Origin of the sequence: Flavobacterium psychraerolatum, assembly GCF_025960985.1 — a bacterium.
In the GTDB taxonomy this organism is placed as follows: domain Bacteria; phylum Bacteroidota; class Bacteroidia; order Flavobacteriales; family Flavobacteriaceae; genus Flavobacterium.
This window is the reverse complement of record NZ_JAOQMX010000017.1, coordinates 1-57,671: the sequence shown is the minus strand read 5'-3', so window position 1 is coordinate 57,671 and position 57,671 is coordinate 1. Positions and strand designations below refer to the sequence as shown.

The 57,671-nt window shown below is 35.2% G+C and carries 45 protein-coding genes and 1 pseudogene; 23 read left to right on the top strand and 23 right to left on the bottom strand.

Annotation, left to right across the window (positions count from 1 at the left end; all coding sequences use genetic code 11):
• Nucleotides 1-19: 19 nt before the first annotated feature.
• The 3 genes from M2326_RS08325 (at nucleotide 20) to M2326_RS08315 (ending at nucleotide 4,672) form a co-directional block, all read left to right on the top strand.
• Nucleotides 20-196 (top strand): hypothetical protein, encoded by a 177-nt coding sequence (locus M2326_RS08325; RefSeq protein ID WP_264619102.1) that lies wholly within the window; start codon nucleotides 20-22, stop codon nucleotides 194-196.
• 295 nt (nucleotides 197-491) lie between these two features.
• A complete protein-coding gene (gene rhuM / locus M2326_RS08320; RefSeq protein ID WP_264619101.1) occupies nucleotides 492-1,466 on the top strand; it encodes a RhuM family protein in 975 nt (324 codons plus the stop codon).
• Entirely contained in the window at nucleotides 1,466-4,672 is a 3,207-nt protein-coding gene (locus M2326_RS08315; RefSeq protein WP_264619100.1) for a type I restriction endonuclease subunit R, read from the top strand. The genes rhuM and M2326_RS08315 overlap by 1 nt, the downstream gene beginning before the upstream one ends.
• Nucleotides 4,673-4,829: 157 nt before the next feature.
• On the opposite strand, the gene M2326_RS08310 is transcribed toward M2326_RS08315, so the two are convergent.
• Both M2326_RS08310 and M2326_RS08305 read right to left on the bottom strand, forming a co-directional pair.
• Nucleotides 4,830-5,624: a hypothetical protein gene (locus tag M2326_RS08310; RefSeq protein ID WP_264619099.1), complete on the bottom strand. Its 795-nt coding sequence runs from the start codon at nucleotides 5,622-5,624 to the stop codon at nucleotides 4,830-4,832.
• A 328-nt stretch (nucleotides 5,625-5,952) separates the two neighbouring features.
• Nucleotides 5,953-6,933 (bottom strand): alpha/beta hydrolase, encoded by a 981-nt coding sequence (locus M2326_RS08305; protein WP_264619098.1) that lies wholly within the window; start codon nucleotides 6,931-6,933, stop codon nucleotides 5,953-5,955.
• Nucleotides 6,934-7,334: 401 nt separating this feature from the next.
• On the opposite strand from M2326_RS08305, the gene M2326_RS08300 reads away from it, so the two are divergent.
• The 3 genes from M2326_RS08300 (at nucleotide 7,335) to M2326_RS08290 (ending at nucleotide 10,783) form a co-directional block, all read left to right on the top strand.
• A complete protein-coding gene (locus M2326_RS08300; RefSeq protein WP_319800830.1) occupies nucleotides 7,335-7,856 on the top strand; it encodes a peroxiredoxin-like family protein in 522 nt (173 codons plus the stop codon).
• 1,224 nt (nucleotides 7,857-9,080) lie between these two features.
• Nucleotides 9,081-10,103 (top strand): sugar kinase, encoded by a 1,023-nt coding sequence (locus tag M2326_RS08295; protein WP_264619097.1) that lies wholly within the window; start codon nucleotides 9,081-9,083, stop codon nucleotides 10,101-10,103.
• Nucleotides 10,104-10,114: 11 nt separating this feature from the next.
• The gene (locus M2326_RS08290) at nucleotides 10,115-10,783 is read left to right on the top strand and encodes a bifunctional 4-hydroxy-2-oxoglutarate aldolase/2-dehydro-3-deoxy-phosphogluconate aldolase (protein WP_264619096.1); all 669 of its coding nucleotides are present in this window, start codon (nucleotides 10,115-10,117) and stop codon (nucleotides 10,781-10,783) included.
• 56 nt (nucleotides 10,784-10,839) lie between these two features.
• On the opposite strand, the gene M2326_RS08285 is transcribed toward M2326_RS08290, so the two are convergent.
• The 4 genes from M2326_RS08285 to galB all read right to left on the bottom strand — a co-directional run bounded on the left by M2326_RS08285 (nucleotide 10,840) and on the right by galB (nucleotide 15,656).
• Nucleotides 10,840-11,322 carry a sulfatase-like hydrolase/transferase gene (locus tag M2326_RS08285; protein ID WP_264619095.1) on the bottom strand — a complete coding sequence of 161 codons (483 nt, stop codon included), beginning with the start codon at nucleotides 11,320-11,322 and terminating at the stop codon, nucleotides 10,840-10,842.
• Nucleotides 11,323-11,337: 15 nt separating this feature from the next.
• Nucleotides 11,338-11,502, bottom strand: coding sequence for a hypothetical protein (locus M2326_RS08280; protein WP_264619094.1), 165 nt, complete (start codon nucleotides 11,500-11,502; stop codon nucleotides 11,338-11,340).
• A 20-nt stretch (nucleotides 11,503-11,522) separates the two neighbouring features.
• Entirely contained in the window at nucleotides 11,523-13,094 is a 1,572-nt protein-coding gene (locus M2326_RS08275; RefSeq protein ID WP_264619093.1) for an alpha-L-fucosidase, read from the bottom strand.
• A gap of 75 nt (nucleotides 13,095-13,169) precedes the next feature.
• Nucleotides 13,170-15,656, bottom strand: coding sequence for a beta-galactosidase GalB (gene galB, locus M2326_RS08270; protein ID WP_264619092.1), 2,487 nt, complete (start codon nucleotides 15,654-15,656; stop codon nucleotides 13,170-13,172).
• Between the two features lie 176 nt (nucleotides 15,657-15,832).
• Here galB and M2326_RS08265 point away from each other — a divergent pair, with 176 nt between their 5' ends.
• Together M2326_RS08265 and M2326_RS08260 are read left to right on the top strand one after the other, a co-directional pair.
• On the top strand, nucleotides 15,833-16,702 hold the full coding sequence (locus M2326_RS08265) for a family 16 glycosylhydrolase (protein ID WP_264619091.1): 870 nt from the start codon (nucleotides 15,833-15,835) through the stop codon (nucleotides 16,700-16,702).
• A 285-nt stretch (nucleotides 16,703-16,987) separates the two neighbouring features.
• Nucleotides 16,988-17,824: a carbohydrate-binding protein gene (locus M2326_RS08260; protein ID WP_264619090.1), complete on the top strand. Its 837-nt coding sequence runs from the start codon at nucleotides 16,988-16,990 to the stop codon at nucleotides 17,822-17,824.
• Between the two features lie 713 nt (nucleotides 17,825-18,537).
• Here the strand turns inward: M2326_RS08260 and M2326_RS08255 are convergent.
• Nucleotides 18,538-19,701, bottom strand: a complete 1,164-nt coding sequence (locus M2326_RS08255; protein ID WP_264619089.1) for an HYR domain-containing protein — start codon at nucleotides 19,699-19,701, stop codon at nucleotides 18,538-18,540.
• Nucleotides 19,702-20,078: 377 nt separating this feature from the next.
• Between M2326_RS08255 and M2326_RS08250 the strand changes: the two genes are divergently transcribed.
• On the top strand, nucleotides 20,079-21,200 hold the full coding sequence (locus M2326_RS08250) for a T9SS type A sorting domain-containing protein (protein ID WP_264619088.1): 1,122 nt from the start codon (nucleotides 20,079-20,081) through the stop codon (nucleotides 21,198-21,200).
• Nucleotides 21,201-21,458: 258 nt separating this feature from the next.
• On the opposite strand, the gene M2326_RS08245 is transcribed toward M2326_RS08250, so the two are convergent.
• The 9 genes from M2326_RS08245 to M2326_RS08205 all read right to left on the bottom strand — a co-directional run bounded on the left by M2326_RS08245 (nucleotide 21,459) and on the right by M2326_RS08205 (nucleotide 32,706).
• The gene (locus M2326_RS08245) at nucleotides 21,459-23,045 is read right to left on the bottom strand and encodes a sulfatase family protein (protein WP_264619087.1); all 1,587 of its coding nucleotides are present in this window, start codon (nucleotides 23,043-23,045) and stop codon (nucleotides 21,459-21,461) included.
• A 212-nt stretch (nucleotides 23,046-23,257) separates the two neighbouring features.
• Nucleotides 23,258-24,823 carry an alpha-L-fucosidase gene (locus tag M2326_RS08240; RefSeq protein ID WP_264619086.1) on the bottom strand — a complete coding sequence of 522 codons (1,566 nt, stop codon included), beginning with the start codon at nucleotides 24,821-24,823 and terminating at the stop codon, nucleotides 23,258-23,260.
• Between the two features lie 86 nt (nucleotides 24,824-24,909).
• On the bottom strand, nucleotides 24,910-25,353 hold the full coding sequence (locus M2326_RS08235) for a MaoC family dehydratase (protein ID WP_264619085.1): 444 nt from the start codon (nucleotides 25,351-25,353) through the stop codon (nucleotides 24,910-24,912).
• An 11-nt stretch (nucleotides 25,354-25,364) separates the two neighbouring features.
• Complete coding sequence (locus M2326_RS08230; protein WP_264619084.1) at nucleotides 25,365-26,435, bottom strand: Gfo/Idh/MocA family protein; 1,071 nt, start codon at nucleotides 26,433-26,435, stop codon at nucleotides 25,365-25,367.
• 389 nt (nucleotides 26,436-26,824) lie between these two features.
• Nucleotides 26,825-28,063 (bottom strand): extracellular solute-binding protein, encoded by a 1,239-nt coding sequence (locus tag M2326_RS08225; protein ID WP_264619083.1) that lies wholly within the window; start codon nucleotides 28,061-28,063, stop codon nucleotides 26,825-26,827.
• A gap of 1 nt (nucleotide 28,064) precedes the next feature.
• Nucleotides 28,065-29,204, bottom strand: a complete 1,140-nt coding sequence (locus M2326_RS08220; protein ID WP_264619082.1) for a CaiB/BaiF CoA transferase family protein — start codon at nucleotides 29,202-29,204, stop codon at nucleotides 28,065-28,067.
• A 17-nt stretch (nucleotides 29,205-29,221) separates the two neighbouring features.
• Nucleotides 29,222-30,364, bottom strand: coding sequence for a CaiB/BaiF CoA transferase family protein (locus tag M2326_RS08215; protein ID WP_264619081.1), 1,143 nt, complete (start codon nucleotides 30,362-30,364; stop codon nucleotides 29,222-29,224).
• Nucleotides 30,365-30,461: 97 nt separating this feature from the next.
• Nucleotides 30,462-31,613 (bottom strand): ABC transporter substrate-binding protein, encoded by a 1,152-nt coding sequence (locus M2326_RS08210; protein ID WP_264619080.1) that lies wholly within the window; start codon nucleotides 31,611-31,613, stop codon nucleotides 30,462-30,464.
• Between the two features lie 40 nt (nucleotides 31,614-31,653).
• A complete protein-coding gene (locus tag M2326_RS08205; protein WP_264619079.1) occupies nucleotides 31,654-32,706 on the bottom strand; it encodes an L-rhamnose/proton symporter RhaT in 1,053 nt (350 codons plus the stop codon).
• Between the two features lie 56 nt (nucleotides 32,707-32,762).
• Between M2326_RS08205 and M2326_RS08200 the strand changes: the two genes are divergently transcribed.
• The 10 genes from M2326_RS08200 (at nucleotide 32,763) to M2326_RS08155 (ending at nucleotide 45,125) form a co-directional block, all read left to right on the top strand.
• Nucleotides 32,763-33,590 (top strand): IclR family transcriptional regulator, encoded by an 828-nt coding sequence (locus M2326_RS08200; RefSeq protein WP_159086033.1) that lies wholly within the window; start codon nucleotides 32,763-32,765, stop codon nucleotides 33,588-33,590.
• 196 nt (nucleotides 33,591-33,786) lie between these two features.
• Nucleotides 33,787-33,993 carry a hypothetical protein gene (locus M2326_RS08195; protein WP_264619078.1) on the top strand — a complete coding sequence of 69 codons (207 nt, stop codon included), beginning with the start codon at nucleotides 33,787-33,789 and terminating at the stop codon, nucleotides 33,991-33,993.
• Nucleotides 33,994-34,755 carry a hypothetical protein gene (locus M2326_RS08190; RefSeq protein ID WP_264619077.1) on the top strand — a complete coding sequence of 254 codons (762 nt, stop codon included), beginning with the start codon at nucleotides 33,994-33,996 and terminating at the stop codon, nucleotides 34,753-34,755.
• Nucleotides 34,756-35,925: 1,170 nt separating this feature from the next.
• Entirely contained in the window at nucleotides 35,926-36,498 is a 573-nt protein-coding gene (locus M2326_RS08185; protein WP_264619076.1) for a Crp/Fnr family transcriptional regulator, read from the top strand.
• Between the two features lie 83 nt (nucleotides 36,499-36,581).
• Entirely contained in the window at nucleotides 36,582-37,070 is a 489-nt protein-coding gene (locus tag M2326_RS08180) for a GlcG/HbpS family heme-binding protein (protein WP_264619075.1), read from the top strand.
• A gap of 278 nt (nucleotides 37,071-37,348) precedes the next feature.
• Nucleotides 37,349-38,626, top strand: coding sequence for a Dabb family protein (locus M2326_RS08175; RefSeq protein WP_264619074.1), 1,278 nt, complete (start codon nucleotides 37,349-37,351; stop codon nucleotides 38,624-38,626).
• 462 nt (nucleotides 38,627-39,088) lie between these two features.
• Complete coding sequence (locus M2326_RS08170) at nucleotides 39,089-39,859, top strand: enoyl-CoA hydratase/isomerase family protein (protein ID WP_264619073.1); 771 nt, start codon at nucleotides 39,089-39,091, stop codon at nucleotides 39,857-39,859.
• Nucleotides 39,860-39,869: 10 nt separating this feature from the next.
• Nucleotides 39,870-41,327: an aldehyde dehydrogenase family protein gene (locus M2326_RS08165; protein WP_264619072.1), complete on the top strand. Its 1,458-nt coding sequence runs from the start codon at nucleotides 39,870-39,872 to the stop codon at nucleotides 41,325-41,327.
• Nucleotides 41,328-41,422: 95 nt separating this feature from the next.
• Entirely contained in the window at nucleotides 41,423-42,454 is a 1,032-nt protein-coding gene (locus M2326_RS08160) for an L-rhamnose/proton symporter RhaT (protein WP_264619071.1), read from the top strand.
• Nucleotides 42,455-42,593: 139 nt separating this feature from the next.
• Nucleotides 42,594-45,125, top strand: coding sequence for a glycoside hydrolase family 2 protein (locus M2326_RS08155; RefSeq protein WP_264619070.1), 2,532 nt, complete (start codon nucleotides 42,594-42,596; stop codon nucleotides 45,123-45,125).
• A gap of 190 nt (nucleotides 45,126-45,315) precedes the next feature.
• Here M2326_RS08155 and M2326_RS08150 read toward each other — a convergent pair.
• Nucleotides 45,316-45,789: pseudogene (locus M2326_RS08150) on the bottom strand (helix-turn-helix domain-containing protein); the annotation flags it as partial.
• Between the two features lie 537 nt (nucleotides 45,790-46,326).
• Nucleotides 46,327-46,473 carry a T9SS type A sorting domain-containing protein gene (locus tag M2326_RS17590; RefSeq protein WP_413603265.1) on the bottom strand — a complete coding sequence of 49 codons (147 nt, stop codon included), beginning with the start codon at nucleotides 46,471-46,473 and terminating at the stop codon, nucleotides 46,327-46,329.
• Nucleotides 46,474-46,657: 184 nt separating this feature from the next.
• Between M2326_RS17590 and M2326_RS08145 the strand changes: the two genes are divergently transcribed.
• Nucleotides 46,658-46,993, top strand: coding sequence for a hypothetical protein (locus M2326_RS08145; protein WP_264619069.1), 336 nt, complete (start codon nucleotides 46,658-46,660; stop codon nucleotides 46,991-46,993).
• 191 nt (nucleotides 46,994-47,184) lie between these two features.
• Nucleotides 47,185-48,291, top strand: a complete 1,107-nt coding sequence (locus M2326_RS08140) for a right-handed parallel beta-helix repeat-containing protein (protein WP_264619068.1) — start codon at nucleotides 47,185-47,187, stop codon at nucleotides 48,289-48,291.
• 342 nt (nucleotides 48,292-48,633) lie between these two features.
• Here the strand turns inward: M2326_RS08140 and M2326_RS08135 are convergent, their stop codons facing one another.
• Nucleotides 48,634-50,628 carry a right-handed parallel beta-helix repeat-containing protein gene (locus M2326_RS08135; protein WP_264619067.1) on the bottom strand — a complete coding sequence of 665 codons (1,995 nt, stop codon included), beginning with the start codon at nucleotides 50,626-50,628 and terminating at the stop codon, nucleotides 48,634-48,636.
• Between the two features lie 537 nt (nucleotides 50,629-51,165).
• Here M2326_RS08135 and M2326_RS08130 point away from each other — a divergent pair.
• A complete protein-coding gene (locus M2326_RS08130) occupies nucleotides 51,166-52,092 on the top strand; it encodes a hypothetical protein (RefSeq protein ID WP_264619066.1) in 927 nt (308 codons plus the stop codon).
• Nucleotides 52,093-52,128: 36 nt separating this feature from the next.
• Here M2326_RS08130 and M2326_RS08125 read toward each other — a convergent pair whose 3' ends face one another.
• The 3 genes from M2326_RS08125 to M2326_RS08115 form a co-directional block, all read right to left on the bottom strand.
• The gene (locus M2326_RS08125) at nucleotides 52,129-52,959 is read right to left on the bottom strand and encodes a fibronectin type III-like domain-contianing protein (protein WP_264619065.1); all 831 of its coding nucleotides are present in this window, start codon (nucleotides 52,957-52,959) and stop codon (nucleotides 52,129-52,131) included.
• Entirely contained in the window at nucleotides 52,956-53,723 is a 768-nt protein-coding gene (locus M2326_RS08120) for a glycoside hydrolase family 3 protein (protein ID WP_264619064.1), read from the bottom strand. The genes M2326_RS08125 and M2326_RS08120 overlap by 4 nt, the downstream gene beginning before the upstream one ends.
• A 75-nt stretch (nucleotides 53,724-53,798) precedes the next feature.
• Nucleotides 53,799-54,689: a glycoside hydrolase family 3 protein gene (locus M2326_RS08115; protein ID WP_264619063.1), complete on the bottom strand. Its 891-nt coding sequence runs from the start codon at nucleotides 54,687-54,689 to the stop codon at nucleotides 53,799-53,801.
• A 329-nt stretch (nucleotides 54,690-55,018) separates the two neighbouring features.
• On the opposite strand from M2326_RS08115, the gene M2326_RS08110 reads away from it, so the two are divergent.
• The gene (locus tag M2326_RS08110) at nucleotides 55,019-56,194 is read left to right on the top strand and encodes a hypothetical protein (RefSeq protein WP_264619062.1); all 1,176 of its coding nucleotides are present in this window, start codon (nucleotides 55,019-55,021) and stop codon (nucleotides 56,192-56,194) included.
• An 857-nt stretch (nucleotides 56,195-57,051) separates the two neighbouring features.
• On the opposite strand, the gene M2326_RS08105 is transcribed toward M2326_RS08110, so the two are convergent.
• Nucleotides 57,052-57,671: L-rhamnose/proton symporter RhaT (locus M2326_RS08105; RefSeq protein ID WP_319800829.1), on the bottom strand; the 620-nt coding region annotated here is incomplete at its 5' end.

The following is a 57,671-nucleotide window of genomic DNA, read 5'->3' as shown; positions in this document are numbered from 1 at the left end:
GGATAAATCGTTTATTCCTATGTGTTTAACGAATGTTTTTAATAAAGAAGATTTAGTTGAAAAATCAGTTGTCGCAAAAAATGCACCAACTGAAAAATACAGCAAAACTAGTGGTAAACAGGTTCATGATCTATGTTCTATTCCTAATTTAGCAATAAAATCAATAGAATTGGGCTTTAGCCCATTTATGAAATAAAATTTGGATTGGCTTTAGCCAAAAATACGTTTAAATTTGGATAAAACCAATCCGTTTTTTTTATTATAAAATAGGCTAAAGCCTATTCCTATTGATTTTTGTCAAAGAATAAAAAACGAACACAGGTTGGTATTGTATTTTTAGATGATGCGCTAGATATTTTTCAACTGTCTCAAGATTTGCGATAGTTCAATTAGAAGGAGCGCACACAAGCAAAACGAACAGATGAACTAATTATGCCAATGGACAGAATAATAGCTAAAAGATTTTTGTTTACTTTTAAAATTGAAGTATTATGGATAACCAAATAGAAATATTCAAAACGCTTGATAATCAAACTGAAATCAAGGTTCAGTTTGAAAATGAAACAGTCTGGTTGTCTCAAGGACAAATGGCTGCACTTTTTATGCAAACCAAGCAAAATATTAGTTTGCATATTAATAATTGCTTTAAAGAAAAGGAATTAGTTCAAGACGCAGTTGTCAAGGAATACTTGACTACTGCATCTGATGGTAAAAAATATAGAACTAAGTATTACAACCTTGATGTAATTATATCTGTAGGTTATCGTGTAAAATCCAAACAAGGAACGCAATTTCGTCAATGGGCAACCCAACGGCTAAAAGACTATTTGGTGCAAGGTTACGCCATTAATGAAAAGCGATTAAAAGAAACTGAAAATAAGTTTCAGGAATTAAAACAAGCCGTAAAATTACTAGAAAGGGTTGTAAATACCAAAGAAGTAACGGGAGACGAGGCACAAGGATTGCTTAAAGTACTGAGTGATTATGCTTTTGCTTTGGATATTTTAGACCAATACGATCATCAAACTTTAAAAATTACCAATACAGATACCGACGAAGTTTTTAAAATTTCGTACCAAGAAGCCATGAAAGCCATTGCGAGCTTAAAAACAAAATTTGGTGGTTCACATTTATTTGGCAACGAAAAAGACGAATCGTTTAAGAGTTCCTTAGAAACTATTTATCAAACTTTTGACAGTATCGATCTATATCCTTCTGTTCAAGAAAAAGCCGCACATTTGTTGTATTTTGTAACCAAAAACCATTCGTTTACCGATGGAAACAAACGCATCGCTGCTTTTTTGTTTGTTTGGTTTCTTGAACGGAACAAATTATTGTACCACGAAGGCAGAAAAATAATAGATGACAATTCATTGGTGGCGTTAACACTAATGATTGCCCAATCAAAATCAGACGATAAAAACATGATGGTTAAAGTAATTATTAAGTTGATTAACAATAAATAATGAGCTACGAATATTCAGAAGACGCCCTTATAGAGCAAGCCACTCAAGATGTATTGGAAGAGTTGGGATGGAAAGTAATGACTGCTTGGACCAAAGAAAGCTTTGGTGAACAAGGACTTTTGGGACGTGAAAACAAATCGGAAGTGATTTTAAAGCGTTACGTTATTGCGGCATTGACCAAACTAAATGCTGGTATTCCGCTTTCGGCATATGAGCAAGCGTATGAAATTCTAGCCCAAAAAGTAGCAGATAAAAAACTAGGTAGCATTAATAAAGATAAATACGACCTACTCAAAAACGGCATTCCGGTAAGTTATACCGATGACAAAGGAGACCTGATCAAAAAGAAGCTCAAGATTTTCGATTATAACAATTATGCTAACAATGATTTCTTGGCCGTTCGTCAATTAGAAATTCTAGGCGAATTATACAGTCGTCGACCGGATGTAATAGGGTTTGTAAATGGTATTCCGCTAGTGTTCTTTGAACTCAAAGCACACCACAGTGATCTACGCAATGCTTACAATGATAATATAAAAGATTATAAAGACACTATCGCCCAAGTTTTCCATACCAATGCTTTTATCATTTTAAGCAATGGTGTAGAGAGCAAAGTAGGAACGATAACGAGTCCGTACAAATTCTTTTTGGATTGGAAACGTATCGAAGAAGAGCAGGAAGGTGTGGTAAGCTTAGATACTATGTTACGCGGTACCTGCGCACCACACCGTTTAATGGACTTATTTGAAAACTTTCTTTTATTCGATGAAAATAGTGGTGAGGTAGTCAAATTAATGGCTAAAAATCACCAGTATATTGGAGTAAACAAAGTTTTAGAAAACGTTAGCAATATCGACGATCTTCAAGGGAAACTAGGAGTGTATTGGCATACGCAAGGAAGCGGCAAATCGTATTCGATGGTTTTTTTATGTGAAAAAGTACACCGTAAATTTGGCGGTGCTTATACTTTTTTGATTGCAGTAGACAGAACAGAATTAGAAAATCAATTGTATGACACCTTCTCTGGTGCCGGAATCGTAAACGACAAAAACATCGTTGCAGGAAATAAAAAAGGAATGACAGGACGCGACAATTTAAGGGAGTTACTCTCAGAAAACCACCGTTATGTGTTTACCCTTATTCATAAATTCTCCATTGATCCAGATAAAGAATCAGAATACCCACTGATTACAGGTCGTAAAAATATCATTGTAATTTCAGATGAAGCGCACCGTACACAAGGCGGAACTTATGCCAGAAACATGCGGTTCTTTGGTTTGCCCAATGCTTCGTACCTTGGTTTTACAGGAACCCCAATTATAAAAGACGAAGAAGAATTGACCAAAAATATATTTGGGGAATATGTTTCTATCTACGACTTTAAACGCGCCATTGACGATGACGCAACTTTACCTTTACTATATGTCAATAGAGGAAAAAAACTAGGAATAGACAATCCTGAGCTAGATGATAAAATGGCTGAGGTTCTCGAAGATGAAAATATTGATGAGGATAAAAAGAAAAAGTTAGCCTATTTATTTCAAAAGAATTACCCCATCCTAACTGCCGAAACCAGGCTGGATGATATTGCTAAAGATTTGGTTTGGCATTTTAACGACAGAGGTTATCAGGGTAAAGCCATGTATGTTGCACTTGATAAACCTACAGCAGTACGCATGCATCAGTTGATCATGAAGTATTGGCCTTTGTATCTAAAAGAATTGCAAGCACGAATTGCTAATGCACAAGACCAACAAGAAGCCCAGGAATTACAAAGAAAATATAATAAGGTTGCTGAAACCGAAGTATGCGTGGTGGTGAGTAGTGAGCAGAATGAGGTGGATAAATTCCGTAAAATGAATTTAGACATTGAGCAACACCGCCGTAAAATGGTGGAACGAAATCTTGAAAAAGAATTTAAAGATGCCGAAAATCCATTCCGTTTAGCGATAGTCTGCGCAATGTGGATCACAGGTTTTGATGCGCAATGTGTTTCTACTGTTTACCTAGACAAACCTATCAAAGGACATACGCTCATGCAAACTATCGCCAGAGCCAACCGTGTGTATGATGATGAAAAAGAAAACGGGCTAATTGTAGATTATGGTAACGTGTATAAAAAACTAGAGCAAGCCTACTCTGTATACGGTGAAGGTGGTAAAGGAAGTCAAGGAAATGGAACTGGTAAAGCCGTTGAAGAAATTGATGACTTAGAAAAACAGTTACAGCAAGCGATTAAAGAGGTTAAGGATTATTTGAAAACACTAGATTTCAAACTTTCGACACTCTTTAATGTGAAACCGATGGAAAAAATTAGTTTGCTCAAGAAAGCAGGGGATTGTATTTGTTTAAATGAAACTACCCGCACGAGTTTTGAAATGATGGCACGCTGTGTTTTTAGAAAGTACAAAGCCTTGTTTCCTGAAGAGCAGGCCAAATCATACATCAGAGAATTTAATGCTATAGATGCTATTTACAATCTGCTTAATCAAAATGTGAAATCGGCAGATGTTACAGAGATTATGATGCAACTGCAAAGTATTGTTAACGCAAGCGTGCATTTGGAGGAAGACGGAACAAATGAGTCAGAAGAGGAAATATACGTCGATTTAAGCAAGCTTGATTTTGAAAAATTGAAAGCTGCTTTTGCAAAAGCGCCTAATAAAAATACATTAGTGTACGATTTGCAACAAGCCATAGATCAAAAACTGGAGCAAATGCTCAAAGAAAATCCTTTACGGCTTGATTTTTATGATAGGTATAAAGAGATTGTAGAAGAGTACAATAAAGGAAAGTCCTTGGAAGATACGGTTGCTACCTTTGACAAATTAAGCAGTTATGTTACCGATTTGTCTTTTGAGGAACAAAGAGTCCTCAGAGAAAACTTGAAAGATCAAGAAACCTTAGCTATTTTTGATTTATTACGAGAAGGCAAAGAATTGGAAGGTAAAGACCTCAAACAGGTAAAAAAAGTAGCGTCAGAAACATTAGAAAAACTAAAAGCAGAAAAGTTAAAGATCGATCATTGGAGAGAAAAAAGAGAAGTAACGGCGCAAGTAAAAAGTGAAATTTACAATCAATTGTTGTGGCTCCCTCAAGAAGTGTACACCGACGAAGAAGTAAGCTTAAAAACAGTGGCGATATATCAGCATATTTATTCTAACTACTATGGTGCTGGGAATAGTGTGTATCAATCACGTCAATAGAGTGTTACTATTTTTAATAGTGAGCAGACTATTTAAGAAAGGATGATGAGGTTTTATATGATTTTGATTTTAAAATCAAAAAAATGAAATCTATAAAGATTACTTCTTTATTATATTGGATTGTATTTTCAAAATAATATGGTAGAGCTAAAACTATTTATTCCTTAACTCCATTTCCAAAAATATTTTTGTTGATCACTGATTGGTCAATTTTTCCTTTTACAACCCACGAAATCCCAAAGGCAACAAGCATAATGGTTTCTAGCCAAAAGGTACTATTATACGTTTGAGACCAACTCACATCAATGTTTGTTTTTTCTAATACAAATAGGGTTAACAAAATGAGCATGCTGCCCAACATCACTAAACCACAATATTTGTAAATAGGATGCGATTTCATTTTGCCAAAATCCTCTGGACGTTTTGTCCTTCGGAAATTAACAAACGAGAAAAGAGACAAGAATAGAAAAAATAGGGCAGCAGACGCATAGTGAATATAGCCAGCATTTTCGCTACTGATGTACGACCGCATATTGTCTTTGATTTCTTCTGAGCTTGTTGGGAAAATCACGACAATTATAGCGAGTATTCCTGCTAGATTAGCCATGAAATTATCACCAGGTATAAAATGGTACTTGCCATAAGTTGGCCTAGGATATCCTCGATAACAAAATAGAAAAAGCGCCACAGCGCTGAGAGCACCTGTAAATAATTCTCCCACCGTAGAATAATAAAAGTGACTGATTGAATATTTTAGATTGGATTGCGGTTCGTATACACCGTTAAACTTAATCCAATAGGTATCGTTAAGAACATTGAACGAATTTAGTAGCGTATTACCCGCCCAAAGTACAAATGGAAGTAACATTCCTATTAACCCAATAGATAATCGTATTTTGAGGTAAGTAACAACATGATTTTGCGGCTGGTCAAGGTTTGGATTCTTTATCATACAATTAATTTAAAGGTTAAATTGTAGATAGTGTGTTAAGAATAAGGTAGTTGGTTAATTCAAATGTATGAAATATTTTGATAAGTTAACAATAAAACACTCATTATTTAAAAGTTAAGGTATTTTTTTTGCCGAAAAAAAAGTGTTTTAAGAAGGCAATAGCATCATGTTTTTTGTCAATTATTTTATTTGAATAAAACCTAAGTAGTATTGATGTTTTCTGCTATAGAGTTCGATTTTATTATAAATAAAAAAGTTTTCATGTACCGTTAGATGTAAAAAAAAGTGTAGAAAATGGAATAAAGTAGTAATTTGAAAAAGTTAAAATTTATTTAAAATAAACACCAATCCATTCAAACATTCTTTTGTATACTTTTTCTCTTACTGGTTTTGTTGAGAGAACCAAATCATGCATACCATTTTTGATTTCGCATACTGTTATGTCTCCGGTTAGTTGATGGGCATATTTTTGGATGTGTTGTACATTTAAAACGGCATCTCCTGTTTTTAATTTTTCAGAGTAGTGTTTTTCATAAATTGATCTATCGCTGTGCATTACAAGAGTTGGAACGGTAATATTGGCGTCGTACTGAATATTTTTTTGAGCTTGATAAATGGCCGTTAAAAAGCCTAGATTTATGTTGGCAATATCAAGTGGTTTCCAGCTGAGGGAATAGTTCCATTCGCCTTGTTTGCTGTTGTGCAAGCTGTGACCATATACTTTTGTAAAGCCCGCAGGCACTTCTAGATTTGGTAAATATTTTCCAATAAAAGCAAATAAAGGGATACCGATTTCACGTTCAAAAAAAGGTAAGTTAAATTCATAAAACGGACTGTTACAAATTAATCCTTGAAAAAGTGTGCTATTGGGATATCTCACCGCATAGTTAGTAATGATGAGTCCGCCAGTAGAATGTCCATTTAATATGACTTGATGGTTACCTTCGGATTTAATGATTTGCAGGGCAAGACTTATTTCTTCATCATATTCAGTCAAGGAACGAACATTATTTAATTTTTGGTGGGTTAAAAAAGAACGTCCATACTTACGTAAATCCAAGGCATAGAAATGAAACCCATAATCGTTAAAACACTTAGCCATTTCGGACTGAAAAAAATAGTCATTGAAACCATGGATATAAAGTACTGCTTTTGTTGTACTAATACCACTTTTTCGTCTTATTAAAGTAGCATCAATAGGACCTTCATAATCATTTGTGAATTTCAAAGTGCATCTCTCAAATTGATCACCAAGTAGGTCAGGAGTGTAACTAGTATTTTTTTTTGGTATTGGTTGCTCCTTAAGCATTTTTATTTTTTTGTTTAAAGATGCAATATAATTATTTAAAACTACTAATTAGCGGTGAAGGTATAAGATCAGGAAATTATTTAAGTAATTTGGAGAATTCATATAGACCAGTTGCAGCATCGTTTTTTTAATTAAAATAGGGAGTGCTCAAAATGTTTAGAACGAAATATAAATTGTTTGATATCAATTCCTAGTCGACTTTCTTCATTTCCAAGAATACGTGGTCAACTTCAGCAAATATTCTATTAGTTTTGCCTGAGGGTTAGTCAAATGTTGATTTTATTAGCACATTGGTATACATTATTTTTTAGTAATTACATGTAATTTTAAAATGAAATTCTGTAAGTTTCGAAAGTGTTTAAATGGCTAGATTTGAATTACTACTAATTTGATAAAAGTACATGATGAACAGACCCACACCAAAACACAAAGCTCCTACATTAAAATTTTCTTTACTCGGTGGAAGTGTTTGGGATCTTCACGAACAAAAACCAGAAAATTTCACACTAATCATTTTTTACCGAGGATTGCATTGTCCTGTTTGTAAAAAATACCTGGAAGAACTAGCGAATTTAATGCCAGCTTTTAACAAGAAAGGGGTCAACGTAATGGCAGTAAGTATGGATAAAGAGGAGAGAGCTCGGTTGTCACGAAAGGATTGGAAACTGAAAAATCTACCATTGGGGTATAATCTAACTCTAGAAATGGCGGTAAATTGGGGATTGTACATCAGTAAAGGGATAAAAGAGGGTGAGCCAGACTTATTTAGTGAGCCAGGTTTGTTCTTAGTGGATAATAAAGCAGATATTTATTATTCAGCAATAAATAGTAATCCTTGGGGAAGACCATATTTACCTTCCTTTGTCGATGCAGTCGATTTTATTTTAGCAAATAGTTATCCAGCTAGGGGTGAAGTAGTATGAACTATAGACTAAAAGTGAAATTGGTCGAGAGTCGAATAGCAAAAAGATAATTTCTTTAATCTCTGTAATGAACCATCCTATAAAAAAAAGCAAAAAAAAACTCATTTCGTTTGAAATGAGTTTTTGTGACCTTGACTGGACAATTTACAAACCATTTTATGAATGATTTAAAGAAGTTAGCTATGTGGAATTCATAGTAGGAAATACAAATTTGTTTCTAGTTTTAAGTGAAGTTATTCCAATATTTTTACAGTATCCACATTATATTTTAGCGGAGGGAGATCGTTTATGCAATGTGGAGAAATAAACTTTGATTAATAAACAAGATATGGTCAAAATTACCATTGCTTTTTCCTAAATAGATCTCAATATTTTACTACAATATTCTTGACGCTCATTATTTAAATATCTTAAATATGCGATAAGAACCCCATGATTATTTAAGTGTTAATTTTAGCTTACTGCATGATAAAAATTTAAAGCAGTTTTGCGATTTAAAAATATGAATTTTATTTACTGGTAGGGTTTTAAAATTATTGTAGCCTCAAATAAATTAATTGTAGCTATATTCTATAACTAATCTTCATGTTTTTTAATCTTACAAAATAATATACTTAAGGAAAATATCCACCTGATTAGGCCTACAATCTTATATTAATTAATTTGAGCATTATTCTTAGTAAATTCATTTACCTTTTTTGCAACGTAATTCAATATATAATTAACTAGTAGGTACTGGTGTATTAAATCCACTATTTGTTTTATTTTTGACTATATAATCTGGTCGAGAAATAACATTCAAGATAGACCGATGAATAATATTTATTTGTAATACATCTTAATTGTTAAGCTTTTATTTAAGGGAACATTAACAGTAGATATGTGTAACGTTATAAATAATACATCATAAATTAAATTATTTAGGCCAAAATCAGTGTTTACAATCTATTATTACATTAACTATCTAGCCGAGATTAATAGTCTAAAATGTATTGCCAGTACTTTGGTATTATCATAAAGTTTTTTTGTCCTTTTCCAAGGAATTAGAAGTTTATTGAATAATCAATGATATAATAAGGCAAATAAAAAGTAAAATTTTTAATACGATTCAATTTTGAGAGAATTTGAGTGTGTCAGAGGTAGTAAGTGAAAAATTGAGGGATATTGATTATAGTATTATAATACAGCGTTAAGCTATCAACAATTTAAAATATATAGTAAGAGATGGGAAAAATAGTAACCTTTGGTGAAATTTTATTAAGACTTTCTACCGAAAGACATTTGAGATTTTCGCAGTCCGAATCATATAAGGCGACTTATGGTGGTGGAGAATTTAACGTTGCAGTATCGCTAGCAAATTATGGGGTAAATGCGGAGTATGTTACTCGTTTACCTGATAATGAATTAGGTAACTGTGCTTTGAAAGAGATGAGAAAATTAAATGTGGGAAATCAAAACGTATTACTAGGAGGAGAAAGAATTGGAATCTATTTTTTAGAAACTGGTACAAGTACTCGTGCAAGTAATATTGTGTATGATAGAGCACATAGCGCTATGGCTACTTTGCAAAAAGGAATGTTTGATTGGAGAAAAATCCTTAAAGAGGCGACCTGGTTTCATTGGAGCGGAATAACCCCTGCTTTATCAGAATCAGCTGCGGACGCTTGTTTAGAGGCGATCGAAATTGCACACGAAATGGGGATTACTATTTCCACAGATTTAAATTATAGATCTAAACTTTGGAAATACGGAAAAACGCCTAAAGAAATCATGCCAAAAATGTTGCGTTATACTACTGTAATGCTGGGAGATATTGATACAGCTAATTTTATGCTAGGAGCTCCAGATGTAAATCCTAATTATGAAGATTTAGAGTCTCTACCAGTGTTATATAATCAATTATTTAAAATATGTCCCAATTTAAAGTATGTAGCTACCACTTTACGTTATTCTGTAAGCGCTTCGCATCAACGCATTGGCGGAATCTTATATGACGGTACGACGGTTTATAATGCCTCGGTGCAAGATGTGACTCCTGTAGTTGATCGTGTTGGTAGTGGAGACGCTTTCATGGGGGGATTGATTTATGGTTTAAATGAAAAACCATTTAATATGCAACGCGCACTTAACTTTTCCGTGGCAGCATGTTGTCTTAAACATACCGTTTCAGGAGATTATAATTTAGTTACTAAGGATGAGATTGAAAAATTAATAGATGGTGATTTTTCTGGAAAAGTCTCACGATAAAAAATTATAAAATGGCACAATTTACTAGAATAGAAGTGGCGCAGGCAATGAAAGATACTGGAATGATTCCTTTATTTTTTAGTACTGATATAGAATTAAGTAAGAAGATTTTAAAAGCTTGCTATGTTGGTGGAGCTAGATTGATGGAGTTTACCTCAAGAGGAGATTTTGCTCATGAAGTTTTCGGTGAACTTACTAAGTATGCTATCAATAATTTGCCTGGAATGATAATGGGGGTAGGGTCTGTCACAGATGCAGCGGCAGCTTCCTTATATATGCAATTAGGCGCTAATTTTATTGTAACTCCGGTTTTGAGGGAAGATATTGCAATCGTTTGTAATCGTAGGAAAGTATTATGGTCACCAGGATGTGGTACCCTGACAGAAATTAGCAAAGCAGAGGAATTAGGATGTGAAATTGTAAAACTTTTTCCTGGAGATTTGTATGGCCCGGAATTCGTAAAAGCAATAAAAGGACCTCAACCGTGGACTACAATTATGCCTACTGGTGGTGTGAATTTAAGTGAAGAAAATTTGAAAAAATGGTTCGAAGCAGGTGTGCACTGCGTAGGGATGGGATCCCAATTAATCAGTAAAGACATTATTACAGATAAAGATTATGCAAAGTTAACCCAGCGAGTGAAAGATGTTTATAGTATTATTAACAAGTTAAAAAAATAAGAATTTAAACTCTGATTGTAAATAGCTTTAGTGATAGATGTCTATTTGAGGCTTAGTTATGACAGTAACAATTTATCTCGATTTGCAACGAATGATTCGAAAAGACGGATACAAACTATTGGTCTATCCAAAAAGTGCAAAGCTCCTTTTAGCTTTCTTTCGTTTGGATCCAAGAATTCATTTACCCCTTCATTGATAATTTCTGGTTGTGTAAAAGCAATCGCATCGTTAAAAATATTATGTCTGTCTTTTGGGTAAAAACTTAAATGCCCATGTCCAGCATACCAATAATCAAAACTTTTTTCCATCAGGCCACTGTCATAACCACCTATACCAGTTGGAGCGTGGTTTTTACCAACCCATCCTGTGTAGTAGCCATTGTCACGCATGATCATAGGATAGGAACCTTCCCAACCTTTGTCGGATATACTTGTTCCTGAGTTGAAGTTTACACCATGCTTGCGCTCGTATTGTCCCAATAAAATGGAGACTCTACTCGGCGTACAGATGGCGCTGGTCACGTGGGCATTGGTAAACAAAATTCCGTCCTCGGCCTATTTGTCGATGTTGGGCGTTTGTACGATAGTGTTACCCGTACAGCCCAACAATTCATAAGATTGATCATCTGTCAATACAAATATGATACTGGGACGGTCTTGAGCTGTCATTCCAAGAATACCTTGAAAAATTAGTGCAAGAGTTACTATTTGTTTTTTCAATATTTTTTTTATTTTAAAACTTAATCTTTATGAGCATCAACAGCACCACCAATATTATTTTCTTGATAGCCTTCCATTTTAATTTTGAAAGAATGTGCGTAATCAGATGGGTATGATTTGGGAGCAGTGATGACCAATCCTTCTTCATTGCGTACCCATGTAATCTTTTCGTCACTACCTAAAAGTGTTATATTTTCTATTTTCGAATTTAAAACACCTATTTGTGTACTCAAAGATTTGATTACAATTTTATCCACTGGTTTATCCAATACTATGGCGTAAAATTCTTTATCTGATTTTTTTGTGAATCGAATGTCTTTATTCGAATATTCTATCTTATTTTTTTCTTCCACTTTATGACCACCTTCTGGCAATCTATTTGGGCCTTCGCCAAAAATAATCCAAGGACGTGTACCATAAATCGCGTCACCATTCACTTCCAACCATTGTCCCATATCGGTCAATAAATTTTCCATTACTGGTGGGATAGTTCCGTTTGGATCTGGTGGTACATTAAGCAACATAACCCCGTTTTTGGAAACGATATCTACCAAAACATCCACCAATTCGTTAGGCGATTTAAACTGTGCATTTGGTCTATAAAACCAGGCTCCTGGAGATGTATCTGTCAACCAAGTTGGATTTTTGGGTTGGTTGGGTCTTCCTCGTTCGTAATCTTTGATTGCAGTGTCCAAAGTATAGGTACTTTCTTTGTAAGCAACTCCTACTTCTTTATTCCATTCAATTCCTTTGTTATAATAGTAGGATAAAAATTTAAGTCGGCTTTCTTCCGTCATATTTTCCAACCACCAATCAAACCAAATTAAATCTGGCTGATAAACATCAATATATTCCTTTAATTTTGCCCACCATTCTTTATAAAAGCGATCGTCTGGAGTATTCGATTCTAAGGAATGTGGACTGGTGTACAAATCATAATCTTTTGGATCTATACCGCCATGTGCATGTGCTGGTGCAAAATATTTCCAAGTAAAAGCGTGATGAAAAGAAGCCATAAACTTCATCCCTCTAGCCTCAATTTCTTTTTTAAGGGCTGCAGATGGGTCAATACCTCCGTAATTCATACTGTTCCAACGTGTCGCCTTGCTGTCCCACATGGCAAAATTATCGTGGTGCATGGCTACAGGACCAGCAAATTTAGCCCCTGATTTTTTAAACAATTCGGCCCATTTTGCTGCATCAAAACCAGTTGGCTTGAATTGTTCAATAATATATTTATACCCAAATTCTTTTACGTTACCGTATTTACTCGTGTGGTGCACATAATTAGTTGAAGGATTTCCACTTTTTGTAGGTACAATTTTGCCATCTTGGTACATCACCATTCCGTGCCAACCGCCATAATATTGGTTAGGATCAGATCCTTCAAAAGCGGCAGATACTGGGCCCCAATGCGCATAAATTCCAAATTTTGCATCCTGAAACCAATCGGGTACTGCTTTTACAGTTGATACCGATTCCCAAGTGGCTTTAAATTTTTCTGTTTTTTGCTTTGATTTATTTTGAGCTTGAACAGTACCAAAAGAGACTGCAGCAAACAAACAAATCAATTTGATGTTATTTTTTTTCATCTATCGAATATTTGAATTATTTTAAGGAGATCGAATGATTCGAATACCTATCCATAAAGAGTTATAATATGCATATTATTTTGTTGTAACGATGGCTTCTGCTGCCTTCAAATTGCTAGATGTAGCAGTAATTTTGATGGTTCCCTTTTTGTCAGTCGCTTTTACAATCAACAAACACATTCCACTGAAAGCTTTGCTGTTATTCGCTTGAAAAGAAGCCAATGAAGCCGAATCACCATTACCAACTGCCGCTTGAGTTCCTGCGCCATTTACTTTAAAATTCACCAAATTATCGGCGTTTGGACATAAATTTCCGTTGACATCTTCGATTCTTACCGTTATAAAGGATAAATCTTTTCCGTCAGCGGTGATCACTTTTCTATCAGCCGAAAGTTTAATTTGAGCAGGAGTACCCGCTGTTTTAATTTCTTTTACAGCAGCTTGTTTTCCGTTTTTGTAACCTACAACTTTGACACTTCCTGGTTGGTAAGGCACATTCCATGACAAACGGTATTTTGTTTTGTACATTCCTTTTTCAAAACCATGATATTCTGATGGAATCTCGGTAAAGTCTTTTCCTTTTACTTTTTTACCCATCGATTTTCCGTTCACAAACAATTCCACTTCATCGCAGTTGGTATAGGAGTAAACCGGAATAATGTCACCTTCTTTTCCTTCCCAATTCCAATGTGGTAATACATGTACCATAGGTTTTGTTGTCCATTGACTTTGGTACAAATAAAAACGATCTTTAGGCAATCCTACCAAATCAACAGGTGCAAAATACGACGAATGCGACGGCCAATCTGAATTCCAATACCCATCTGTATCGTTATCCTTCCCTCCATAAGGAGTAGGTTCTCCTAAATAATCAAAACCTGTCCAAATGAATTCCCCTAACGAAAAAGGGTTTTTCTCCTGAGCCTCAAATTCTACATCGGGAGCGTAAGCCCATGGTGGCCCTACAGTGGTATCATAACTAGACACTTGATTGGTTTCATGTTTTTCATTGAATTCAATAGGCAAATGATATACTCCACGGCTACTAGTTTGCGAAGAAGTTTCAGATCCGTACAGAATCATACTTGGATTTTTTTCTTTGATTTCTTTGTAATCTGCAGGCCAATAGTTCATTCCGACCACATCTATTTGATAGGCCAATTTGTTGGTAAATGGTTGTGGATAATAGTTGAATCCAGCTGTTGTAGGACGTGTATTGTCTTCATCATGGCAAATATCATTGAGGTGTTTGGTCAGAATCCAACCGTCTTTTTTGCTTTGTTCCAAAATTTCGTTACCAATACTCCACATGATTACCGATGGATGGTTGCGGTCTCTTTTGATCATGTCGCGCAAATCTTTTTCATGCCATTGATCGAAAAATTTACTGTAACCATTAGGAACTTTAGGGAGTTGCCATTCGTCAAAAGCTTCGACAATAACAACAATTCCAAGTTTATCACAAACTTCTAATATTTCAGGAGATGGCGGATTATGACTAGTACGCAAGGCATTTGTACCCATACTTTTCATAATTTGCATTTGGCGTTCGGTAGCGCGATAATTCACGGCAGCACCCAAAGGTCCCAAATCATGATGCATACAGACTCCGTTCAATTGCACTCGTTTTCCATTCAATAAGAAACCATTGTTGGCATCAAATTTTATCGTTCTAATTCCAAAATCAGTTTGGTATTCTTCTACCACTTGATTGTTTACTTTTACTTGACTAATTGCAGTATATAAGGTAGGAGATTGTATATCCCAACGCGCAGGTTTTATAACCTCTAGATTTTGACTTAGTTTTTGTTCTGAATTTTTATCTAAAGAAATTGCTTTCGATTGGCTAGCCACCACAACGCCTTTATTATTCTTGATAGTAGTAACCAAAGAGGCATTCGAGCTTAGATTCCCAGCATTTTTGATTGTGGTTTGAATAGCCACAGTTGCTTTTGCATCAGTAACTGAAGGAGTTGTGATGTAAGTTCCCCATTGCGGAATGTGAATATCATTTTTGACTTTTAGATACACATTGCGATAGATTCCAGCTCCTGGATACCAACGCGCAGAAAGATCCTCGGGTGCTACTTGTACGGCAATTACATTTTCTTGACCATATTTAATGTATGGTGTCAAATCAAGTTCAAAACCAATGTAACCATACGGGCGTTCTCCCACATAATTGCCATTTATCCACACTTTGGCATTATTCATCACACCGTCAAAAGCTACGGCAATTTGACTTCCTTTATTTTTATTATCTACAACAAAATGTTTTCGGTACCATGCAATTCCGTGAACGGGTAACCCACCTGTTCTGGCATTATTTTTATTACTAAAAGGACCTTCGATAGCCCAATCGTGTGGAAGATTTATTTTTTTCCAATTCGCATCTTGGTACGCAATTTTTTCAGCACCTTGAAGCGTGTCTTTTTTAAACAACCAATTCTGATTGAAATTTTGTACTCCCTTTTTATCCACTACGTTTTGAGCGGAACTATTTTTCGTAGCAAAAAGAGCTAGAAACGCTAGCGTGCTTAAAATTAAATTTCTTGCTTTCATTCGTGTTATTTTATCTTTCAGAATTGTTTATAAGGTAAAACTAAAGGATAAAAACAGGACAAGAAAAGTTTGAGGAGTTTAAATGAAGTCAAAAAACATCTGTTCTACTGAAAAACCCATTTCGTTTATGGCAACCGCTATATTCACTGTATTTTTATAGTTAAAGACAAACTATTATGAATAAAATAAACTATGCTATTTTAGTACTTTTAGCCTCTTATTCGAGTCTAAAAGCACAAGATTCCACTCGTCCTGCGAGTTACTACACAGATACAATTTCGTTTTCTGCAGCACCAAAAAGAATGACAGACAAACTCCCATTATCCCATCAAAAAGATAAAAAGTGGGTTTTGCAAAAGGATTTGTCAGATGAATTCGCTGGATTAAAACTAGACTCAGACAAATGGTATGATACCAATCCAAAATGGTTGGGTAGAGCACCATCTATGGCAAATTCAGAGAATGTTTCATTAGAAAAAGGAAATCTTGTACTAAGAATTAATCAAGTTAAAGAACCAAAATACAAAAATGATTATACGCACAATGTTGGTTGGGTAGTGAGTAAAAAATCTATTACCTATGGTTATTTTGAAATGCGAGCTAAGCTAATGGATGCTCCTTGGGTAAGTTGTTTTTGGTTGTACAACTGGTGGTATAAAGACAATTGGAAAACAGAAATAGACATCTGTGAAAACAATCCTGGAGCGGCAAAAAACAGACATACGCTGACATCCAACTTGCACGTGTTTTCGGCACCTGTGGACAAAGGAAATGTAACAGAACTAAAATCTCACCCGCAAAACTATTATATTCCGTTTGAGTTACAAAAAGATTATCATGTTTGGGGAATGGAATGGGATAAAGACTTTATCCGTTGGTATATCGATGGTGTTTTATTTAGAGAATCACCAAACGTGTATTGGCACCAAGATTTGCACATCAATTTTAATAGTGAATCGAATAAATGGCTATTAGCATTTCCTGATGATAACCGCTTGAATGAAGATTTTAACGTAGATTATGTGAGAGTTTGGCAGAAGAAGTAATTGGTAAACTGTGTTTAATAAAACCAAAATCCCCTCAAAGTGCTTGAAGACAAGCCTGCGTTATCCAGTTTTTAAATTAGAATATTTTCGTTTCTATTTACCTACGACACGAAGGGATTCGCGAGGTAGCGGGGTCATAATATAAATTCCGAAATGTAAATATAGAAAGACCTTCCTAATTTGTAATTATTTATGAATAAGACATATACAATATGTTTTTGGTCATATCAGGTATAACTGAAATCAACTATTTCCTATTTTTGGTGAAACCAAACCATACAAATTATGAAACTCATCTATTCAATTTTATTTCTAGTAGCTATTAGCATTTTATCTTGTTCAAAATCGAAAGATGATACTGATCTAATCCAAAATACTGATCCAGAGACAGAGGTTATTAAACCTAAAGAAGAAGTTATTGTTGAAGGAACCGACCCTATTAAGATTCCTATTTGTGATGGAGTAACACAACCTGCACCAGAGTTGATAAACGAAAACGTAATTCCTACGGATAAAAAATGTGGTATATTTTTAGAAAAAAATGGATTACTGATATTTGAAGCTGAAAATACAAGTTCTGATTTTGATAAATGGATTTATGAAACTGCCATTCCGGGTTATAGAGGTACTGGTTATTTAAGATACAATGGCCCTTTTACAGGAAGCTCGCCATTGGTTTATAAATTCAAAATTGAGAATGCAGGAATTTATCGTTTTATGATAAGAAGTTCAAAACCAGCAGGAGTTGAACAAGATGCAAATAACGATTGCTTTATTAAAATGGAAGGTAATTTTGTTGCTGGAGAAATGAATTCTTGTCTGGCAAACGCTGAAAGAAATTCCACTCAAACAAACTCCTTAAAAACGGATACCAAATTTTTTGGAACAGGTGGCGATGGAGAATTTAAAAATGCTGCTGGTCAATTAGATTTACACAGTATAAAACCTTGGGCCACTTATAATTTTAAAGCTGGAGAAACGTATACACTTACTATTACTGGAAGGTCATCAAAATTTAGTATTGACAGAATTTTAATTGCCGACTTAAATAAATACGATTATGCAAAATACAATGCCTACGCTAAAAATGCAGTTCAAAACGAATGTGTTGTAGTTAATTAACAACTAAAAAAAGCGACTGAATATAATTCAGTCGCTTATAAAATTATCGAATATTTTGAATTAGAATATTTTCGTTTCTATTCACGAACCGGACGAAAGGATTCGGTAGGAGGGCTTTTTAGTTTTTGTACGATATATTATTTTTCATGACTTCTAAAATAAATAAAATGTTTTTCTTGCTAAAAGCTAATACTTGTGTAGAGTGATCTATATTAGAATTGATTGAAGCAAAATTATTGTTAATTTCTAATCGATATCTTATAACTCCTCTTTCACAAGTAATTTTGAAATAATAACTTTCATATTCTAATGTAACAAAACCATAAGATGATTTAACGCTATTTATAATGTCTGAATACACGCCGTTAATTAGTTTAAATTCAGGAAATAATATAGATATTTGCTCTTTTGTGTAAAAAAATGATTCTTCAATATTTATAAAATCATAAATATTACTAATTTCTGTATTTTAAATGTTATTTCTCATAAATTTACCTACTCCAATCGTAACCCAAAAATAATCTATTTTTAGTCATTTTTGATTTTTTTAAAATAAAGAAAGTTGCAACCGTTTTCATGATTACAACTTTCTTATTACATTGCTTGTTCTACTTTGTGGCTAGAGGCATCCCGTAGCTTCGAGACCGTACCATCGTTTGGATAAAAGCCCTCACCATCGGGGTTTCTATTAGCAGTCCTGGTCAAGAAAAATTTTAGTTATCAATTAATTTCCATGTTCGTACCCAATCGTAGTAAGTAGTTCTGTCTTGAGCTGAACCATTCATTCCTCCGCCAGCAGGTACAGGATTCCAATCATAGGTTTCAACGACCATTTTCATATACATTCCGAGGTTAAAGTTAGCAACAGGAGTGGCTGTACGTACTTTTTTTCCATCCAAATAGAATTCAATTTCGGTAGGGCTTTTCCACCATGCTGCGTACACGTGATACTCATCAGACGCTTTACCACTTAATAAAGTATTGCCTCCAACAGATCCAACTGGGGTTTCTGGACAGCTAGTACTTCGACTATGTAGGTTAGAGCCCATTTGTTTATCAGTAGTTAATGTCCATGAGGCTGTGCCTGTGACTTGTCCAACGTCTAATTCTGTTGTTCTAAAATCACAACCTGTAGCCTCATTTCGTTTGTTAATTAACCATAAGGTAGACGACATAAATGTTTTATTGGCTTTCATTCTGCATTCTATAAAATAACCTACTTGCGCAGCTGTATTAGAGGTGATATAAGAACCTGCGTGCGTAAACGTGTTTCCATTAACGACTTCTGGTGCAGGTAAAATATCGGCTGTAAGTTGCAAGTTTCCGTCAGTTTGCGAAACAGTACTCTTTTTAAATAATCCAGGTGCTCTACCAATCCACTGGGACAGATCTGTATTTTTCCATTTAACTTCGTCAAGAGTGTTCAAATTAAACTCATCTGATAGGGCATCTACCTTGACCCACTTTTTTGTGGTTGGTGCAGGATTCACTTCTGTCAAAAAAGGTAAATCTGCCGACGGCTCGTTTTTTGTTACAGTTACTTTAAAACTGCAGGAAACGGAATTTCCAGTAACATCTTTTACTTGAAAAGTATTGGTAGTGACTCCCACAGGAAATGTGGTACCAGATGCTAATCCTGCCGTTTGAGTAGTTGTTGCACCTGCTACATTATCGGTACCAATAGGAGCGGTATAGGTAACAATAGCATTATTAGCAAAATAATCTATTCCCACGTTGATATCTGCAACACAACTGATTTCTGGAGGGGGTGTATCTACTTGCTTTTCCTCTTTCTTTGGTTCATTATCTGTCCCATTAGTGCTACAGGCAGATAGAATTAAGTAGAGAAAACCAAGTAAGTAGTGTTTTTTAATCATAATAATAGTTTTGGTTTAGTTAAGATGTAAAATAAAGCTAAAAGTTGTTTGTAGATGTAATCATATGGTTTACAAATTATAACAGATGATTCTGTACAGTTTATTTAAGAGATTAAATCAAAAAGATTGGTATTAAAAAAACTTTTCCTTTCAAAGGTGGTGCTTTATACTATGACTGAATTGAATATTAAACTAGATTTAAACTGAACTATGCTGTAATATTTTTTTTCTTCTATTTTTAAATAATCATAAAGTATAATTTAGCATTGCAAACAATTGTCATATGACCTAGTTTAAATTAAAAATATTTAAAATAAAATACTACTGATTTTGCTATAGAAATGACAATGTTTCAGTTAACCTTAAAAAACCAAATTATGAAATTAAAAAAATTACAAAAAATCAGTTTAGGACTGTTGACATTATTCTTTACTGTTACTACTATTGTTGCGCAACCAGCCGCCCCTTCTGGAAAAAAGTGGGTAAAAGCTACATATCTTTCAGATGATTTTAACGGATCCTTTGATACTTCGAAATGGGAAAAATCTACTTGGAATTACGCAGGAACACCGACTCTTATGAATAATAACAATTCGGGCGTCTCAGGTGGGAATTTATGGATCAAAGCGACAGATAATGGACAAAGTAACTCAGGAGCGTGGTTTCAGTCTTCTCGAGTACAATCTAAAGCAAAAGTAGGGTTTCCTATGTACACTGAATGCCGAATTAAAGCGGCTAATATTTCTGCTTATTCTACTTATTGGTTAAATAATGGGGATGCAAATAACCGTGATGAAATTGATATTTGCGAGAATAATCCAAAACCTTCAATCACTAGCCAGACATACAGACCTTACACAATGTATTCTCAATATTTCATAGTTAAGGATGGGGTTACTGAAAGAAATGCTGGTAATTTTGACAATAGAAACCTCCCTGCTGGTAATCCTGCAAAGGGAGTAAAATGGAATACTTATCAAGTTCTTGGCTGCTATTGGAAAGATTCTAAAAATGTACAATTTTACATTAATGGAGCTCCAGCGGGTAGTTTGACAACCACTGGTGTTTTTACATTAGCCCAGAATATTATTTGGGATTTATGGACAGGTCCATTTGATTATCTTGGTGGCCTTGCAGTAAGAAGCGATTTGGCAAATGCGGCTCAAAGCACGATGTATGTAGATTGGATAAATACATATACATTGGCTAATATTACAGGAAAAGAAGTCGAGTCTAAGCTTAAATCAGAAACTTATAATTACAAAACTTCTGTGTCACCAAATCCAGTTTCGAATTTATTGCAGGTAACCTTAAAATCAGAAAACGATTATAATTCCTATAGTATTATAGATCCTTTAGGTAGATCAGTAGCGCAAGGTAAAATTGCAGTCGGATCAGCAGAGTACAATGTAAATGTATCATCTTTAAAATCTGGAATCTATTTTTTAATTTTAAACGGAGAGAATAATTCGGAAAAAATTAAGATTATGAAAAATTAAGTAAAACTTAATTTTTTTTAAATGAACAGGCCTCAAAATCGAAAGATTATGAGGCCTGTTTTTTTTAAATCATCTATATTACTATTGATTGATAACTTAAGTACAATTGTATATTGTCGTATTTTTAAATCGAATAAAACATTGCAATGAATTGATTTCAGCCGTTATCTGTTCGAATAGTATTTTTGATTTTACTCTTTTTAAACCATCACCTTACCTAAAAAATACATTACTATCTTGTTGAATAATTTAAAGAATTTAATCATTCCAATGTTTATCAATCACCTTTTGAATCTCTGGATAATTGACATCCGTTTCATTTAATTCTTTGCGTTGTTTTAAAATTTCTTCTTTTAATGAAGCAATAATATCCTTGTATTTTGGGTCTTTGTAACGGTTGTTCACTTCTTCAGGATCATTTTTTAAATCATAAAATTCCCAAGCTACAGGCGTGTTATAGCCATAAATACGCATTTCTTTATTCCAATAAAATTTATTCCATTCGGCTTCTGGTAAGTAATGTTTGGCATAGAAAAAGATTAACTTATATTGTTTGGTTCGAACACCAAAATGCGCAGGAACCCAGTGGTGAATGTTATGCATCCAATACCGATAATAAGTTGCTGTTCTCCAGTCTTTTTCTGCTTTTCCTTCCAAGGTATTTATAAAGCTAAACCCTTGCATGTACGAAGGTTTTTTACCTTTTGCCAATTCGATTAGAGTAGGAGCAAAGTCGGTATTGTTTATGAGTAAATCGGTTTTGGAACCTGCTTTGACCATTTTTGGATAATGAACAATAAACGGCATGCGCATCGATTCGTCGTACATCCAGCGTTTGTCAATCAAATCATGTTCACCAAGCATCATTCCTTGGTCGCCAGTATATACGATTACGGTATTTTCCCAAAGCCCTTCTTTTTTTAGATAATCGAACAATCGAGCCAAATTATCATCCACACCTTTGACACATCTTAAATATCTTTTTAAGTATTCTTGATAAGCTAAATGAGTAGCGATTGTTCCAGAAACAGTATCCTTCAAAAGCATATTTACATAATTACGATACAAATGTCGGTCTGAAACCGAACTTCCAATAACCGCACGTAATTTTCCGTTCTTACCAACCGTGGCTTCTGAACCAAAATTGGGTTGAAAATACAAACTCGCTGGTTCTGGAATTTCAACATCTTTTAAATAATCTGCATATCGTGGTGCAAACTCAAACATATCATGCGGTGCTTTGTAATGTTGCATAATGAAAAACGGTTTCGATTTATCCCTTTTTTTAAGATAATCCAAAGCGATATCGGTAATCACATCGGTCGAATGACCCACTGATTTCACTTCGTTTTTCATCCATTCACCTTTTCCTTTTTCATAAAAAGTGGGATTAAAATACTTACCTTGACCTTCTAAAATTTTATAATAATCAAAGGCTGAAGGTTCATTTTTTAAATGCCATTTCCCAATCATAGCGGTCGTATAACCCAACTTTTTCATTTCCATGGGTAAATATTCTTTGGCAGGATTGATTTCTCCATCCAAATCCAAAACACCATTGGTTTGTGAATATTGTCCAGAAATGATACATGCACGACTTGGCGTACAAATCGAATTGGTAACAAAAGCATTTTCAAACAACATTCCCTCGGCCGCTAATTTGTCGATATTGGGTGTTGGATTCAATTTTGCCAATCGTCCTCCATAAGCGCCAATAGCTTGCGAAGTGTGGTCGTCTGACATGATGTAAATGATGTTGGGTTGCTTCTTATGCGAACCTTGACTAATACCCAATTGACAAAAAAGGAGTACTGCCAAGGCGATTGATAATCCTGTCTTTTTCATGTTTTAAATTTTACTATTTATAAAGATTTTACCTCTTGTATGCTTTGCGTGAGGGATTACCTCACTATACTTTTATTTTTTAGCGGTGTTCTGTGAACTTCGTTTGTAGTGTAGCTCTTTTTTTATTTGGTTTTTTCACCAAATAAAAAAAAGCGGGAACGAAAAGCCCGACCCGCGTTTTTCAGCGGGTCACGCCCAAATGCTTTTTAAAGTTATTTCTTTGGTGTTATTTTGAATGCAAAAGCATAATCACCTACTTTTTCTTTTGGGAGTTGAATGTGTAATCCGTCGTTCTCCACTGTGAATTTCATTTTTTTCTTGTTAGCCAAAAATTCAATCGATTCGATTCCTTTGGTCAAATACGGACTTCCTTTTTTGAACGAGTGGATCACCAATTGATTTTCTGCCGGCCAATCTAGAACCGTGGCATAAACAACCTCTCCTTTTCTAGTAAAACGAATATCTTTGGCCGTATTATCAGCATTTTTGTCTTCACTCAAATGGCCTTCTTTTACTTCTGCATCACCTTCTCCGTAGATATCAAAAGTACGTGTTCCGTAAATGGCTTCTCCATTGGTTCTCAACCAATCTCCCATTTGTAGCAAACGTTCTTTGACCGGCTCTGGAATTTCACCATTCGCTTTTGGTGTGATATTCAACAGAACCGCTCCGTTTTTACTCACTACATCAATCAAGAAATCAAGCAATCGATTGGTCGATTTGTAGTTTGGGTCAGAAATGTGTGACCATGATTTCCAGTCAATAGAATCATCTGTCAACCACGGAAAATCTTTTTTCTCACTCATTCTTGCTCGTTCCAAATCTAGAACAGCAGTGCCTTCGGCAAAATCATGAAATTTGTAAGTTGACACTACTTCTTGATTTTTCTTCTCCGCATGGTTGTAATAATACTCTAGGAATTCTTTGCGGTAGTCTTCTCCGATAATGTCCATTTTATTATCAAACCAAACCATATCTGGGTTGTACTTATTGGTAATCTCCTTCAAACGATCCAACCATTCTTTGTTAAATTGTTCGTCAGCCAAAGGGTAATAAGATGCCGCTCCTAGTTTTTTTCTATTTGGATTGTCTGGGAAAAGGAAATCACCTTTTTTAACTTTTGGACCATATAAACCAGCATATCTTGGGTCTGATGCATCAGTAGTTTCATCCCAAGTTGGGTACCAAGCATACAACCATTGACGGTGAAAAGTAGCGATAAATTTCATCCCTCTTTTTCTGATTTCTTTAGACAATTCGCCCATGATATCACGTTTAGGTCCCATTTCTTTGGCATCCCATTTGGTCAAATCACTATCCCACATCGCAAAACCATCGGCATGTTCAGAAACGGGTCCGGAGAATTTTGCACCTGATTTTTCAAATAAATCTGCCCAAGCTGCAGGGTCAAATTTCTCTGCTTTAAACATCGGAATGAAATCTTTGTAACCAAATTTATCCAATGGCCCATAAGTTTTCACATGGTGTGTGTAATATTCACTTTCTTTCCCATTTTTAGCTTCTGGGTTGTCCTTGTTCACGTACATCCAGTGCGAGTACCATTCGTTTTTATATTCTGGAACCGAGTACGGTCCCCAATGGCAATAGATTCCGAATTTAGCATCCAAGAACCATTCTGGTGTTTTATGTTGTTCCAATGATTTCCAATCGGCTTTGTATTCGATTTTCTTGTCTGCAACTTTATTTTGGGTTGTTTTCTGTTGTGCATTGCAGGATACTAATGCAATAGACACTAATCCTAAAACAGTATTTTTCATAATATTTTGTAGTTTTTTGGTTGTACAAACATAGACGAAACCGCTAAGGAAGGCCTTCACATATGTCCATTATAGTAGAACAAAAGTTATATTTTCTTTTTTGCTAATAAGATATGGTCGCACACTAGTACTAAATCACCATTTTGATTGAAAATTTCGACATGCTCGTTTATCTGTCCAAATTCGGGTTTGTTGGAATCTTTCTTTTCGCTAATGGTAATCACCACGTTTATGGTATCACCAATATAAACTGGTTTTACAAAACGCAAACGATCATAGCCTTTAGAAAAAGCCTCTGGATTAATTTCTGTAGCGGTCATTCCGATTCCCACGCTAAAAGTCAAAGTTCCGTGAGCAATTCGTTGTTTGAAGGGTTGTGTTTTGCACCATTCAGCATCCATATGATGCGGAAAAAAATCGCCTGTATGTCCTGCATGAACCACAAAATCGGTTTCGGTTATGGTTCGTCCAAAAGTTTCTCTTTTGCTTCCTAGTTCGTAATCTTCGTAAAATCGTGATAGTATATGCATGTTTCTTTATTTTAAATAGAATAATTGGGTAAAATACCTCCGTTGTCATTCGATTCATAGGCAGCTTCTACGATTGCCATCGAGTGCACCACATCTTCCACGCTAGTGGGTAATTCGGTGGTAGAACCTTCTACAAATCGCATTAAGGACGCCATTGTTCCCACAAATGCATCGGGGAACCAAGAGCCTTTTAGCGGCACTTCAATCCATTTTGGTTTTTCTCCTTCGGTTACAATGCAGTACTCAAACAAATCGGGTTTGCCATTTGGGTAGTCTAGTAGCAATCCTATTCGAGCTTTGATAGCTCCTTTGGTACCTTCCCATTTCACAAAACTTTCTTGGTTTTTCTCGCCAAAATTATGGTCGTGGTTGGTGTTGATAATTGCTCGCATCGCATCATTATAATCCATAATCGTCGTCGTACGAGTAGACGACATTGTTTTACCTGGATTTCGTAAGGTTTTCGAATACACTTTTTTTGGGTTACCTAAAAACGAGCGAATCAAATCAATATAATGAATGCTGTGTTGCTGAATTTCCAATCTCGGGTGATTCACCACATTCGGGAAATATTCCCAAGGGGTATATATGGACAAACGCACTTCAAAATCGTACAATTCGCCAATCAATCCTCGGTCGATGATGTCTTTTGCCGCCATAATATAGGGTGCAAAACGCATCTGACAATTTACGGCTGCCTTTAGTTTTTTTCTTCTACAAACTCCCAAAATCGCCAAAGTTTGCTCAAAATCATCTCCCATGGGTTTCTGAATCAAAACTGCTGCTTCGTCAGGCAATTGCTCCAATGTTTGCACAAACTGATTCGGCATAAGGGTCAAATCATAAATAGCGTACGAAGGAGCATCTTTGACCATATCGGCAACCGTTTCATAGACAGTCGGAATCGCAAATTTCTTTGCCAATTCCTCCGCTCTTTCGCGAGTTCTATTGGTGATTCCCGCAATCGTAAAGCCCACACTTTTGTAAGCAGGCAAATGCGCATCACGCACAATTCCGCCCGCTCCAATAATGTAAATCGGACGATTTTCAATGGGTAATGTTGGTTTGTAGTTAATATCCATTATCTGTTTTTTTTAATAGTATTTTTTATTTGGGCGTGCCCCTCCGTAAACTTCGGGTCGGGCTTTTCGTTCCCGCTTTTTTTTATCAATTGCCTCGGGTTTAAACCCGAGGCAATTGATAAAAAAAGAGCTCCACTTCAATCCCTCACGCGAGAATCAAAGGTCAAAGGTCAAACTTCAAAAATCAATTTCAAAAGTCAATTTCAAAAATCAAATCTTAATTCACTTTTACGCTTCGAACAAATCAAAAATCAACAATTGTTGATCAAAAATCGTTAATCTTTTTCCCCGTTCCAACAAATCAGAAATCAAAAATCGTTAGTCAAAAATCGTTAATCATTTTCCCCGTTCCAACAAATCAAAAATCAGCAATCGTTAATCACCAATCGTTAATCATTTTTTTCAATCAAATCAATCTTCCCTTGCGCTTCCTCCAAAATAAATGCAATGCTTTTGTCGCTATTGATTACTTCCACAACAATCTGGTCAATTACGTCTGCAATTTCAGACCAATTGCTTTTGCGGGGTAGGGAGCGGGTATTTTTATGTAATTCCTCTAATTTGTAATAATAGGGAACCAGTTCGTTTACTTCTTTATCGTGCCAAGTTGATTTTCTACAACCAATTCCGCCTTCCAAAGTAAGTAGTTTATCGTTTTTTGCATTTACAGCAAATTGTATAAAATTGTAGGCAAGGTCTTTATTGGTGCTTCCTTTTCCAATTACGTACATCCAATAGGCGTTGAGCGATACTCCTTCGCCATTCGGACCCGCAGGAACATTCGTCACATCGATTTTGCCTTTCACTTTCGAATCGGGATATACTTCACCAAAAGAGGCAAAACCAAACCAATTGACCATCATCGCCAAGTTTCCGTTGGCGAAAGCCATTCCGGACTTAACCGAATCAAATTCGCGAGAATCAGGGTGAATAGCTTTGGTGTTCTTCAATGCTGAACGGTAAAACTCCATACCTTCGATAGCAATTTGGGTATTGATCTTTATTTTTTTATTCGAATCGAACAGATCGCCTCCACGAGTCCATAATTGTAGGCAGAAATCAAAAACAGTATTGTGTCCGTCAGGATAAGCGGCAAATGTGGTTCCGTACAAACCTTGATCCGGTCGGTTAAAAAATTCGGCCACTTCCATCAAGTCATCCCAAGTTTTGGGAACTTCCAATTTTTTTCCATGTAAACCATAAAAAGCAATTTGCTCTTCCATTGTGTCGAATAAATCCTTTCGATAAATCAAACATTCAGGTCCATCATGAAAAGGTAATCCAACGGTTTTGCCTTCAAATCGTTGTTTGTACAACAAGGATTCTGACCAACCTTCGGGGAAATCAGCGGGTGAATGTGCAGCGATATAAGGTGTTAAATCTTCGACGGCATTCGTTGCAAAAGCTTCTGTAATCCAATCGGTATTGATTAAAGAAACATCCCAAGTTCCATTTGCTAATCCTTTGTTTTTTAAAATAGTATCATACAAGGGGTGCAAATCAAAGGCGGTTGCTTCCAATTCAAAATCACATCCCGTTTCGGCACAAAAAGCCTCCCATATTTTTATTATGGAAGTTTCGAAAGCATCAAATTTACGTACGGCTATTTTAAATTTTGGTTTACTCATTTTACAACATTTCTTTGATAATAGCTTGTGTGTGTTCTCCTAATGCAGGGGAACCCAAACTAGATTTCATGTATTGTCCGTCAATTTTAATTGGGCAACGTGTCGTTTCATATTCAAAACCATCTCCCATTTTTACTTTCTGAATCATTTCTAAAATCTTGAATCCGTCGTGAGCAAAAAGTTCGTCCCAGTTCATGATTTTTGCACACCAAATATCAGCAGGTTCCAACAAACTCAACCAGTGTTCTGTGGTGTTTATCAATAAGTGATTGGCCAATATTTTCTTGATTTCGTTACGTTCTGTAAACCAACTAGCACGTTCTGGATAAGCGGCCAAAGCATCGCATCCAATCAATTCTCCAACAAACGGAATGGCTCCCATGGCAAGTGACATATAGCCCGATGCCGTTTGGTACACACCATAAGGCGCACCTAAATAGGCGTGTGCACTATTGCTTTCTGGACGAATAGTAGGCGCGCCACCATCATGGTAAAAAGTAGTAATCGACTCAAATTGAAAATCAAGAATAGACTCCAACATGCTAATGGATACTTTTGAACCTTCGCCAGTTTTTGCTTTTTTGATTAATCCAGCCAAAATACCTTGTGCCAAATGGGCTCCTGCCAAGATATCTACAATTGCCAAACCAACTGGTACAGGTCCATCGGATATTTTTCCGTTCAACCAAGTCACACCAGATAAGGATTGTACGAGCAAATCTTGTCCTGGCTTACTTTTCCACGGACCTTCAGGACCGTAACCAGAAATATCACCATAGACAATCGATGGATTTATTTTTTTGATGGTTTCATAATCAAATCCCAAGCGCTCAATCACTCCTGGACGGAAATTGTGCACCAAAACATCGGCTTTTTCGATTAATTTTAAAACTTGTTCTTTATCTTTTTCGACCTTTAAATCGGCCTGAAAACTTTCTTTATTTCGATTAATAGCTCTAAAAACAGTGGATTCTCCGTTCAATATTACATTCGAAACATATAATTGACGGCAAATATCACCTGTTTCTGGACGTTCGACTTTAATGACACGTGCGCCCAAATCGGCTAATCGCAAAGTTGCTGAAGGAGCCGATAAAAACTGACTCAAATCAACGATTAATATATCTTGTAATGGTTTCATTATTCTTCGTATTACAGTTATAAATTAAATTCTTTTCTAATGTCAGCAGTGTGTTGACCGACTCTGGGAGCAGGTTTTGGAGCAAAAATCCTTTCGTCATCCATTCGAATAGGACAACGCAACGTATGCACTTCTTCACCAGAAAGTAATTTCAATTTTTGATCCATTTGTAAAACTTTATACCCTTCGTGGTTCAATAAATCATCATAATTGAAAACCGCAGAAGCCCAAATTCCAGCAGGATCTAAAATATCCAACCATTCTTGTGTGCTTTTTTCGATAAAGAAATCACTCAAAATAGTCATGATTTCATCTTTTTTTGTAAACCATGAATCCGAATCGGTGTACGATGCGATAGGGGCACAGCCTAATACTTTTCCGATATTCAAAATATTTCCCATAGCCAAAGAAAGGTAGTTGTCTTTGGTTTTATAGACACCATAAGGAGCGCCTAAATACGGGTTTGCATTCCCTTTTTCAGCTCTTATTGGTTTTTGATTACCATCATTAAGGTAGGTTGTCAAGACTTCGAACTGTAAATCAAGTGTTGATTCTAGTAAACTTACTTCGACCCAAGCACCTTGGTTGGTTTTGGTTCTTTTATAAATCGAAGCCAAAATACCTTGCGCTAAATGTGAACCTGTAATAATATCCGAAACCGCCGCTCCCACAGGAACAGGATCGTCGTTTTTGTTCCCTGTTAAGTTCACAAAACCCGACATGGATTGTACTAATAAATCTTGTCCTGGTTTTTTTATCCAAGCACCTTCGGTACCATAACCCGTTACGGTAGCATAAATCATTTTTGGGTTGATGGCTTTTACTTTTTCATAATCCAAACCGATTTTCTCCATCACTCCCGGGCGGAAGTTATGAGTCATCACGTCGGCTCTTGCGATTAATTGTCGAACGCACTCCAAATCCTCAGGATTTTTCAAATCGGCTGCATAAGATTCTTTATTACGGTTGACGGTGTGAAAAACCAAACTGCTACCATCCAAAAATAAATTTTTCAATGCAATTTGTCTCCCAGCTTCTCCGTGAACCGGACGTTCTATTTTTATTACTCTTGCCCCTAAATCTGCCAATCGCAATCCAGCAGACGGGCCTGCCATAAATTGTGCAAATTCGAGTACTACAATTCCTTCTAGTGGTTTCATATGCTTTATTGTTTAAGGTTTTTTTTGTTTAAAGTTTAAAGTACTAACGATTAGTCTTTAAACAATTTTTAAACTTTTAAACTTTTTTAAACTTTTTCTAAATCTCTAATGATTTTAAATACAACGCATTCAATTGTTGCAATAAAGCCAATTCATCGCCTCCGTTCATCAAATAATTTCTGATTGGAGCACCCGCTCTGTCTTGAAAGTACATGTGTCCATTGTATCTAGGACGTAAAAATGCTCTGTCTAATCCAGGTAATGTGTTCTTGAAATAATCGGCTGTGATGCTGTTTGTATATTCATCTGTCCATGCTTTTCTGTGACCTGGTTGTCCACCACCGTCAAAGAAAACCGTTTTTTGAATTGCTTCTGAACCAACATATTCTAGGTATTTCATTGCCGTTTCAATTTCTTTTGATTGTGCAGAAACCGCCAATCCAGTTCCTCCCAAAGTCGAAATAGCACCGACGCCATTGATTTCGATCATGTCATGAAAATGCAACAATTTACGTGCATATCCGTTACGGCTATAATTCGTATATCCGTAAGCCCAAGGACAATACGCATAGTTGTCTGTCAAAGTCATGGCTTCGTAGACTTTAATTGGATTCCAATCGTACATAGCTGGATCCATTTCTACAGCTAAGGCACGTAACATTTGCAAAGCTTTTATACCAATTTCTTGGCTTACAACATGTTCCTTAGACACACAAACTTCTTCGCCCAAGTTGCAACACATCATATAGAAATTCATCAATGTATCTTGCGGAATACCTGGCATTACCACCAATCCTTTTTTTGCCAAAGCCAAAAGTTCGTCATAATTGGTCGGTAATTTTAGACCTTTAGCTTCCAAAATATCCGGACGGCTAGAGGCCACTGGAGTAGCGGCATCAATCGCTAAGGCATATTGGTGACCGTTTGAACTGTAACTCACATGAGAATGCCCCACCGTATTTTCGGCCAAATCAGCTATAAACGCTTTTGGCAAATACTCGTCTAGCGGTAAGATCACCTTTGTTTTACCCGCAAAACCTGCCCAAGGGTGGTCAATTACCAATAAGTCATAGCGTTTTGCTAATTCGTCGATAGGCTCATCGGCGAAAGCTTGCAAAGATCTTTTCTCCCATGTAATTTCTACATTCGGATTCAGTTCTGAGAAACGTTGTGCCGTAGCGACCATTGAGGTAAAACCTCTACTGTGATTCCAAGTAATTCCTTTTAATTTGATTGGTTGTGATTCCATTGTATTGGTTTATTATATTATTAGTTTGTTTTTTATCTTGTTATTCTCCTTGCATGCTTCCGTAAGTCATTACAAAAAAGGAAACCACTAAGATTATTAAAGCATATAGTAATGTGGTATATGTTCGTTTGCTTACTGCTACCCATTCTTTCATAACAATTCCGATGATATAGCTAAAGAAGATAAGCATGGACATATGAATAACCCAACTCGCAAATTTGTAAGCACCCATTTGTACGTGTGCAATACCATAAAAGAAAAATTGACCGTACCAAAGTGCACCACTCAAAATGGACATTCCGGCATTGATACCGTAATTTTTTGCACCGATGCTTTTTACATCTACAAATTCTTTTAAAGTTTTGTTTTTGATCCCAGCGATTAGAAACCAAATCAAATTGGTTACAAAAGCACCAAAAGTGGAAAGAATCAAGTTTGCGTTTCCTTCGTAATTTCCAGCACCGTATTTCCCCGCCAACTCGGCTACGGGAGCACCCACTTCTAATGAGATTCCGAAAACAGCCGACAAAACACCAGCTATAATAGTTAAGGTCAACCCTTTTTTCATATCGAAAGAAGGAAGAGTAGCACCTTCAACCGCATTTCGTTTCAAGTCCGCTTCTTTTCTATAGCCAGCAACACCGCAAAGTGCGATACCTATTAAGGCCAAAAACATTCCTATAAATATGGTACTTCCACCAGCAGCGTTGTATTTTTCTACAAACTCACCGTGCATAATTAAGGGAACAATGGTTCCTAGAATGGCAGAAATCCCAATAGAGATAGTGTACGTCAACGAATACCCAATGTGTTTAATGGCAAAACCAAAACACATTCCGCCAAATCCATAAACAGCTCCTAATAAGGTAGCGTTAATTAAAATAGTAGTATCCGAGTTTTCAAAAACACCTAATAAATCAGGAACCGTAAGAAATCCGATGACGAAAGGAAAGATGAACCAAGCGAAACTGGCTTGAAACAACCAGTAGGTATCCCAAGACCATTTTTTTACTTTTTGATAGGGAACATAACAGGTTGAAGCAGATACACCTCCAACTCCGTGGATAAAAGTACCTAATAAAGGATTTGCCATAATTTGCGTTTGGTTGGTTAGTTATTGTGATTCATATACAAATGTATATTTTATATATGAAACAAACAAGAAGCGGATTAAATTTATTAAATTTGTCTCGTAAAACACAAAAGATGGCTGAAGAAAACAATACAAAATATAATGCTCCCGCACTCGATAAAGGCTTAGATATACTCGAATATTTATCTTCTGAAGGGATTCCGTTGTCGCAAGCAGAAATTGCCCAAGGAATTAGCAAAACGCCAAGCGAAATTTACCGAATGTTAGTTTGCTTGGAAGAAAGAGGGTACTTAATAAGAGGTTCGAATGCGGGAAAGTATCGTTTGTCTTTAAAAATGTATAGCCTTTCGCACCGACACACGCCTTTTGATGAGTTGAAACGAGTGTCGCATTATCCGATGCAAAATTTATCCGAAAAAATCAGGCAGTCTTGTCATTTAAGTATCATCAATAATGACCAATTGTTGATTATAGCCCAAATGCGAAGTCCAAATGCGGTTTCACTTTCGATAGAAGAAGGAACCCATTTTCCACTAACGTTGACTACTTCGGGCAGGGTATTTTTGTCGATTTATTTAGAGGACAAGCGAAACGATTTTTTAAGTCGTGATGAACATTATAGTAAATGGACCAAGAAAAAACAGGAAGAATTCAAGGAATCGATTCTACAAGTTCAAAAAGACGGCTACCGTTCTGCCGAAAGTAACATCACCAGTGGTATCACCGATTTTGCCGTTCCAATAGGGTTAAATGATTCGGATTTGAATGCCGTTTTGGCAGTTTCTGTCTTTTCTTCAAGCATTGATAACGAAATTTCAAGAGAAAAAATTATCGAAGCGCTTAAAGAAGCGCAGGGTGAGATTAATAAATTGATTGGGGGGTAGGGTTTTGGAGTTTTTGTTTGAATGAAAAGACTTCGATGATAATTGAAACTAAGAAGAACACATAAACATGCGTTTATATACAAGTTACAGGATATTGTACCAAAACTGTACGTTGAAAAAAGAAGTCAACAGAAAAATGAATGTAATTTGGAATAAAATTTGTTGTATATTTGATACAATAAAACCTTTACTTAAAATGGCAAAAACTTCAAAAAACATATTTGTTAGAAAATTTTCAGGTTCTTCTGTATCTGTTGGTAGTCCTTTTGGTAAAATACTAATAAATAGTGTTGACTCAAAAGCAGTTGCAACTGCTGTACGAGCATCCGTAAAAGGAGAGAAACAGACAATAAAATTATCTGAGGACACATTAAAGCATATTGAATTAGCTAAAGCAGAATAGATGGAAATTGCTTTAGGAGCTTTAATAATAATTATTTTACTACTTCCTGGAATTTCCTTTAGAAAAGGTTACTTTTCAGAAGAATTCTCAAACCAATACACAATAAAAGATTTCTTTCAATTATTTGTAAATACTTTTATTCCAAGCATAATTTTATATTTAATTGCTTTACCAGTAATTCTTCTTATTGGTTATAGATACAATTTAACAACACTTATAGGTTTAATTTCTTCAAATGATAAACTTTTCGTTCAGTCTGTAGATAAAGTAGGTGAATTTCAAAATGAAATTTTATTATTTCAATTTATAGTTAATTCTGTATCCTTTTTGATTGGGTATCAATTAAAAAACTACTTTATCCGAAAATCTTTAGATTCTACAATTGAATTTTTCAGATATAAAAATATTTGGCATTATGTATTATCTGCAAAATTTATAAATTTTGAACGTTCCCAAATTTCGCTTAATAATAACACTGTAGAAGATGTAGACATAACTTATGTTGATGCCTTAGTTACAGTAGGCGAAAAAGTTTTTATTTATAATGGAATGTTGGTGGATTATCAATTAGCAACAGAGGGGCATCTTGATTTTTTAATAATTAAAGATGTTCAAAGAAAACAAATAGATAAGAGAAGATATAAAGACGTCAATGGTCACGTAATAATTTTAAAGTATGAAAATATTATAAATTTAAACTTGACATTTATTGAAGCTGAAGAAGATGGGTTTGGAAGTGTTACTTTTAGACCAATTTCATAGAATAACATCATCCTGTAATCGAATAGACGGCTCTGCCCCAAATGGAACGGAGTGCGGCTCCAAACTGGTGCTCGTCTGTAACGAGTACCTATTTTCTTAAAATAGAAAATCGTAGCATTTGCAATGCGGTTCCTGTAACACCAACGTTTATTACACCTAGAACGGAAGTAGTTTATGTAGAGATTCTTTCAGAATGACAAACTTCGTCGATTTTGCTTGCGTTGCATTTGTTGCTTGTAAGCGACTAAACTTATATGAACTTCCTTTTTTACTAGCTTACAATGTTAAGCAAAGGAAAGCTTACATGTCTTATATTGTTAAAAAAAGATGCAGTTTGCGTGATTGCTTTCCCGAAAAACGGGACAGGCTCTTCGTCGCAATGACTTTGTAGATGTGGTTTGCTTTAATCTGTTTACTATAAACCAAACGTTTATTACCCAGTCTTCTGCTCGTTTGCTACGAGTACCTGTTTTCATCATAAACAAAATAATAGCATTTGCAATGCGGTTCCTATAAACCAAACGTTTATTAAACCTAGAACGGAAGTAGTTTGTTTAGAGATTCTTCCAGAATGACAAACTTCGTCGATTTTGCTTGCGTTACGTTTGTTGCTTAAAAGCGACAAAACTTATATGAACTTCCATTTTTACTAGTTTACAATTACAAGCAAAGAAAAGCTTATATGTCTTATATGGTTAAAAAAAAGATGCAGTTTACGTGATTGCTTCATTCTTCGCAATGACTTTGTAGATGTAGTTTGCTTTTATCTGTTGGCTATAAACAAAACGTTTATTAAATCTAGAACGGAAGTAGTTTGTCTTGAGATTCTTCCAGAATGACAAACTTTGTCGATTTTGGTTGCGTCACGTTTGTTGCTTTAAAGCGACAAAAATTATATGAACTTCCATTTTTACTAGTTTACAATTACAAGCAAAGAAAAGCTTATATGTCTTATATGGTTAAAAGAAAAGATGCCCTTTGCCGTGATTGTTTATTCCGCGCAAAGACTTTGTAGATGTAGTTTGTAAAACGTTTGCTGATTTTAAGCGACCTAAACTTAGTGACAAGTATTGGCTAAGTTTTATTTTTGGGGATTATTTACTAAATTGGGTGCTTAAACTTGCAAAGAATTCTAAAGTTTGCAGGCTATAACTAAGTACAAGACCATTAATGACAAACGATTTATTAAAGAAGAACATCCAAAAAAACATTGAGCTTTGTGATTCGGAGCTAGAAACTATATGCTCGTACTTCAAGCCTCAGGCCATTCCAAAAAAAGAGTTTTTGCTTACACAAGGTAGTATTTGTAAGTTCGAAGGTTTTGTTCTAAAGGGATGTTTTAGAATCTTTACCATTGATAAAAAAGGAAACGAAAACACCTTATATTTCGCAACCAAAGACTGGTGGCTTATGGACATTGATAGTTTTATGAATCAGTCACCATCGGATTTAAATATTCAAGCTTTGGAGGACAGCGAGCTACTTCTCATTAGCAGAGAAGATAAACTTACGCTTTATGACTCACTTCCTGTTGTGGAGAAATTATTTAGAGTAATGTCGCAAAAAGCTATAGTTGCTTGGCAGCGTCGCCTGATTAGCAATCATTGTAAAACCGCCAAAGAACGCTACTTTGATTTTGTAGATGCCTATCCTACTATCGTTTCTAAGATTACGGACAAACAAGTCGCTAGCTACTTGGGAATAACCCATGAATTTTTAAGTAAAATCAAAAAGGATCAGTAACTATTTTCTGTTTGTTGAACTTGTTCAACAATTTTGTCCTTGCTGTTTATGAATTTTGTATTACTAAACTATAAACAGCATTTATGAAATTATTTAAGCAAGTGAAAACGGGTGTAATTGCACTCGTGCTAACAGTGATGCCGAGTATTACGCAAGCACAAATTACCAATGATATTACAGAAGGAGAAGCTTTAAAAGTCCTTTTGGCAGCAAAGAAAAATGCAGAAGTTCAAAATGTACTCGTTAATATCGCTGTGGTAGACGCGGGTGCAAACTTGAAAGCTTTTATACGAATGGACGACTCTTTTTTGGGAAGTATTGATGTAGCCATAAAAAAAGCCAAAACCGCACGGTATTTCAACATGGATACCGGAAAATTAGGAGAGTTAACGCAACCTGGGGGAATTATTTATAATATCGAACATTCTAATGGTGGCTTGATGACGTTTCCTGGTGGGGTTCCTATCAAAAATAAAGTAGGCAAGATAATTGGAGCTATTGGCGTAAGCGGAGGAACTATAGATCAAGACAGAGCTATTGCAATGGTAGGAGCAGCGGCAGTTGTGGAGTAATTTTTTGAATTTAAAAAGATATAATTATGAATAATATAAAGAGTTACCTTCAAATAGGTCTATTGTTATTAACCCAAATTTGTTTCTCGCAAGTTACGGAGAACTTAATGCTTTATCGAAAAGATTTCTAAAATATTTCTGCCAAGAACACTGTTTCTGTTACAAGTTACGAAATAGACGGTTCGCATTATGTATATGCTGGAGGAGCGGGAAGTATTGATGTTTACAGCTTAGATTCCGAAGGAAAACTAAAGGCAATCAGCAGCCATGAACTTCATATGCAAAAAGGACCAGCAAGAGGAATGGTGGCCGATATTATTAATGGAACCCACTTTTTGTTTGTAGCGAATAAATACGGAAATGTCATCGAGACTTTTAAGATTGCAAAGTCTGGATCTCTTGAACGAGTTTCTTTGGTCGAAGATACTGCTGAAGTTCATCTTGGAACCGCAATTACGCTGCAGGTTATACACATGAAAAAGTTTTCGTATCTCTTTGTTGGAGGTTTAGAGGAAAACCCCGGTTTGAGTTCTTTTAAAATTGAAGATAACGGAAAACTTACGCATGTGCAATCGATGAAAGATGACAATAAAATACATACGGATGGAATTATAGGCATGTTTACGCACAAGATACAAGGTAAAACATTTCTATACACAGGCGGTTTTCAAGATAACGGAGTCAGTAGTTTTAGAGTTTTCGAAAATGGAACTTTTAAAAATATCAATAATATAGATGATAATGACACGGATCGCTACTTAACGGGGGCTTATCCTGTAACAGGAGTAACGCTAGGAAAGCATAAATATGTAATTGTAGGTCACAGACATCATAAGTATTATGACACGGAATCCAATTTTATAAAAAAGAAAGATTTTGTGTACCACGGCGATGGTGTTAGTGTTTTTAAAATTAATAACAAAGGGGCATTAGTGCCGCATTTTGTTTTAAAAGATGATGAAAATACGAAGTTAAAAGGGCAAACACGAATAGAAATTGTATCTGTAAATAATAAGGAAGCGATTCTGGCCGTGGGGACTAGAGACGACGCTAGTATTCAGTTGTGTAAACTAGATGAAAACGGAATATTGAGTCCGATGAGTTATTTAGAAACTGGTTTTTCTATCTACTACGGACTGCGCTCTCACAAAATTGGTGAAGATAATTTCTTAATAGCAGGGTCTAACCGCTTTGATTTACAAAAGCTAATTTCCTATAAGGTTTCGCCTAAAATCAATAGGGATGGAAAACTTTTAAGACATATCGTAAATCTAAAATACAAAGCCGATGCTAGAGCTAAACAAATTGAAGAAGCAGAAAAAGCATTTGTAAATCTAAAAAATGAAATCCCCGAAATTACAAATATAGAATGGGGAATAAACGATAGTACTGAAGGGGCAAGTAAAGGTTTTACGCATTCTTTTACCATTACATTTAAAGATGAAAATGCTAGAGAAATCTACCTGTTTCACAAAGCCCATTTGAAATTGGTGAGTACAATAGGTCCAATAATCGAAGATGCCTTTATTATGGACTACTGGACAGCAACGAATTGATATATCGTTTAAAAGATAAGTGAGTATTATAAAACGACTTGGTTTAATGTTTAGGCCAAGTCGTTTTTTTTTGCGTTTTTTTGGTTGGTATTTTGTTTTATATCAGGAGTTTTTTGGTCAAAATATGAGATGATTTCAGTGCGTATTGCAATTCTTTCACAACGACAAACTTTGTCGATTTTGCTTGCGTTAGGTTTGTTGTATTTAAGCGACTCAGTTTATTAATTTCCTTTCATTATTAGTTTAAAATTTGAAGCGAAGAAAAGCTTATTTGTCTTATTTGTAAAAAAAAAAAAGATGTAGTTTGGATTAGACCAGCTTTATGTCAAATACAACAAAATCTTAAATCGGGTAGTATTTGCCCAAGTTAGGCTAATGTCTAGTTATTGTCTATATAAATCTTATTGATAATTCATATATAAATAGTATTTTTACACATAAATACTAATTAACAATTAAAAGATGGATTCAATTATCTGCTCACAGAACGGAGCGCTTACCACTATCACCTTAAACAAACCACCTGCAAATAGTTACGAATTGAATTTCTTGACAGCATTAGGAGATACGATTGAAAAAATTAAGCAAGATCAAACTATAAAAGTTGTGTTAATCAACAGCGCATCCGAAAAGTTTTTTTGCGCAGGTGCCGATATCAAAGTTTTTGGCAGCAATACTGTAGAACAAAATAAAGAAATGGTTGTGGCCGCTCGTCGTGTTTGTCATTTAATAAGCACAAGTACAAAAATTTTCATTGCAGCTTTTAGAGGTCATATTCTAGGCGGTGGATTGGAATTGGCTATGGTTTGCGACATTCGATTAGCCTCTCAAGGAAATTATCTTATTGGTCTTCCAGAAATTAAACTTGGACTGATTCCTGGAAATGGAGGAACAGTTCGATTAATTACTCTTATTGGTTACAGTCGCGCAATGGAATTGCTCGTAACTGGAAACACGATTAATGCCGTAACGGCACATCAATTCGGACTAATCAATCACTTATATCCTGCGGATACTTTCGAAAAGGATGTTTTAGACTATTGTAAAAATTTAGCCTCTGGCGCAGGAGAAGCGATGGCAAGCATTAAGAAATTTACTATTGAAAGTCAAGGGATGAATCTACAACAAGCTTTGCAACTAGAAACTGCTCTAGTTAATCCATTATATGAAACGCCAGATGGAATAGAAGGTTTTAAAGCCTTTATCGAAAAAAGAACGCCTAATTTTAAATAACTATATCAAAATGAACCAAAATATTCAACATTACAAATGTTACATCAACGGAGAATGGTTAGATTCTTCGACTCGCGATAGTATTAAAGTAGAAAATCCAGCTAATCTGGAAGTTTTTGCAACGGTAACCGCTTGTTCGAAAGAAGATGTGCAATACGCCTTAGAATCTTCAGAAAAAGCGCAGCTCGCATGGCAATTGACACCAGCACACCAACGTGCGTTATATTTGTTTGCTATTGCTGACAAATTGAAAGAAGAACGCGATCATTTTGCCAAACTATTGGTTTTAGAGCAAGGAAAAACATTTCCAGAAGCACAAGGCGAAGTAGATGGAACGATTCAGTATTTAACATATAATGCCGAAGCCGCACGTCGAATTCAAGGTTCTATGTTTCCTTCTGAAAATAAAAACGAACATTTAGCAATCTACAAAGTACCTTACGGAGTTACTGTAGGTTTGTGTGCTTTTAATTTTCCTTTGGCTTTGATTGGTCGAAAAGTAGGACCAGCTTTGGTTACAGGAAATACTATGATTATTAAACCGCATGAATTGACACCAGTCACGGCATCAGAATTTTGTCGCTTGGTGCATGAAGTAGGAGTTCCAAAGGGAGTGGTGAATATGGTTGTAACTCAAAATGCCGAAGCAGCTTCGTTATTAGTTGAAAGTCCGATTACCAAATTGGTGAGTTTAACCGGTAGCACGCGTGCTGGAAGAGGGATTTACAAAGCAGTAGCGCATAATGTTACGGCTTTGACATTAGAATTAGGAGGAAAAGCACCTTTTATTGTTTGTGACGATGCCGATATTGAAAAAGCGGTCGAAGCAGCAGCTATTTCTCGCTACGCTAACTGTGGACAAGTTTGTATTTGTAACGAAATGGTGATGGTTGATGAAAAAATAGCCGATGAGTTCACCGATAAATTAATCAAAAGAGTGAAAGAAATAAAAGTGGGTGATCCTTTTGATACTTCTGTAAATATGGGCCCTGGAGTAAGTTCGTTAGGTATGGAGCGGATTGATGGCTTGGTGAAAAAGAATATTGAGCAAGGAGCAGAATTGGTTTTGGGTGGAAAACGTCCTGATGGAGCTATGTTCGAAAAAGGAAACTGGTACGAACCAACCATTTTGACAAACGTCAAAAACGATCATGTTACCATGCAAGAAGAGATATTTGGTCCAGTTTTACCCATTATGAAAGTTTCTGGTTTTGAAGAAGCACTGGCTTTAACCAATGCTCGTGAAGAAGGACTATCTGCATATCTATATACCAACAATTACAAGCGCCATATGACTGCGATTGACCAAATGCAAGTAGGAACGATATTCATAAATCGCGGAATTGTAGGCTACATTCAAGGATACCATTCCGGTCACAAAACTTCTGGGATTGGAGGAGAGGACGGCATTTATGGTATTGAAGGTTTCTTGCAAAAAAGAACAGTTTACCTAGATTACAACGATTAAAATAGATAAACAACTCAATAACCATTAGAGATAAACCAAATATGCCGTTTCTAATGGTTTTTTTATAAAAATAACAACCAATAACTATAATATCTATGGGAATAGGAATCTTTTGGGTCTTGATGGCCGCTGTTATGCTAGGTTTTTACGCCTTGCCAAGTAAATATGTAAAAAATTACGCTATCGAAAATACCTGGGGTGTTTTTTGGGTACTGGCCATGTTTGTCGTACCTGTTATTTCTGCTTTTGCACTTGTAGATGGGTTAATAGAAACGTATAGCCAAGTATCCTCTTCATTATTTTTACTGATTTTAGGACTGAGTATTCTATGGGGAATCGGGAATTTGTTATGGGGAATAAGTATTTCTAAAATCGGAATGGCTCTGGGTTTTTCACTTTTAATTGGAGTAGGAACCTTGTCTGGCTCTTTGTTGCCATTTTTTATGGGAAGTGCCGACAAAATAGGAACTCCGGGTGGCATGGTGATTCTAGGAGGAATTTTCATCATCATGATCGGAATTATAGCCAACGGAAAAGCGGGATTATTGCGAGAAAAATTTGAAAATAGTGAAGCTGACAAAACCAATATCAACCCAAATAAAATGAGAAACGGAATTATCCTTTGTGTAATTGGCGGAATTTGTGCGGCGGGTTTTAATCTTTCCTATCATGTGGCTGATAATTTGGGACATATTGGTCAAATTTCGCAAGAACAATTTGGTAACCAACCTTGGATTGCTCGTATTGCCGTGATGTTGCCTTCGTTTATAGGTAGCGGAATTGCAACGGTGATCTATTTTAGTAATCAATTATCAAAAAATAATAGTTGGTCTAATTTTAAAGTAGCGGATAGCTCAAAAAATTTAGTTCTTTTATTGGTTATGGCAATTGTATATTGTGCTTCATTAATTATATACGGTTTGGGTGCTTATGAATTAGGGCCTTTGGGAACCTCAGTTGGATTTGCCATTTTTCAAACTGGTTGTATAATGGTTGCCAATCTTTTAGGTTTTTTTACTGGTGAATGGAACAAGGCAGGAGCACAAAGTAAAAATTGGTTGTTTGCAGGATTAACTATAATGTCTATTGGAATTATTGCGGTAGCTTATGGTAATGCCATAGTGTAATTGTTTTACACTTAAATAGGTTTTAACAAAAAAATAAACCTTTAAATAAAATATAAATATTCATATATAAATTTATAGTTTACATATGAAATATATTTCGTAAATTTGAACTTTATTTAATCAACTAAAACTATATTGTATGAAAAACATTAGAAAGCTTTTTGCAATTTTTGTTGCTCTAGGCTCCGTTACTCTTACAGTAGCCCAGCCTAACACGACTCTATCTTTGGAGAAAACAAATGAGCAGGTTACCGATTTGAACGGAATGAGATGGCGATTTAAAATGATGCTTCCGGGTGAAGGGGTAAAAAAAGGTCTGCATAAACTACCAGCAGAGGATATCGAAACCTTGGTATGGAATAATGCAAAAGTTCCTGGTGATGTTTACACCGATTTGTGGAAAGCAGGGGTCATAGATGATCCACATTTTGGTCGTAATAGCGTCAAAGCACAATGGGTACAGCAATATGAGTGGTGGTACGCGTTGCAATTTAGCGTTACCGAGGGCGTAGAAAACCAAGTGGTTGATATAGTTTTTGAAAGTGTCGATTACGGTTGTGAAGTATGGTTAAACGGCCATTATTTAGGTAAACATGAAGGAGTATTTTCACGTTTTTCATTCAATGTAAATGAATACTTGAGAATTCACAAATGGGATTTTCTTAAAGGGAGAAACATGTTAGTAGTAAAGCTTGATACTCCACCTCAAGTAAATGCTTTTGTAGCAGGTAAAAAGACACCATGGTTTGGTGATTACTGGAGAGATATTACTCCAATCGGAATTGTAGGACCTGTGAAAATGGTACGTACTGGAAAAGTTCGTTTTACGGATGTTTATGCTCATACAAAACTAAATAAAAATGGTTCTGCTGACGTCAATATGGAATTAACTGTTGAAAACACTACTAGTCAAGCCAAAGAAATTACATTTGAAGGTTCTCTAAATGGGAAGAACTTCAAAATGAATGAAATGAGATTTGATTTCAAAAAGACCATCGCACCGGGAGTTCACAAGCTGAGTCAAAATGTACATATTAAAGACCCAAAATTATGGTGGCCATGGGATTTAGGTGACCAAAATTTATACCAATCCAAGATTTCTATCAAAGATGGAAATGCAAATCAAGATGTAAAAGAAACTACTTTTGGAATACGTGAAGTGACCTCAAAGTGGAATCCTGGTTTCAAGAAAGATGTTGATGTGACTTTTCCTAGGTCTACTTATATCAACGGAAAATTCCATTTTATTCGTTCTGCTTGTTGGGGTGGACCACCAAATATTTTTGTGGGACGTACTGAAAAAAGTGACTACAAAGAATTGATTCGTTTGGCCAAAGAAATGAATATGAATAACATTCGTATTTTTGGATGGCACCCTCCCGAAGTTCCAGAATTTTATCAATATTGCGACGAAATGGGGATGACGGTTTGGCAGGATATTATTCCGTTGGGTACAGGAAATATACCATCAGATGAGAAAAATTTAGTTAAAATATTTAATGAAGGTGTCAAAGTTGTAGTGGATCGTAGAAACCATCCTTCGTTGATTATGATGGAAGGCGGAGAGGAAATGATGTTTAGAACTCGTGATCCAAAATTTGGGCGTGATTTCTTGGAACGTTTGGGTGATTCCTTAAAAGCGCATGTAGATTTGCCGTATGTTCCAGATTCACCAATGACCGATCCTGTTGGTCAGGCTGCAGGTTTCAAACCAAAAGAAGCGATTCATGCCTTGCGATATTTTTATGATATGGGAGAGTGGTTACATGAAGATTGGTTGCAAACCAAAGCGGATGGTTTTCCAATCGTACCAGAATTTGCAATTACTTCGGTTCCTTCGGTTGAAAGTTTGAAGAAATTTATTCCAGAAAATGAAATGTGGCCTCCAGGATTGAGTTGGGGACATCATTGGGCAGATTTGACTCGTTTGCGTATGCAAAACTGGGATGTTTTTGGTAGCGAAATGAAAGGTTCTCTAGAAGAATTTGTAAATGCCACTCAAGATGCCCAAGGGATTATTTTTCAAAATGGTATTGAACATTTCCGTCGTGATAAACCTAGTTTGAGTGGTATCGCACTTTGTCATTACATCACTTACGGTCCCGATATGAAATGGGGAATTGTAGATAATTATCGCAAGCCAAAAAATTCGTACTATTTTGTACAAAAAGCATATCAGCCACTGTTGGTTAATTTTGAATTTACCAAACGTCGTTGGTCAAACAACGAAGCTTTTAAAGGAAATATTTGGATTATCAATGATTTCTATAAATCATACAAAGATTGCAAAGTTAAATTTGAAGTGAAGGATGATTCTGGAAACATCGTTCTAAACAAGAATTTTGCTGTAAATGCAATTGATGAAAATAGTGCTAAATCATTTTTTGCAATTGATGAAAAAGTGTTGAAAACTGTAAAATCTAAGTTTTTTGTAAATTTAGAACTTACGGATAAAGGTGGAAACGTCATTTCAAAAAATGATTATTTCTTTTTGATTGGAGATCAGGCAGCCGCTTCAAAACGTTTTAAAGAATGGAAACAGGAGCGTTTGGATTTAGAAAATAAAAATGGTGGTTATGGTTCCTATTACCATTATTTCAAAGAATTGGACAGCGACAATACTATACGCTACGAAAGTGGAATACAAACTCCAAAAGCCAAAGGTTTTTAAATTAAAATCCAAATACTAAAAAGGCTTTCCAATTTGATAGCCTTTTTAGTATTTAATAATTTTGTTTTTATAAAATTTTAAAATAAATAAATTTAAATGTAAGATTTTGATTTGTATAGAAGTCTATTAAAATAAAAAAGCGGCTATTAAATTCAATTTTAATAGCCGCTTTTACTTTATTTATAACTTATTAATCTTCCGATTTAAGTTCGTCTTGTTCTTCATCGTCGTTTCCTTTTTCAGCATCATTTAGTCTAATGTATTTACTCGGGATAACCCCAAACTGTTTCTTAAATCATTTAGAAAAATACGAGGCAGTGTTAAAACCAGTCATGTACATGATTTCTTTTACAGAATAATCGCTTTTTTCGAACAGCTGTACGGCTCTTTTTAAACGAATATTTCGAATAAATTCACTTGAAGATAAACCTGTTAACTCCTTGATTTTTAAGTATAAATTGCTTCGGTTGATGTTCATTTCTTTTACCAACATTTCTACACTAAACTCGGTGTCCATCATGTGTTTTTCTACAATATCAATCGCTTGTTTCAAAAAGTTTTCGTCTGATGATGTGATGGTCACTTCATTTGGTTGTAAAGTGATATCACGATTAAAACGTCTTCTCAATTCTTCTCTATGCTTCAGTATATACTTTTTTTTAATTGATTGAAAGTAATTCTTTTGAGTTACTTTAAAAACCATTTTTTATATCAGAATTTTAATTGGTTTGATACATTTGTATTCATAATGCGAATCAAGGGTTGATTTACCTATTTAGGATAAGAATTCGTCTTTTCGAGTCTTTTATTAAAAATGCGATAGCTTTTTAAATAAAATGTATCGAGAACCTCATTTATTGTAGCTTCTCGATACATTTTTTGATAGTAATGCTATCGCATTACTATCAAAAAACACTCGTAGAGACGGATGAAAACCTAAACCCAACGAGGTATTTCAACCCTTGATTCGCGTTCATAATAAATAAAGAAACAATAAGTACTTAAACAATTAATATTAATTAGAAAAAAAGCAGCATAAAAACCTGTTTTTTGACTATTTCCTATAAATAAACTCCTCAAGGATCGAATAGATTTTTGAATTTTGATAGAACTCAATAAAATTCATAAAAAACAAAGAGGCTGCCTCAAATGTATTTTGGGACAGCCTCTTTTCGATAATTAACTAAGTTATTTAAGTAGCTTATTGAATAATAAGTTTTGTAGGTTTATGATTTTCAACAATTATAAAATAAATTCCCTTTTTTAGTTGTGAGATAGGGTAGGTTCCCTCGCTACTTGTTGCGGTTAACTCTAATGTTTTACTTCCTAGAGCATCACTTAAAGTTATCTTATTTCCTTTTTATATTCCAGTAATGGTTATATAATCTTTAGCAGGGTTTGGAGAAACTAATTTTATGTTTATTAGTACGCTTTTTTTATGGGTGTCTATTTTGTATCTAGTCGGTTATATTGCAATTTTGTATTCGGTGGTTGAATTTTGTAAATTAATTAATTATGTTAAAATAAAGAAAATGAAAAAAATCACATTTAGTTGTATTGCCGCTTTTTTGAGTCTAAATGCATTTGCAACCGACTATTATTTTAGCGCAAGCGGAAACGATTCAAACAACGGAAAATCGGTAGAAAAACCATTAAAGAGTTTGAGTAAAGTTGCTTCTATTAACCTCAAAGCAGGTGACAAAGTGCTATTGAAAAAAGGAGATGTCTTTTATGGTGCTGTCGAACTGTCGGCTGTTGCAGGGAAGGAAGGAAAACCAATCCTAATAAGTAGTTACGGACAAGGAACACAGAAACCCGTTATTGATGCCAAAGGCAAACTCAATGGGATTTTAATTGAAGTTATATAACTGTAAAAGATATCGAAATTACCGCCAATGGTGGTGGGGTTGAAAATTATGTTCCCAATACAAGTTACCTGCGTTGTGCGATTTTATTAACAACCAAAAATGATGGGAATTACACAGATATTACTATTGAAAATCTCTACATTCATGATGTTTACTTTGAGGAAAAAGGTTTTAATCGCGGACAAGAAGAAGTGTTAACAGGCAACGGAAATCAAAACTATGGTTGGGGCGTACGAGTGGTAAACAGTCGTGTAAAAGCAATGTTGAATAACATCAGCATCTCCAAATGCTTGGTTGAAAATGTTTCGCATTCTGGAATACGTTTTACAGGGAACCACGGTTTGAGTACTCAAGACAATAAAAACATTCAAAATGTCAAGGTTTTTGATAACAAAGTGCTTCGCGCAGGTGGTCCTGCGATGCAAGCTTCTGTGGTTAAGAATATCGAATTTACAAACAATGAGACCAATTATTCGGGAAGCTTTGATGATTCTCGTAAATGGGGACGAGGTAGCGGACTTTGGGTTTGGGGCTGCTTGGATGCATTAATAGAACACAATAGTTTTAGAAATGCTAATGGACCTGGCGATTCTGCAGGTTGTCATATTGATTTTAACAACAAAAATGTCATTATTCAGTACAATGTTAGCGAAAACAACGTAGGTGGTTTTATCGAAATTTTGGGTAACAACTACAATTGTACCTACCGTTATAATGTGAGTATAAATGATGGTTCTCGTCGTAAAGTAGCCAAGGAAACTCTTGGAGCAGGAACAATGATTGGAATGAATGGTTATGTGGGAGATAAAAAAACACCAGTCGGACCCTTTAATACGTACCTCTACAACAATACTATTTATGTAAAGGAAGGTATTGATCCCGAAGCTGGTTTTAGTAAAACCGTAAGTGGTGTGTTTATTGCCAATAATATCTTTTACCTAGAAGGACATGCCACTTTTGATGAGCGTAAACAATTTAGACCCGAAAGTGGTCCTATTCCAAATGTGGTATTCAAAAATAATTTATATCTAAAAGCAGACAATTGGCCAGATGCATCTAAGGTGATGATTACCGATAATTCGCCAGTGTATGGAGACGCTCAGTTTGCCAATAAAGGAGGTTTAAACAAAGAAGATTATGTTCCGAAAAATAGCGATTTAATCAAAAATAAAGGTATCGATATCGAATTAATCCCTGCAGATACTTATGGAATAAAAGGTGGTTTCAAAGTAAGCACAGATATATTAGGTAATAAAATAAGCGGTTTGCCAGATATGGGAGCGATAGAAATAAAATAATGAATCTTCATGAAAATTACTAAAGATGTTTTAGCGATCTGTGTGCATACGTGCTAGATTTTCTAATCACTTTCTATGTCTTTTCGATTCTCAGTTTTTTCAGTTTTTAAGAATGGGAGCGAAGCTAGTTCCTACTAATTTGTAGAGGGTTGGATACTATTATTCGAAGCAACTAAACTAGGTTTGTAAGCTCTCACTTTTTTGATTTACCGGGTTTGACAATAAGAGCAGTTTTTAATATTTTTAAAATCATTGTATTTTCCCCAAACAGTGTCTAACTATTTGGGGACAGTACAAAATTGCTACTAAAAATATATTTTTCATTTATTTTTTAAATTGTTTTTACCTTTTCGATTTAGCTTTATTTATAAATTCTAACTTTTTATAGTCATTCCCTGGAATCCAAGCAAAATCTTCTGGAGTCCAATCTACTCCAGCAGTCCATGCTTTTCCGCCAAATTCATAGGCACCCAAATCTGGTGCAGTTCCTATAAATCCGTCCTTTATTTTTTTAATTTTATTGGCTTTATCAATTAATGGAGAATCTTTTAAAGGCATAAAAAGAGAACTCTTTTCGATAGAAAATGGCAAAGTAGAAAACTGAACATTGTTTTTGAAATCATTATCTGCTTCCGTTCCTTCAAACTCTTTTTCGTCTACTCTATATTTAGTTCCATCACCAGAATGCCACCACGGGCGTACATCCGAAATATTATTGTACAAGGTATTCTCTGCTACATTGGTTTGGACACCGTCTCTTTTGGGCACCCAACTATCAATTAGGGCTTGTTCAGCCGGACCTACATTCCAAAACGTATTGTTATAGATTTCATTTTTCACGGCATTCCAATTCAAATGCAAGCCGCCCCATTCTATATCCCAAATTACGTTATGATGCACAACATAACCCGCTGCATTGTTGTCAAGATAAATACCTACAGCTTTTTTGCCCGCATGTTTTGCGCCATACGCATCATGAAACCAATTGTGATGTATCTCTACATTTACAGGAATACTTCTTCCGGTGACATAAAACAATCCTCCATCGGCTCCTGAAATCAAACTTTTTTGAACGTGATTATACCCAAACTCGCTATCATCACCCGTAACTTTTACCCCATCACGAGCGGAACCATAGAAGGAGTTTTTTAAAATTTTATTTCTTGCACCGCTACTATTCAGCAGTTGCGCATGAATACCAATAGTATTGAAGTATTGAATGATATTATTTTCGATTTTGTTATCCTCTGCATCTTTACTTATTATGATACCGTTCAAAGTCCCACTTTCTATAATACATTTTTCAATGGTATTATTAGACCCGTTTAAAACTTGAATGGCTGCGTCACTTAATGCCGCACCAGTTAAATTGGTAATCAATTTATCCGATCCGTGTTTGACCATGCAGTTGGTTATTTCATTATGATTTCCTTTGATGGTAATCATTCCGCCAAAAAAATTAAGCTTATTAAAATGAATGTAATCTTTGTTAATTTCGGCCACATTTAAACGAGCAGTAACTTCTACCAAATCATTATTTGGATTTTTACCTTCGGGAGCATAGAAGTAGAGTTCTTTTTTTTTGGTGTCATAATACCATTCTTTTGGTGCATCTAGCGCTTCTAATTTATTCATTAGATAAAAAATGCCTCGATGACCATTCTCTAAACGCATCGGACTATGGGTGTCTCCAAAAGGCCATTCATATGGCAATGTTTCAAAATGAATTCGATGCAAATCCTTGTCATAGTTTGTAATGGTACGTTCCCAACTGCAACCACTATGAGCGCCTAAATAATGAACGGTTGCTCCAGTCCAATCGATATTCGGAATTTCGTTATTACTAATATAAGACATAGAATATGTCCCTTTGGTCATATCGATGTATTTGGCATCCAAAGTATATTCATCATTGTCAGCATCATTTGGCCAACGAGCCAATTGCATTTTTTTCGAATTAAAAAAGACATTATTCCCATCTCCTAATCCTAAATTGACACCCGATTTTTTATAAATATTTCCAGAATATTTTTCCCAACCCGAAACCTGATCGGTTGCCGAAACAATGACAATATCATTTTCGAAAGCGGTAAGCAAAATTGGTTTGGATGCAGAACCTGAATTCTTAGGTATAATATTTTCACGATATGTTCCCTTATGAATGTAGCAAACATCGCCCTTGACCATAATAGAAGTGGCCTGAGATATGGTTTTAAAAGGATTTGATGCGGAACCATTTCCAAGAGATGTATTGGTGCAATCTACATGGTATTCTTTTGCAACAACATTGCATGATATTACAAGGAGCAAAATTAGGATTTGATACGTTTTTTTCATTTTGGATTATATAAAAGAGGTTTAGTTAAAATGCAAATGTTAAGTTTAGGATAATCGAATTATCATCATTACCACAATAGTTTTCAGAATTTCGATGTGTTCCCATAGTATCGCCAGATTGAAACTTTGTTCCAATTAATTAACCTTTAGAAAGGTAATAATTATAATGACTTCCAAATAAGAAATATTATTTATATATGAATACTTCAAATGTATCTAATTAATAATCTTTATGTAACTTTAACCACTCTTTAACAGTAGCTATAACGGTTAAAGTTGTAAATAAAACATTGAAATACAGTTATTTAAATGAAATAAACAAGCTTAACCAAAAACCAAAAGCAAGACCTTGTTAACCAAATAAAGCAAAGTAAAACCTTTAAAAATGCTCCTACAAGTAGTGCTTTACTTCAATATTTATTTGAGGCTACTGAAAATGAAACATCACTTAAAGAAGCTACTATCGATATTGAGTTTTTTGGAGGTTCACAAAGCTCAGATAAAACCAATCCACGTGTACGCGTCAATGTGTACAACTTGCGAAAGAAAATAGTAAGCTATTATGAAGCAGAAGGCAAAGACGAAGTTTATCACTTAATTATTGACAAAGGACAATATCAAGTTCGATTTTATAAAAAAGAAACGGCAGTAAAACGCAAAATAAATTGGGCGGTGGCGATTCCTTATATTGGTTTATTTCTGGCTCTTTTTATTTTTGTTCTAACAAAAATCCCTAATTCAAAACCTGATTTATGGAAATCTTTTTTAGACAATAGTACGATTACTAATTTGTTTATAGGTGACCATTTTGGAATCACAGGCAACACAATAACAAACGGAAAAGGTTGGACTAGAGATTTCGATATAAATAGTCAAAAAGAATTTTATCAGCTTATTGATAAATATCCCAACTTAAAAGACCAAATCACCCCTTCTGATTATTCGTATAGCACCAAAATGGGGGTTTTGGCAACCCAGCAGTTGGAGCGTTTTTATCGAAATTACGATCACGACTTCACCATTCGTTTTACCACTCAAAGTTCGATTGTTGATATTAAGGAAGGGAACTCCATTTATGTAGGCCCAACGAAAAATAACAGCCCATTCATTCCGTTTTTTAATGAAGCGAATCCTTATTTCAAACTAAAAGAGGATGTTTTGTACTTTTCCAATCATCCTAGTTTGGGGAGCAAGCGGTTTGATTTGAATTCGCTCAAAGACACGGTCGAATATGCAATTGTTTCAAAATATCCCACTACAAATAACACTGAACATTTTGTGTTTTTCTCCCAACATGATATTGGTGTAAGTGCCACAGTGGAATATTTCACCAATCCTGAAAATATGGAGGTGTTTTCGAACCGTTACCTTAAAGGCAAAAAATACTTTACAGCTGTTTTTAAAGTCAAAGGACAAAACCGCACCAACACTAATATAAAACTAGAAATGGCCGTACCTTTTTAAAGATACGACCATTTTTATTAGTTTATTTTACTGCTATTACTTTGCTTTTGAATATACACGGTAAGGTTTTGCGTTTCCGGGAGGTATAATTTTGATGGATTCTATTTCCATTTCTGATGGCAATATGAAGGCATTTAAGATTACTTCTTTACCGTACTCTGGTGGAATTGGAATTTTTATAGCCAAAGTTTGGAATTCAGTATTTTCTTTTTTCACTACGTAGGTGTCAATTTCGTTTCCTAACATTGTTAACTTCAAAGTAGCTTCGTTTGTTTTTAATTTCATATTAACCTCAGCATCCCAAGTATTGACATAAAAACCAGGATCTGTAAAAATCATTTTAAATTCTATTCCAGAATCCTCTTTTTTAGATTTAGGATTTGCTGTTTTCAAGAAGCTTTTGTCATCATAAATAGCATCCCAAGTTTTGAATCTATTAGGATCTTTAGCATTAAAATAGGCCGATTTGTTGTCCACATTTACTTCTGGAACCACACCAGCTTTTAGTGTTACTTTTCCTTTAGCTAAAATCTTTTCAGAAGAATTACCTACCATGATTTCAAATTTTCCATCGCTTACTTCAAAACGTTTGTTGCCTACATTGTAGTAATTGAAGGCTGCATAGGGTACATTTAAAGTTGCATTTTTAGTTTCTCCCGCTTTAAGATGGATTCTCTCAAATCCTTTTAAAGATTTTATTGGTGCTAGTTTATTTTTACTTAAATCTCTGATATACAGCTGTACAACTTCATCACCATCGATTTTCCCAGAATTGGTTACGCTTACAGAAACAGCAACGCTTTCATTGACAGCCACCGTTTTTTTATCTAATTTTAGATCTTTAATATCAAAAGAGGTATAACTCAAACCATATCCAAATGGGTATAAAGGCTTGTTCTTGAAAACATGTACGTACGTCCTTTTCTAAGGTCATAATCGTGTATGTTTGGCAAATCATTATCCGACTCGTACCAAGTCGAGTTTAATTTTCCACCTGGATTGTATTTTCCCCAAAGTACATTGGCAATTGCCGTTCCTTGCTCTTGACCGTTTGGCCACGCACAAATTATTCCGGGAACCTCTTTCTGAGAAGGTCCAATCGTGGTAGCTCCACTCGGAATCAAAACAACTACTGTATTTTTGTTTACTTTCAAAACGGCTTCAATCAATCTTTGTTGCGCACCAGGTAATGCTAAGGTTAAACGGTCTGTATTTTCGGTGGATGTTTTTTCATCATTTCCAACAAAAATTATAGCAACCTCAGATTTTTTGGCCGCTTCAACTGCTTCTTTAATTTTTGCTTCATCAAATGGTTCAATAATTCCGCAACCTTCAGCATAATTAATTTGTGCTGTAGTGCTATTTTTTATTCCAGCCAACGGACTGATTTTACTTTTAGGAAATCCAGAATAAATTCCCAACCAAGCTTGGTTTGCAAATGGACCTAAAACAGCAATTGATTTTACATCTTTTTTAAGGGGTAAAATATTGTCATTTTTTAATAAAACAATGGCTTGCTCTGCTGCTTTGAGTGCCAATTTTTTATGCGTGTCGCTTTCTAAAACAGATTGCGGTATTTTTGAATATGGATTTAGTTCTGGTTTATCAAAATCACCGGTTAAAAAACGCATTCTCAAAAGTCGAGCTACAGATACATCAAGTTCAGCCTCTGTAAGTAACCCTTGCTCAATTGCAGGTTTTAAATGTTATACCATTAGTGATGCCTTAGGTCGAAAACATTCCTGATCGGTACCCGATTTTATAGATAAAGCGGATGCCTCAGGAAATGATTTAACATATTTTTGATTGTTGAACATACCCGAAGCCGCATTCCAATCGGCCACTACATAGCCTTTAAATCCCCATTCATTTCTTAAAACATCAGTTAATAACCATTTACTTCCAGAACTAGGCACTCCATTCAACCCATTTAGTGCTGACATAATTCCACCAGCTTCTTCATCGGCAATACAGGTTCTATAGGCAGGCATATAGAATTCTCTCAAATCTTTTTCGCTGATATTAGATTGAATACGCTCTCTGTTTTTTTCAACATTATTTGCAATAAAGTGTTTGACCGTAGTTACTGTTTTTAGGTATTTTTTGTCATTTCCTTGCATTCCTCTAATGTACATTCGAGCCATTTCAGACATTAAAAACGGATCTTCGCTATAACATTCTTCGTTGCGTCCCCATCTAGGATCTCTTCCTAAATTTACCGTTGGCGAAAACATCATTACCTCTTTTTGTCCTGCATTTTTTAAAGCACGTGCTTCGTTTGAAATAGCGGTAGCCACATCAAACATCAAGTTTGGATTCCAAGTGGCACCCATGGCAATGTTTTGCGGAAAAGACGTGCAATTCCATGCAATAACACCGTGCAATGCTTCGCCATACCAGATATAAGCAGGGATACCCAATCGTTCTATAGCGGGAATATCAGAACTGCATTGACTAATTTTTTCTTCGAGAGTCATTTTGGATAATAAATCTTTGACTCTATCTTCAGTAGGAGCATTTGGATTTTTCCAAGTTTGCGCATTGCTTCCAGCAGAAAAGAGGAAAAGCGCAACAATAATTTTGCTTAGTTGATTCATAATTTATTTATGTGATTTTTTGATTGGTTTGTAATCTAGTCCATTTAATTTGAAAGTTATTGCCTTTTAGCTACAACGCTAAATTGTAAACTGATTAGACTATAATAGTTGAAATTCATGGTTGGTATGTTTTAGTTATTTCACTACAAGGATAGTCGTTCCATTTTGATTGAATATCATAAAACAACTCAAAAACTGTTGCAATCACTGTAACTTTAACCGTTAAAATGATAGCTTAAATCATTAATAAACAGAGTGTTAATTCAAATGACTATAGACTTCAAGATGTAGGCTTCCTTTCTTTCTAAAAAAACCTTATTTTTGACCTTATGATGTCCGAAAAAGAAAAAACAGCTATACAAGATGCCTTGGAGAGAATAGGAAAACATTCTCTGTTTGTCAATTCTTCTGTGTACACAAGGCTTTTGAATTATTTGGTCGAAAAAGCACTTATTAACGAAGATGTAAAAGAGTTTACAATTGGTTTGGATCTTTTTTCGAAAAATTATAGTCTTGACAAAAATGATAGTACTGTTCGTTCGTATGTATATAATTTACGAAAAAAATTAGACGAATTTTATTCCAAAGAAGGAGCTGATGAATCCATTATTTTTAAAATAAACAAAGGACAGTACAATTTAAATTTCATTAGTCAAGAAACATTTTCGAAACAAAAAAAGACATCTAAAGGTACCGTTACCATTTCGCTTCAATACCTCAAACTGGTCGGACTAGCAATAATTATAATTGGAATAATAATAAGAGCAGGATTTTATTTCGCTAATAAACCCGCCTCTCTTTGGGAGCCTTATTTTGAGTCGAATGCAAAAAACTTGGTGATAGTTTCAGATCAGTATGTAGTGCATGAAAAGCTTAGCGATGGTAGGGTCCATGGTGTAATCTACGCCAATATAAATAACGCAAATGAGTTTGTTGAGTATACAACTACAACACCAAACAATAACCTGCAAATGACGGATTACACTTTGATGTCCAAAATGGCACCCTATTGTATTAAATCTATTGCAAACTGGTTTTCGGACTATAAAAGAGATTTTGATCTAAAGCTAGAAAGCGAGCTCAATTATGACGATATTACTCAAAATAACATCTTGTTTATTGGCCAGTTCAAAACCATGAACATGTCTAAGACTTTCTTTTTGAAAGACAGTAAAGCTTTCAAAATATTTAATGATGGCTTTGAATATAGTGCAAACGGAAAGACCACTTTATATGATACACCACAAAGTAAAAACAACAAAAAAGAGTATGCGATGGTTTCGCGTACTAGTTTGAGCAAAGGAAAAACGGCTCTATATTTTGTGTCCAATAATGATATTGGTGTGATGGCTACGGTTAAGCAATTCACAGACAAAGAATATTTAGATAATTTTCAAAAACTGTTAGGAAATGACACCAAATATTTTAACGCCTTGTTTGAAGTCAGCGGATTGCAACGTATCGATGTAAGTTGTAAAATGGTAGCGCTTGAGGTTTTGAATTAAATCTTTGCGTTTCGTTGAATTTTTTTTAACTGTCTGAAGAAATCAATTGTTATTCAGTGTTTTACATGCTACTAGCTTTGATTTTAAGTGCAGAAGCTTCTTCCCAAAGTTTTTTCCTTTGACGGCTATTTTAAATTCGCATCAGGTTAGTTCCGGTTTAAACCATTTTTTCGACTTAAATAAGTTTCTGAAATACTTTTCTTTTTTCACGCAACGATTACCATCTTCCTGAGTATCTAAAATACGTATTTCAGCTGTATAGCTTCCGGTAATGATTAAAAGCGTGTAGCTGCGCAGTTTTGTTTTAGGTAAAAATTGGTTTAGGGGTAATTCTCTTACTATATTTAACATGTTTCGGTTGCCTTTAAAATCGTACTTCCATGTAATGCTAGATCTCTGTTTCCTTATTAATCGGTCATGACCAATCACATTATGTTTACTTTTTTTGACTGTTATGACTTTATATTTGGAGTAGTATTTTATAATTATTACATGTAATAACGTCTTGATTTTTATTGTTGTAAATTTTACATAGTAATTACTTTTTTCAATTGTTTGTAGTTGTGGAAAACCGTCCTAATCGAATTAGCCAAAGGAAGTATTAAAGGTAATTTTTGATAGTTTATGCAAAAAAAAAACATAAAAGTATGGTATTTCCTCTTAGCTCTGGTCGCAGCGGCATCCTTTGCTTTTTTTCTTTAAAAAAGCAAAAATATAGCGTAGAACAGGAACCGAATTCACAAAAAGGACGAATTTTTCTGCTCCTGAAAAAGCACTAAAATTTAGATATTGTTTAAAAACAAAAAACCCGTTTAAAAAGAATTAAACGGGTTCGATTTATAAAGATTAGCTTCTTGTTAAGCTCCGTTTCCAAAAGCGACAAACAAAATACCGACAACCATGCACGCTAGTCCTAGGTAAAGAAAATTTCTAGCTTTGGCAGAGGCGTTAATCCATTCTTTGGTTACAATTCCACTAGTTATGGCGGTCACCACACAAGAAGTATTGAAAATAGCATAACCAACCGTATTTCCGCTATTTCCAAGTTTGAAAGCTGCGAAAGCAAACAAAGCAGAAGCTGCGTAATGAAAAACGGCCATTACCAAAATCAAGAAAAAGTTTTTGCTAAAAGATGGCGTTTTGAAGTCGTTCCAAGCTTTTTTGGCAGACAGTTGCCATACAAAATAAGCAGTCATAACCAAACCACCACTGATGAAGATTGGGAACATAACGGCTACGGCTGTAATCCAATCGGCGTTTCCTTGCGCTTGGCAAGCATCATGTAAGTACGGGCGACCCACTGCATTGGCATAGCTGAAACCAGTTGCCAATAAACCACCAATAACGGCGATAAGGATTCCGGTCGTCATTGATTTAGAATCGGTACTCTCTTCTTTTTTCTCAGCGCTTTCTCTGGCGTATCCTGCTTTTCCGTTGGCGAAAATTCCAATCAAAACAATGAATAAACCGACAATAA

Coding starts and splice junctions, on each gene's coding strand:
- M2326_RS08200 (WP_159086033.1), top strand. CDS start 32,763: ATGAAACAAACAAGAAGCGGATTAAATTTATTAAATTTGTCTCGTAAA.
- M2326_RS08310 (WP_264619099.1), bottom strand. CDS start 5,624: ATGATAAAGAATCCAAACCTTGACCAGCCGCAAAATCATGTTGTTACT.
- M2326_RS08195 (WP_264619078.1), top strand. CDS start 33,787: ATGGCAAAAACTTCAAAAAACATATTTGTTAGAAAATTTTCAGGTTCT.
- M2326_RS08180 (WP_264619075.1), top strand. CDS start 36,582: ATGAAATTATTTAAGCAAGTGAAAACGGGTGTAATTGCACTCGTGCTA.
- M2326_RS08235 (WP_264619085.1), bottom strand. CDS start 25,353: ATGCATATACTATCACGATTTTACGAAGATTACGAACTAGGAAGCAAA.
- M2326_RS08245 (WP_264619087.1), bottom strand. CDS start 23,045: ATGAAAAAGACAGGATTATCAATCGCCTTGGCAGTACTCCTTTTTTGT.
- M2326_RS08210 (WP_264619080.1), bottom strand. CDS start 31,613: ATGGAATCACAACCAATCAAATTAAAAGGAATTACTTGGAATCACAGT.
- M2326_RS08230 (WP_264619084.1), bottom strand. CDS start 26,435: ATGGATATTAACTACAAACCAACATTACCCATTGAAAATCGTCCGATT.
- M2326_RS08275 (WP_264619093.1), bottom strand. CDS start 13,094: ATGAAAAAAAATAACATCAAATTGATTTGTTTGTTTGCTGCAGTCTCT.
- M2326_RS08250 (WP_264619088.1), top strand. CDS start 20,079: ATGAAATTAAAAAAATTACAAAAAATCAGTTTAGGACTGTTGACATTA.
- M2326_RS08145 (WP_264619069.1), top strand. CDS start 46,658: ATGAAAAAAATCACATTTAGTTGTATTGCCGCTTTTTTGAGTCTAAAT.
- M2326_RS08215 (WP_264619081.1), bottom strand. CDS start 30,364: ATGAAACCACTAGAAGGAATTGTAGTACTCGAATTTGCACAATTTATG.
- rhuM (WP_264619101.1), top strand. CDS start 492: ATGGATAACCAAATAGAAATATTCAAAACGCTTGATAATCAAACTGAA.
- M2326_RS08170 (WP_264619073.1), top strand. CDS start 39,089: ATGGATTCAATTATCTGCTCACAGAACGGAGCGCTTACCACTATCACC.
- M2326_RS08185 (WP_264619076.1), top strand. CDS start 35,926: ATGACAAACGATTTATTAAAGAAGAACATCCAAAAAAACATTGAGCTT.
- M2326_RS08115 (WP_264619063.1), bottom strand. CDS start 54,689: ATGAATCAACTAAGCAAAATTATTGTTGCGCTTTTCCTCTTTTCTGCT.
- M2326_RS08240 (WP_264619086.1), bottom strand. CDS start 24,823: ATGAAAAATACTGTTTTAGGATTAGTGTCTATTGCATTAGTATCCTGC.
- M2326_RS08225 (WP_264619083.1), bottom strand. CDS start 28,063: ATGAGTAAACCAAAATTTAAAATAGCCGTACGTAAATTTGATGCTTTC.
- M2326_RS08220 (WP_264619082.1), bottom strand. CDS start 29,204: ATGAAACCATTACAAGATATATTAATCGTTGATTTGAGTCAGTTTTTA.
- M2326_RS08290 (WP_264619096.1), top strand. CDS start 10,115: ATGGCACAATTTACTAGAATAGAAGTGGCGCAGGCAATGAAAGATACT.
- M2326_RS08165 (WP_264619072.1), top strand. CDS start 39,870: ATGAACCAAAATATTCAACATTACAAATGTTACATCAACGGAGAATGG.
- M2326_RS08315 (WP_264619100.1), top strand. CDS start 1,466: ATGAGCTACGAATATTCAGAAGACGCCCTTATAGAGCAAGCCACTCAA.
- M2326_RS08155 (WP_264619070.1), top strand. CDS start 42,594: ATGAAAAACATTAGAAAGCTTTTTGCAATTTTTGTTGCTCTAGGCTCC.
- M2326_RS08110 (WP_264619062.1), top strand. CDS start 55,019: ATGATGTCCGAAAAAGAAAAAACAGCTATACAAGATGCCTTGGAGAGA.
- M2326_RS08325 (WP_264619102.1), top strand. CDS start 20: ATGTGTTTAACGAATGTTTTTAATAAAGAAGATTTAGTTGAAAAATCA.
- M2326_RS08260 (WP_264619090.1), top strand. CDS start 16,988: ATGAAACTCATCTATTCAATTTTATTTCTAGTAGCTATTAGCATTTTA.
- M2326_RS08305 (WP_264619098.1), bottom strand. CDS start 6,933: ATGCTTAAGGAGCAACCAATACCAAAAAAAAATACTAGTTACACTCCT.
- galB (WP_264619092.1), bottom strand. CDS start 15,656: ATGAAAGCAAGAAATTTAATTTTAAGCACGCTAGCGTTTCTAGCTCTT.
- M2326_RS08135 (WP_264619067.1), bottom strand. CDS start 50,628: ATGAAAAAAACGTATCAAATCCTAATTTTGCTCCTTGTAATATCATGC.
- M2326_RS08295 (WP_264619097.1), top strand. CDS start 9,081: ATGGGAAAAATAGTAACCTTTGGTGAAATTTTATTAAGACTTTCTACC.
- M2326_RS08175 (WP_264619074.1), top strand. CDS start 37,349: ATGCAAAAAGGACCAGCAAGAGGAATGGTGGCCGATATTATTAATGGA.
- M2326_RS08205 (WP_264619079.1), bottom strand. CDS start 32,706: ATGGCAAATCCTTTATTAGGTACTTTTATCCACGGAGTTGGAGGTGTA.
- M2326_RS08300 (WP_319800830.1), top strand. CDS start 7,335: ATGATGAACAGACCCACACCAAAACACAAAGCTCCTACATTAAAATTT.
- M2326_RS08190 (WP_264619077.1), top strand. CDS start 33,994: ATGGAAATTGCTTTAGGAGCTTTAATAATAATTATTTTACTACTTCCT.
- M2326_RS08265 (WP_264619091.1), top strand. CDS start 15,833: ATGAATAAAATAAACTATGCTATTTTAGTACTTTTAGCCTCTTATTCG.
- M2326_RS08120 (WP_264619064.1), bottom strand. CDS start 53,723: ATGCGTTTTTTAACCGGTGATTTTGATAAACCAGAACTAAATCCATAT.
- M2326_RS08255 (WP_264619089.1), bottom strand. CDS start 19,701: ATGATTAAAAAACACTACTTACTTGGTTTTCTCTACTTAATTCTATCT.
- M2326_RS08160 (WP_264619071.1), top strand. CDS start 41,423: ATGGGAATAGGAATCTTTTGGGTCTTGATGGCCGCTGTTATGCTAGGT.